Genomic DNA, 57,671 nt, shown 5'->3' on the forward strand with positions numbered 1-57,671 from the left:
GTAATAAAACCCCGACGGCGGCCGACCCGCTTCATATACAACGACGCAGGTAACGTCGACAACAGGGTACCTATCATCATTAGCGATATAGGCAAGGTTGCTAGTGACGGATCGGGGCTTAGCTGTTGGCCAATAACACCACTTAAGGTAGTTACCGTAATTGAGGCAATCATAAATAGCAGCTGACTGGTAACAAGAATAGCTACGTTTTTCTTTTCGCGGGCGTAAGTGCTCATGTTCTATATATTCTCAATGTTGCGTGACTTAAAATCAGTGAACACTATATAAGAAAGGACTAATGTTAGCATTAACAAATCATTATTTTATGCTTGTCATAAAATAATGATTGATTTACATAAAGTGAGCGATTAAGGTGTGCGCATGAACATTCAAATTAATCTCGATGTAGAAATGGCGAAAAAGAAGTTGTCGTTAACCGAACTGTCGGAACAGGTTGGGGTGTCGATGACGAACTTATCGTTATTAAAAAACGGCAAGGTAAAGGCTATTCGCTTTAGTACCTTAGCTGCCATTTGCCAAGTTTTAGAGTGTCAACCAGGTGATATTCTTGAATATATTGGAGACTAACATGCAAACTAACACCTACGTTTTACCTGCTGCTGCAGCTATTTTGTTAGCGGTGTTGTTCCCTTGGTACTGGGGGGGTGGTTTTTTAGAAACTACAGATTTCGTGCAACAATTCCGCAACGATATACAGACGTTAAATGCCAGCGATTTACTATTCGTTATTATTGGCGTGTTAGAAATATATTTGTATGTAAGTTTACGTCGTGCACTTGCTAACACGGTAAGCTTTGACACGGCACGACTAGCCTTATTGCTTATGGCAATATCGGTGGGCTTATTTCTGTCTACAGTGCTATTTGATGTGTTCTTAGCATTTTTTGGCGCAAGTTTTGCCGCAGCAACTATTGATATAATTTTGTTAAACGCAGCATTTTTAGGGTTGGGCTTATTGTTTGTGTATGCGGTTTTCGCGCTTATGCTAGGTGCGTCGTTGCTACGCCGAGGAAATGATACGGCCACGCTATTAAAGATTTTTTCAGCGCTTCTTATTGTTATGGCGCTACTGCAAATAAGCGTTATTTTCAGCGTGTTTAATGTGGTGGTGTTTCCGGTGGCTGTTTTACTGTTAGCATTCTATTTTCTGCGCAGCCCTGAAGTGGTAGAAGTGGTTTAATAATACTAACTAAAAGTTGAAAGAGGATGTTATGCAAATTAAAGCTGGCCGCTACCGGCATTACAAAGGTAGTGAGTACGAAGTTATAGACACGGCGCGCCATTCAGAAAACGAAGAGTTGCTCGTGTTGTATCGGCCTTTGTATGGTGCCCGCGAGCTATGGGTGCGGCCCTATAATATGTTCGTTGAAAGTGTCGAGCTAGAAGGCAAAACTGTGCCACGGTTTGCCTACATTGATAGTATTTAAAGCAGCAAATATTATTTTTTATTAGCTTGCTGTAAAAATGCCGCGACCTGCTTTAAAGCATCGCGGCTTTCTTGTAACTGTGCTGCGTGTAACTGAAAAACATGCCACATGCCTTCGTATACGTGCAACGTTGTTGCGGTGTTGGTTAATTTGGCTTTATCAGCAAGCGTGGTGGCATCGTCGTATAGCACCTCTTCGCTGCCCACTTGTATAAGTAATGGCGGCAAATTGTTTAAGTTGGCAAACAGCGGCGAACAACCAGGATGATTTAAAGCTTGGTTGCCACAATAAAATGCTGCGCAAGCCCTTAACCCTTCTGGGTTTAACATGGGGTCAGCAGCGGCTTTGCTGGTATAACTTTCGTTGCTGCAGGTTAAGTCGACCCACGGCGAAAACAGCACTAGAGCTTTTGGAGCGTGGCCTATATCGCGTAAAGCCAATGCGCAAGCAAGGGCTAAGCCACCGCCTGCCGAGTCGCCCATAATGCTAATTGAAGGCTGATTTTTAGTGGGCTGCGTTCTAACAAGATGAGCCAGTAAGCCTTCGTAGGCTGCTACGGCATCGTTCAAGGCGGCGGGGTATGGGTGTTCTGGCGCTAAACGATAATCGGGCATCCATACGTTCGCCTTGGTTACCGCCGTTAGGTGTTTTATAAATGCACCGTGAGTTTTTACGCCGCCACTGACATAACCACCGCCGTGTAAGTATAAAATATGCTCTTGGCTAGCTGTATTAGCATTGGGAACAGCGGCATAAGCAACCAAGGTGTTAATAGCGTTCAGTTTTAGCCATTCGCTTTTTATACCCTTTGGGGCGCGGCTCATGCTGGCGCTGGCTAGGTTTAACCACCGACGCCGCCACTTTACTGGTACGCAGGGTGAAAATGCCGGTTTGAGAAAAGCACGAATGAGCCCTTTAAGCAGACCTTTATTCATGGCCGTTCTCCGGCAATCCATTTATTACTTAAATGGTTTAAAAAAGCAGGGGTTAACTTGCTGGCAATTGCCAATAATTTTGTTTGTGTACCAATAAGCCAATGTACCTTAGTGCCTTTGTAGGTAGTAAGTGCCAACACTTGCTGTGCAATATGCGCCGGTTGTAGGCGTACACCCAAGGTTTTTATGCTTTGGGCATTCATATTGTTCACCATATTGGTTTGCACAAACAGCGGCATTATGTCCATTACTTTAATGTTGTGCTGTTCCCACTCAATATTAAGCGCTTCGGTAAGGGCGCGCACGGCAAATTTACTGGCAGAATAGGTGGCCAGCGACGGTTGCCCATAGAGCGTGCTGGCTGAACTCATATTGATAACCCGTGCGGCAGGCGTGTTTTGTAAGTATGGAAAAGCCGTATGACAGCCGGCCATAAGCCCATTCACATTTATATTCATTAGCTGTTGGTGCTGAGCAAGCGGGGTGTCAATGAATGGGCCCGAGCAAAGCACGCCGGCATTATTGAAAAGTACATCGAGCCTGCCGCCGGTAACTTCCATAAACTGGCCCATAGCACCTTGCCACTGTTCGGGTTGGGTGACATCGAGCAGGCCGGTTATTAAACGGCCGCTGGTATTGGTTGCTTGAAAGTCTGCCAGAGCTGTTTCATTGATATCAAAAGCACCCACCCACCAACCATGTTGCAGAAACAGTTCGGCAGTAGCGCGACCAATACCCGTAGCGGCGCCGGAAATGAAAATTGCAGGCCCTGCGGTAAAACGACTGTTGGCGGTGGTAAAATTGTAATCAGCTAGGTTGACCTGTTTGGTTAAACGGCGAAAACTGAAGGTAAAGCCATACCAGTTGGCTACGTTTTTACCGTTTTCGGTGGTATACCAAGAGCTGCAACCCGAGGCCCAGACACTTTTATTAAGCCGGCTCTGGAGTGTGTCGACAAACTCGGCTTGGCGCTCTGGAATAACATCCATACAAGCGGCACCACGTTGCTTTAGGGTTTTCAAACAGCTTAAAACATAGCTAAATTGCGACTCCAACATATAAAGAATGGAGTTATGCGACAGGTTGGTATTAGGGCCGTATAAAATAAACAAGTTGGGGAAGCCAGCGACCGAAATTCCTTTGTACGCTTCAGCACCATCTTGCCAAGCTTGGTTTAGGCTTTGGCCGTTGCGGCCGGTAATGGTTATAGGGGCTAAAAAGTCGGTGGCCTTAAAGCCGGTACCAAAAATAATGGCGTCGACCTGGTAGCTGTTACCACTTTCTGTGTGCACAGTGTTGCCTTGCACTTCGGTAATAGGGTCGGTAATCAAGTCCACATGGGCTTGATCAACACTGCTATACCAGTCGTTGGCCATTAAAATGCGGTTGCAGCCAATGTTATAAGTGGGAATTAACTGCTTACGCTTGGCCAGGTCGGTTACGTCGCGTGCGGCCATGCGCTTAGCACGCCAGGCAATAAAGCCAAGCACCCAACTAAAGCGAGTAAAAGCCAAGCCGCGGGCTTCGTTTTTTAAGTAAATAAGGCCACGGTAGGCGCGATCAGCAAAGGGTATATGTTTGAAAGCCCATTGCTTCCATGGCGTAAAGGCCTTGTCGGGTTTTGGAATAACCCAAGCGCCTGAGCGCTGGAACAGTTTTAGTTCGCTCACTAAGGGCACTATTTGAGGCACGAATTGAATAGCCGAAGCGCCGGTGCCCACCACGGCAACACGCTTACCGGTTAAGTTGTAGTTGTGGTTCCAGCGGGCTGAATGAAACATAGTGCCAGTAAAGGTGTCTAGCCCTGGAATATTTGGGTAAGCAGGTTGATTGAGCTGACCGGTGGCGGTAATAAGGCTGCTAACCATTAAGGTTTCACCGCTGCTAAGCTCGACCAACCATTGCAGCTCGCTATCATTAAAGGTAGCCTGAGTTACTTCGGCTGCAAAGCGTATGTGCTCAGCCAGTTGATACTTTTCAACGCAATGTTCTATATAGGCTTGAATTTCGGCCTGTGGGCTAAATCGGCGGGTCCAATCATGTTTGGGCTCAAAGGAATAGGAATAAAGGTGCGATTGCACGTCGCAGGCTGCGCCCGGGTAGGTGTTGTCACGCCAAGTACCGCCCACACGGGTAGATTTTTCAAGTATAACGAAGTTGGTAAAGCCCGCTTTTTTCAGCTGAATGGCCATGCCCAAGCCACCAAAGCCCGAGCCTATAATAGCTATAGAATGTTTTTTGTTATTATTTTCAGCTGTTGTTACCGCCATACCAGATACCTTAGAGTTGTTTTTATTATGGTCGTTTTATTAATGTACCCTAAAAGCTGGGGTCAGAACCAACAAATGCGCTGCAGTTAGTAGCCGTAGGAGTTAAAGATGATGACTAAATTTTCCGTTTTAGACCTAGCACCTATTAATGAAGGTGGTACCGCAGGTGAGTCGTTACGTAATTCGGGCGACTTAGCGCAGCATTGTGAGCGCTTTGGCTATCACCGTTTTTGGATGGCAGAACATCATAATATGACCGGTATTGCTAGTGCCGCCACTGCCGTTGCGCTTGGTTATATTGCAAGCCAAACTAAAAGCATTCGGGTGGGCGCAGGTGGCATTATGTTGCCAAACCATGCACCACTTATAACCGCCGAGCAGTTTGGTACTTTAGCAGCCTTGTATCCGGGCCGAGTTGATTTAGGTTTAGGCCGTGCGCCAGGCACCGATCAGGCTACGCTACGCGCATTGCGCCGGGCACCAGAAAGTGCAGAAAGCTTTCCGCAAGACGTGCAAGAACTAATGATGTACCTAGACGACCCTAAACCAGGGCAAAAAATTCAAGCGGTACCAGGCGCAGGTTCAAAAGTACCCGTATGGATTTTAGGCTCGAGCTTATTTGGCGCGCAGTTAGCGGCTCATTTGGGCTTGCCTTATGCCTTTGCTTCGCATTTTGCACCAGACTATTTGCAAGTGGCCTTGCAGGCGTATCACCAGAATTTCAAGCCGTCGAAGTACTTAGACAAACCCTACACCATGGCAGCGGTGAACGTGTTTGCAGCAGACACAGAAGCGGCAGCGAAATATATGAAAAGCTCGATGCAGCTACAGTTTATTGCCTTACGCCAAGGTAACCCAGGGCCATTAACAGCGCCAGTGGAAAATATTGAAAGCCATGTAGACCCTTCAGCCTTAGCCGCAGCCAACCATGCGCTGAAGTACACGGCAACGGGTACGCCAGAGCAAACCCATGCTTATTTGCGTAACTTTATTGCAGCCACCGCGGTAAACGAAGTAATGCTCACATGCCATGCCTTTGATCACCAAGCCCGTATTCGAAGCTTAGAAATAGCAGCCGAGTTAATTAACTAGCCAAAGTAATAATACAGTCTACCGGGCACACGGGAATACATTGGGGCTCGTCGTAGAACCCTTCGCACTCGGTGCATAGGTCAGGATCAATTTCATATATGGCCGCGCCCATAGTAATGGCGTCGTTCGGGCATTCAGGAACGCATAAGTCGCAGTTAATGCAGTCTTCTGTAATTTCTAAAGCCATTACTTCACCTCGTAAATAGGAATGGGGTTCACTTCATTCGCTGCGCTTACTAGCTCTTCACGAATGAGCATACATTGGGTAACGTCACCTAAGGCTAAATGGTGTGGTAGTTGAATCCATACCTTATGGCCTGAGCCGGGCGCTACAGAAATAGCTAAGTGGTCTTTGCAGAGCATGCTTTCTAACTGAAACTTAGTGTTGCCCGTTGGGGTCATTAACACCAGCGTGTCGCCAGTAAAAAACCTGTTTTTCACGTCTACTAACACCAGAAAATCACCGCTCTGATTGGGTTGAATGTCCACGAGCTCGCCCACTAGCTGCTGTTGGCCGGTGCTATGGCTGGTGTTGTAGTTTTGCATTTCCTCTGGGCTTATATGACGGCGTAAAAAACCTTCGGTAAAACCGCGGTTGGCCATGCCGTCGAGCTCGGTTAAGTGTTCAGCATTAAATGGGCGTCCGGCAACGGCGTCGTCGATAGCCCAGCGATACACCTGTGCAGTTCGAGCGACGTAATATGGCGACTTGGTACGGCCTTCAATTTTTAGAGAGTGCACCCCCATAGCTGCGAGCTCTTGCACATGTTGAATGGCGCGTAAGTCTTTAGAGTTCATAATGTAAGTGCCATGCAAGTCTTCAAACATGGGCATGTATTCGCCAGGGCGCTGTGGCTCTTCAAGCATTACCGCGTCGGTTAATGGCAGTGGGTTAAGCTGGCCCACGGTGTCTTCTGTAGCTGGGGTTACTTTATACTCCCAGCGGCAGGCATTGGTACAAGCGCCTTGGTTTGGGTCGCGTTTATTAAAATAGCCCGACAGCAAACAGCGACCTGAATAGGCCATGCATAAAGCGCCATGCACAAAAACTTCAATTTCCATTTCTGGTACACGTTCACGAATTTCGCGTATTTCAGCTAAACCAAGTTCGCGAGAAAGAATGACCCGTTCAATGCCAAGCTGGTGCCAAAACTTCACTGCGGCCCAATTTACGGTGTTGGCTTGTACCGACAGGTGTAGTGGTATATTGGGGAAGTTTTCGCGTAATAGATAAATAACCCCAGGGTCGGAAACAATCAATGCGTCGGGGTTCATTGCCACCACTGGGGCCATAAGCTCAACAAAGCCTTTAAGCTTGCTGTTATGGGGCGCAATGTTGCACACCACATACAGCTTTTTATTTAAGGCGTGGGCTTCTTTAATGCCTTGGGCTAAGGTTTCAAGATTAAATTCGTTGTTACGCACCCGTAAACTAAACCGAGGTTGGCCAGCGTAAACCGCATCTGCACCATAGGCAAAAGCTAGGCGCATAGCTTTTAAGCTACCCGCGGGAGAAAGCAGTTCAGGGGTTGTCATTACACTTCTTACCTTTTATCGAAACCAATACAAATAACCATGGCCTATTTTAAAGCAGCCACCCCCGTTCAATGTTGATCTAACGCAATGTTGGGGTCAGAACCAAACTGCTACAGGCCAGTAAAGTCGTTAAAACCGGCTGGAAAGTTGCTTCTGACCCCAGCATTATTAAGGAGTGTCGACAATGTTGATGGGGTTGAGGTTGAAAGTGCTATAATAAGGCTTTAATATGGGTGTTCGCTTCAAAGGTGTCGACAATTATGGCGTTAGCTACATTTGCTCAGAGTCCAAACTTAAAGCCGGCCATTACGGCTTCTGATCGCGTGTTGTTTGAAATTCAGCGCGCTATTGTGGCGGGTGAAATGGCTCCTGGCAGTAAAATAAGTGAACCCGACTTAGCCCGCCGTTTTAATGTTAGCCGTGCACCACTGCGTGAAGCCCTTGCCCGCTTAGAGCGTTGCCATTTAATTGAACGCTTACCTAATATTGGTGCCCGAGTAGTTAACCTTTCTATAGAAGGCCTTATTTCCCTATATCAACTACGTGAAGAGCTTGAAGGCTTGGCGTGCCGCCTTGCAGCTGAACACATGTCGGACAACGAAATTGAAGAAATGAGAAGCTTGCTCGACGAGCACTTAGCTACCCAGCGAGTGCGCGACGGCGAAAGTTATTATCAGGAAGCGGGCGATCTCGACTTTCACTACCGAATTATTCTAGGTAGTAAAAACCAATACTTGATCAATATTTTATGCGACGAATTGTATTACCTAGTGCGTATGTACCGCGTGCAAATGGGTATGAACGGGCCGCGCGTGTCGCGTGCCTTCGACGAGCATAAAGCCATTTTAAACGCCATTGCCAACCGCGATGGCGAACTAGCCGACTTACTTATGCGGCGCCACATTAGTGCGTCGCGCCACAATATTGAATTACAACTGCAAAAAATGAGGAATTAACATGTCACAACTAATCAGTGCCGGCGCTAAGTTACGCCAAGCCATTGCTAGCGAAAAGCCGTTACAAATTGTTGGTACCATTAATGCGTATACGGCCATGATGGCCGAGCGAGTTGGCCACAAAGCACTATACTTATCAGGTGCTGGCGTAGCGAATGCCTCTTTTGGTTTACCAGACCTAGGCATGACCTCGTTAAATGATGTGTGTGAAGACATTCGCCGTATTACCGGTGCCACCGACTTACCACTGTTGGTCGACGCCGACACCGGTTGGGGCGGTGCCTTTAACATTGCCCGCACAGTAAAAGAAATGACCCGGGCTGGCGCGGCAGGTTTTCATATTGAAGACCAGGTAGCGCAAAAGCGTTGTGGCCACCGCCCAAATAAAGAAATTGTGAGCCAAGCAGAAATGGTCGACCGAGTGAAAGCGGCCGTTGATGCTCGTACCGACGACCAGTTTTTAATTATGGCTCGTACCGACGCGTTACAACAAGACGGTTTAGACGCCGCTATTGCACGAGCACAAGCCTGTGCTGAAGTTGGGGCCGACGCTATTTTTGCTGAAGCGGTACATACTTTAGAACAGTATGAAGCGTTCACCAAAGCACTTAATGTTCCTGTGTTAGCGAACATTACGGAGTTTGGTGCCACGCCCTTGTTTAATAAATCGGAGTTAGCCGGTGTAGGTGTGGGCATGGTGCTGTATCCATTAAGTGCGTTTCGTGCCATGAACAAAGCGGCCTTAAACGTGTACCAAAACATTCTTGAGAAAGGCGACCAGAAAGATTCCATCGACAGCATGCAAACGCGCATGGAGCTGTACGACTTCCTTAATTACCACGCGTTTGAAGAAAAACTCGATCAATTATTTACAAAAAAGTAATTTAATAAATAGCAGATAAATAAAAAGAATTTAAGGAGATACACATGACTGGTAAAAAATTAACTGGCGCGGGACTACGCGGACAAGTAGCTGGCGAAACAGCCTTATGTACGGTTGGTAAAAGCGGTTCAGGCTTAACCTATCGTGGTTACGACATTTCAGAACTAGCCGACAAAGTTACCTTTGAAGAAGTGGCTTACTTGCTTGCTGAAGGCGCACTACCAAACACCCAGCAACTAGCTGACTATAAAGCGCGTTTAAAATCTAAGCGCGGCTTGCCGCAAGCTTTAAAAGACGTGCTTGAGCGTATTCCAGCTGATGCCCACCCAATGGACGTACTGCGTACCGGTTGTTCATTTCTAGGTAATATTGAGCCAGAAGTAGACTTCAGTGAAGCCAATAGCAAAATTGAGCGCATGTTAGCGGCCTTCCCAAGTATGTTGCTGTACTGGTACCGCTTTAGCCACGACAACGTGCGCATTGAAACTGAAACCGATGACGATTCCATTGGCGCGCACTTCTTACGTATGCTGCACGACAAAGAGCCGTCGCAATTACATATCGACGTAATGAACACCTCTCTCATTCTGTACGCAGAGCACGAGTTCAACGCCTCTACCTTTACTGCCCGCGTTTGTGCTTCAACACTTTCAGACATTCATTCATGTGTTACGGCAGCCATTGGCTCGCTACGTGGCCCATTACATGGTGGCGCCAACGAAGCTGCTATGGACTTAATTGAGAATATGACGTCGCCAGACAACGCAGAAGAAATCATGATGGGTATGCTGGCACGTAAAGAGCTGATTATGGGCTTTGGCCATGCGGTGTATAGCGAATTTGATCCACGTAATGCGGTGATTAAAGCTTGGTCGAAAAAGCTAAGTGAAGAGTTTGGCGACAGCTTGTTATACGACGTGTCGGTACGCTGTGAAGAAGTAATGTGGCGTGAAAAGAAACTATTCCCGAACGCCGACTTTTTCCATGCTTCGGCGTATCACTACATGGGTATTCCAACCAAGTTATTCACGCCAATTTTCGTTATGTCGCGTGTAACCGGCTGGACCGCGCACGTGAAAGAGCAGCGTGCTAATAACCGTATTATTCGCCCAAGCGCAGACTACATTGGACCTGAGCCACGCCCAGTTCCAAGCATAGGTGATCGTTAAAATGAATACTAACTACCGTACCCAACTACCGGGTACCACGTTGGACTACTTCGATACGCGTCAAGCCATTGAAGACATTCAACCTGGTGCTTATGACAAGCTGCCGTATACGTCGAAAATATTGGCAGAGCAGTTACTACGCCGCGCTAAACCAGAAGAGTTAACTGACTTTTTGAAGCAGTTTATAGAACGAAAAAACGACCTGGATTTCCCATGGTACCCAGCACGTGTTGTGTGCCATGACATTTTGGGGCAAACCGCCTTTGTCGACTTAGCCGGCTTACGCGACGCGATTGCTGAAAAAGGTGGCGACCCTGCAAAAGTAAACCCAGTGGTACCAACGCAGCTTATTGTTGACCACTCACTGGCTGTAGAGCATGCAGGTTTTGAAGCTGACGCCTTTGAAAAGAACCGTGCTATTGAAGATCGCCGCAACGACGACCGTTTTCACTTTATTAATTGGATTAAAACGGCCTTTAAAAACGTTGACGTGATTCCACCAGGCAACGGCATTATGCACCAAATTAACTTGGAGAAAATGTCGCCGGTGGTGCAAGTGCAAAACAACGTCGCTTACCCAGACACCTGTGTAGGTACCGACAGCCACACGCCAATGGTTGACGCCTTGGGTGTTATATCAGTGGGTGTGGGTGGCCTTGAAGCAGAAAGCGTTATGCTGGGCCGTGCCTCGTATATGCGCTTGCCAGACATTGTCGGTGTAGAGCTAAAGGGGAAACTAAACCCAGGCATTACCGGTACCGACCTAGTACTGTCAATTACCGAGTTCTTGCGTCGCGAACGAGTTGTAGGTGCTTACCTTGAGTTTTATGGTGAAGGCGCCGATGCCTTAACCATTGGCGACCGTGCCACTATTTCGAACATGACACCAGAATACGGTGCCACCGCGGCCATGTTCTATATCGATGACCAAACCATTGATTATTTGAAGCTTACCGGTCGTGACGACAAGCAGGTTGCTTTAGTTGAAAAGTTCGCTAAGCATACGGGCTTGTGGTCGAGCGCTATGACAGGTGCAGAGTACGAGCGCGTACTTACTTTCGACATGACCAAAGTAACCCGTAGCCTTGCAGGGCCTTCGAACCCGCATGCGTTATTACCTTCGTCGGAATTGGCTGCTCGTGGTATTTCAGGTGTGGTTGAAAATGAAGAAGGCTTAATGCCCGACGGCGCCTGTATTATTGCTGCTATCACTAGCTGTACCAATACCAGTAACCCACGCAACATGGTGGCCGCAGGTTTAATTGCTCGCAACGCTAACAAGTTAGGCTTAACTCGTAAGCCATGGGTGAAAACTTCGCTGGCGCCGGGCTCTAAAACCGTAACCATGTACTTAGAAGAAGCTGGTTTAATGCCAGAACTTGAACAATTAGGTTTTGGCTTAGTAGGCTATGCTTGTACTACTTGTAACGGTATGAGTGGCGCACTCGACCCAGCCATTGAAAAAGAGTTGATAGAGCGTGACTTATACGCCACTGCCGTTCTTTCGGGGAACCGTAACTTCGACGGCCGTATTCACCCTTATGCAAAAAATGCTTTCTTGGCATCACCGCCATTAGTGGTGGCTTACGCCATTGCCGGCACCATTCGGTTTGATATTGAAAAAGACGCCCTTGGTTTCGATAAAGACGGTAACCCAATTACCTTGAAAGACATTTGGCCAGACGACGCGGAAATCGACGCCATTGTGAAAGCAAGCGTGAAGCCAGAACAGTTCCGTACCGTGTACGACCCCATGTTCAACTTGTCGGTTGATTACGGTGAGCAAATTAGCCCCTTGTACGACTGGCGCCCAAACAGCACCTATATTCGTCGCCCGCCGTATTGGGAAGGTGCTTTAGCGGGTGAGCGCACCATGACAGGCATGCGCCCATTAGCTGTGCTGGGTGACAACATTACCACCGACCATTTGTCGCCTTCGAACGCCATTATGCTCGACAGTGCCGCGGGTGAATATCTTGCTTCAATGGGTGTACCGGAAGAAGACTTTAACTCGTACGCTACCCACCGTGGCGACCACTTAACCGCGCAGCGCGCCACCTTTGCTAACCCGAAACTATTTAATGAAATGGTGCTCGACGAAGCGGGTAACGTGAAGCAAGGATCTTTAGCACGTATTGAGCCTGCCGGTAATGTAGTACGCATGTGGGAAGCCATTGAGCACTACATGGAAGCCAAGCAGCCACTGATTATTGTAGCGGGCGCTGACTATGGCCAGGGCTCTTCCCGCGACTGGGCCGCCAAAGGTGTACGCTTAGCCGGTGTTGAAGTGATAGCTGCAGAAGGCTTTGAGCGTATTCACCGCACCAACCTGCTTGGTATGGGGGTGCTGCCTGTTGAATTTGAACCCGGCACCACGCGTAAAACCTTAGCGATTGACGGTACTGAAACCTTTGATATTAAAGGCACGCCAGATGCCGGCAACACCTTAACCTTAGTGATTAACCGTACTAACGGTGAAGTGGTTGAAGTGCCAGTGAAGTGCCGCTTAGACACGGCTGAAGAAGTGAGTATTTATAATGCCGGCGGTGTTTTACAACGCTTCGCACAAGACTTCTTAGAAGGCCAGGTATAAGTGGTGAAAGGACATATATGATACATAAACCACAACTTAAAATACCCGCCACCTATATGCGTGGCGGTACCAGTAAAGGCGTATTCTTTCGCTTAAATGATTTGCCTGAAAATGCGCAACAACCTGGCGCTGCCCGCGATGCATTACTGCTGCGGGTGGTGGGTAGCCCAGATCCATACGGTAAACATACCGACGGTATGGGCGGCGCCACCTCAAGTACCAGTAAAGTGGTGATTATGTCGAAAAGCAGCCAGCCAGATCACGACGTTGATTATCTGTTTGGCCAAGTAGCCATCGACAAACCCTTTATTGATTGGAGTGGTAACTGCGGCAATTTAACCTCTGCCGTTGGCTCTTTTGCTGTGGCGGCGGGCTTAATTGACCTTCGACGTGTACCAGAACATGGCACCGCTGTGGTACGTATTTGGCAGGCTAATATTCAAAAAACCATTATTGCCCATGTACCTATTACCAATGGCCAGGTGCAAGAAACCGGTGACTTTGAACTCGACGGGGTAACCTTTCCCGCCGCCGAAGTCCCCATTGAGTTTGTGGACCCAGCCGACGGTGAAGGCGCCATGTTCCCTACCGGTAACTTAGTAGACGACCTTGAAGTTCCTGGGGTAGGCACCTTTAAAGCCACGCTGATTAATGCCGGCATTCCGACTATTTTTGTTAATGCGGCCGACATTGGTTACACCGGAACGGAGCTGCAAGAAGCCATTAATGAAGACGCCAAAGCGCTGGCTATGTTTGAAACCATTCGTGCCTATGGCGCAGTAAAAATGGGCCTTATCAGCGACATTAAAGAAGCTGAAGCACGCCAACATACGCCAAAAATAGCCTTTGTTGCACCACCGGCAAGTTATACCTCGTCGAGTGGTAAAGCAGTGCAAGCAAGTGATATCGACTTGCTCGTGCGCGCACTTTCCATGGGTAAGTTACACCACGCCATGATGGGCACAGCCGCCGTTGCTATTGGCACCGCTGCCGCCATTCCAGGTACCTTGGTCAACTTAGCCGCAGGGGGTGGTGAACGCAGCATGGTAAACTTTGGTCACCCTTCAGGCACCTTACGGGTTGGCGCAGAAGCCAAGCTGGTTGAAGGTAACTGGGTGGTGGAAAAAGCCATTATGAGCCGCAGCGCGCGGATATTGATGGAAGGTTGGGTGCGCGTACCCGAGCCTGAGCTCTAGCTGAATGTAAGCACAACGCACGTTGTAGGCATGTTAATGAAATCGACACATTCATAGGGTGTGTCGATTTTTTGCTTTCTGTTCGACATTGAACTGCTATAAACAAGTGGTATGATATTATCATACCCTCTGATTTAGGAGTGCTATAATGAGCATGCAACGCAAAACTATTACCCTTACTGAACAGCAAGACGACTGGGTGAAAGGCCAGGTTGAAAGCGGCCATTTTGGAAATGATAGTGAATATATTCGCCATCTGATTCGCAGAGATCAGCAAGCTAAAGAGCGTCTTACCATGCTGCAGCGGGCCCTTACTGAAGGCGAGGCTAGCGGTAAACCCAAGCCGCTCGATATATCTGCTATTAAAGCGGCTGGGCGTAAAAAAGTGAAGGGCGATTAGTAGTGAGCACGCTGACTATTACGCCAAAGGCGGAATCAGATCTTGTTGGAATTTGGGTATATACCTGCGAAAAATGGAGTGCTGAGCAGGCAGATAAATATTTAGATCAGCTAGAAGTAGGAATGAAACAACTGTTAGAGCACCCGGAGCTTGGCACAAACTATGAACATGCTCGTGCGGGGTACCGTAAACTTCAGGTGGAACAACATGCGGTATTTTATCAAGTACAAGGCAAACATGTGATTGTTGTGCGTGTGTTGCATGAAGAAATGGATGCGCCTTTAAGACTGTTTTGAAAATAATGCTGCATTGCTATTGCTATTGCTAATATCATGGGTGTTTTTTAGGTGTAGCCAAAGTAATTTTTTGTTTTATATAGCTGTTCAACTTAGGAATTTATTTAAAAGGGAAAAGGAATGCCAAACTTTAACATTGGATTTAAATACATTGCACTTTCTGCGCTAGTTACCTTGGGTATAAGTGCTTACGCCCCAGTCTATGCTCAATCTCAACAGGGCGACAAGGACAGTTTCGTAGGAGTGGGTGTGTACGGTAACGGAAGTTCCAATAACCCATCGGTGGTGTTTAGCGCACCAGTTGGAAGCAAATATAGCATTGAAGGCTCGGCCACTACATTTTTAGACTACCTCGTGCGAGCAAATGGCTATTACCATTTTAATGAGCGTATAAAAGTGGGCTTAGGCGCCGTGCATTATAAAAGCGGCAACTTTAATGACACAGGTGCACGAATTTCAGCGGGTTATGGTTTGGTGCAAACAGATAAATGGCAAGTAAATGTTTTAGCCGGCCGCGAATTTGTGCTTGCTGAATCGAATTTTGTTGAACTGCAACTGCGCTATAAATTCACTGACCGACTCAGCGTGTTTTACTATAGCCAATACAACTCAGGCTACTTAAAAGACGAAGGCAACCTAGGTATTAGCTACAGCTTCTAAAAATACCAAATTGAATTGAATACTCCAACGTCCTCCCCTTGAGATATTGAACACTTCCAAACAAAGCTAAAAGAAGTGGTAACGCTACAGCGTATTGAGTAATCCATTTTTTTACTGGCATAAGCCGCCATTGATTGTTGATTTACTGTTGTTTAGGTTAGGGTGTTTGTATATAAAAATACAGTCTGAATATTTGGAGGTGGCTTTGTTTGGAATTATTAGAAATATTTTAGCTTTGGTTGGGCTGGTTACTCTTTTAGGGTGGGCTTTCTTTTTCCTATTGTTTGCTCCATGGTTGTTAGACAAGGGGATGCTACGAGTAGGAGATGTAGTTCACTCACCTAACAATGAATTTATAGCTGTGTCGTACAAAGACATGGGGGGTGGTGGTGCAGGTTATTGCTATCAGAAAGTCGCCATTCTTAAGTCAGAATCAGAGCTGGGAACGGTTAACGATAAGCGAGAATATGTTTTTAATACGGAATGCAGGACTCAAGTAAAACTTGCTTGGAAAGACAGTCAAACAGTCGAAGTTAGCTACACCTCGGGCTCGCCTAAATATATCAGTGTAGAAATGTATTCGTCTGCGCAGAATGGAGCTGTGAATGTACGTTATGTGCATAAGTTATAGAATTGACGTGGTAGGCATGAAAAGCAACTAAGTACTGCGTTTAATGTCACGATAAAAATTCTTATGTGAGCCAAGCGCCATTAATACGAGTGTTAGCGTACCCTCGTTATAGCTATACCCTAATAACGTAAGCTGCTTGTTCATTTTAAATTTGTGCACCCCCAGAAAAGATAAGTCACCTTTCTTTTGTTCACCAAGTTGCCACAAAAAATGGGTGTTAAACCATTGTTTGTGAAAAGAACCAATTTTAGTGTAATAGTATGGGTGACAACATAATTATAAAGTAACAGGGAGTCACCCATGCTAGGACAAATGATGCCATACCAGCTGACCATTCAGTCGGTTATTCGCCACGCCAGTCGGTTATTTAGCGATACGGAAATTGTTTCGGTTACAGCAGATCACCCACAGCATCGCTACACCTTAGGCGATGCATTAGAGCGCGCCGCTCAGTTAGCCAATGCGTTTAAAAGCATTGGACTTAAAAGTGGCGATCGGGTGGCTACTATTGCTTGGAACGACTTCCGCCACTTTGAATTGTATTTTGGCATTAGTGGTTATGGCGCTGTCACCCATACGATTAACCCGCGATTACACCCGGAACAACTGATTTTTATCATGAATGACGCCAGCGACAAGGTGTTGTTTATTGATTCGATGTTTGTGCCTTTAATTGACGCCATACGGCCACAGTTAAAAACCGTGGAACATATTATTGTGATGACGTCTGACGCAGCAGCCGTTGGCGAGTACCTAATGTATGAAGACTTTATAGCGGCGCAACCAAATACCTACCCATGGCCGGAAGACACTGACGAAAACCAAGCAGCAGCTCTGTGCTACACCTCGGGTACCACGGGCAACCCTAAAGGAGTGCTGTATTCACATCGCACTATGTTGTTACATGCCATGTCGCTGAGCCAACCAGATGCGTTAGGTATGGGCCGAAACTCGGTTATTTTACCCGTAGTGCCTATGTTCCATATTAATGCTTGGAGCATTCCCTTTGTGTGCGCCATGGTGGGTACCAAAATAGTGTTCCCTGGCCCGAAGGTAATGGACTTTGAAGCGTTAACAGACATGCTTATTGCTGAAAAAGTGACGCTAACTGCTGGTGTACCAACAGTTTGGGCAGGTATGGCGCAGTATTTACAGAAGTCGGGTAAACAATTGCCGCACTTAGAGCGTATGGTGTTTGGTGGCACCGCTTGCCCACCTTACTTACTTGATTACTACACCAAAGAGCACAACATTAATGTTATCCATGCGTGGGGCATGACCGAAACCAGCCCGCTGGGTACGTGCAATACGGTATTGCCGATGGCTGCAACAAGTTGGAGTGCCGAAGCGCAGCGCGCGCAACGCTTAAAGCAAGGCTACCCAGTGTTTGGCGTTGAACTTAAAATAGTGGATGACGCCGGAGCAGAACTGCCATGGGACGGTAAAACCCAAGGTTATTTGTATATTCGCGGGCTGTGGGTGTGCGATGGCTACTTTAACCAACCCGACAGCCGTGGTAACGACTGGTTTAATACGGGCGACATCGCCGTGATCGATCAATATGGCTGCATGCGTATTATGGACCGCGCCAAAGATTTGGTGAAGTCAGGCGGTGAGTGGATTAGCTCGAGCGATATTGAAAACATAGTGCAGGGCCACCCCGATATATTACAGGCGGCGGTGATTGCTACCGCGCACCCGAAGTGGGACGAGCGACCGTTATTGATTGTGGTGCCCAAGGAAGGTGTGCAGGTTAAAGGTGAAGAATTGTTGAAGTACTTAGAAGGGAAAGTAGCCACCTGGTGGATACCCGACGATGTACTTTTTGCAGAATCGCTGCCTATTAATGCCACGGGTAAAGTACAAAAGAACGATTTGCGAGATATTTACAAAGATTATCGTCACGCCGACTTTGGTTAGTAGTAGCATTTCCAAACCAATCAAGTATAATGAGAATCATTCTCATTTGTAATGGCATCTAAGGTATGGAGAAAAAAATGAAATTAACATCTGCAGTAGCAATCGTGGCACTGGTGAGCACCTTATTTATGAACCCTGCGTTTATAAAAGATGCAGTTGCCAGCGACGACGATCGGATCTCACATTATAAAGGCGAGGCTTCACCAACCCTTGAAGCAGCAGTAAAAAATTTAACGGAGTTTAACCAGAAGCTAGAAGCCATTCTTGCAAGCGATGACATGGATATTCGTAAATTGGCCGAAATACACCAGCTTACTTATACGTTAGAAAATGCTTTAGAGCGTCTTGAAGAAGAATTAGAAACCATTGCCGAAACGCTCGAGGAAGTACATATTGGCTCGGAAACAGGCAAATATGAGCAAGTACGTAAAGCCGGTAAGGAATACCTAGAACAAATACGTAAGTTGTTACCACAAACACAGTAATAACCGTTGGCGTCATGCCATGCATTTAACGTCATGCCATGCATTTAACGTCATGCCATGCATGACCTACAGCGGTGGTTGTCAATGGCACCGTAGGTAAGGCATTGCCTTACGTTGGGATGTTTAACGCCAGGCAATGCATTTAACGGCAGGCAATGCCTTTACGTCATGCCATGCATGACCTACGGCGGTGGTTGTCAATGGCCCCGTAGGTAAGGCACCGCCTTACGCCGCTCGGTGGTTAACGTCATGCCATGCATGACCTACAGCGGGTGTTCTACAACTTCGGTGACCATACGTTCGAGCCAGTTTAAATCGTGCAGTTGGTTGCCTTCTAACTGCACGGTTACTGCGGCGGCGGCTACACCATAATGGGTGGCGCGTTTTAGTGGTGTGCCTTTATTTAACTGGTGCACCAAAGCTGAAGCGAAGCTGTCGCCGGCGCCTACGTGGCTAACAATATGAACTTTAGGGGCTTCGAAAAAGCACGACTCACCGCACTTACTCACTAGCACTGCACCGCCACGGTTTAGGGTGACTATGAGCACATCGACGGCATCGCGATCAACCAAGTCTTTCATTTGTTTCTGCAATTCTTCTACCGACACATGTTCGTCGTAGCCAAGCGAGGCAAATTCGCGGCGGTTTAGTTTGGCTAAATAAGCACCGGTAAATAAGCTTTCTGAAAGCGCCGGGCCTGAGGTATCGAGGACAATTTTTATGTCTTGTTGTTTTGCTTGAAGGGTTATTTTTTTATAAAAGTCGTTGGGCATACCGGCAGGAATACTACCGCTGAGCACCATATATTTAGGCGCTGGGCTAAAGCTGAATAGTGTTTCAAGGCAGGCAGTGTATTCGGCTTCGGTGAGTGTTGGGCCAGGAAACACAAAGTGATGCATAATATGGCGTTTGGTTTCAGTAATAGCAAAGTTTTGCCGCGTTTCGTCGGCAATATCAACAGCTTTAAAGGGCGTACCGTCGGCTTGAATTAGCTTTTTAAGTAACTCACCATTCAATCCGCCGGCAGGAAACACTGCCGCCACTGCGCTGCCCATACGGTGAATATTACGGGCAACGTTAATGCCACCGCCACCGGGTAACGACGAGGCTTTTTGGCAACGGCTTTTGCTGTCATCAAAAATTTCATCGGTAACACCAAACACATCAATGGCTGGATTAATGGTGAAGGTAACAATATCTGGTGTTTTCATACAAGGTCCTTATTGAACAAGCGGTATTCGGCCGGTACGCACCATATTACGACGTAATTCTGGTTCGGGTGCAAGTACATAAAGGTCGCCATTTAATCCTGCCATTTGTATGGGCACACCACATTCTTTGGCAATAGCGGCGCTTGCTGCAATATGTTCGGCTTCACCATGCACTGGAATAGCTATTTGTGGTTTTACCCACGAGTATAATTGGCGCAGTTCGTCTTGGCAGGGGTGGCCGCTGGCGTGAATAGGCAGTTCCGTTTCGTGGGCTTGAAATACTTCAAAGCCTCGGGCTTTCAGAGCTTTCACTAGGTTTTTAATCGGCTCTTCGTTACCAGGGATAATCATGGAACTAAAGAGTATGCGGTCGCCCTTATCTAAATTCAGGTCGCGAAACGAGTCGTTGGCAAGGCGTTGTAATGCCGCACGCGGTTCACCTTGGCTGCCTGTGGCTACGGCAAGAATTTCATTGCGCGGTAAAAAACCAATGTGCCGCTGCTCTGCTAGGGGAATGCTTTCGTCCCAGTGGCCGGTAACGCGGGCAATGCTTACCATATTTTGTAGCGAACGGCCCATTAATGCCATATAGCGGCCGGTTTCTTTAGCAATACGGCCAAGGGTAAGTAAGCGGGCAATGTTACTACTAAAGCAACTAACCACCACGCGACCTTCGGCACTTTCAATTAGGCTTTTTAAACCGGGGTAGCAGGCATTTTCTGAAATAGAATGGCCTGGTCGTAAAGCATTGGTAGAGTCGCATACCATGGCAGTTATGTTCTGCTCGCCCATGCGTTTAAAGGGACGGCTTTGAAAGCCTTTACCTACCACAGGATCAGTGTCTATTTTCCAGTCGGCCGTATGAAAAATACTCCCCGCAGGGGTTTTAATCATTAATCCGTGTGGCTCAGGAATAGAGTGAGTAATCGCTAACCATTGTACGTCGAATACGCCAATACGCTGAGTGTCGCCAGTATTGACCACCACAATAGGCACTTTATCGGCAAGTTTGGTTTGAGCTAACTTGCGGCGTAACACCTCGGCGGTAAAGGCAGTGGTATAAATAGGCACCTGAAAACGCTGCCATAAATAGGGAATGGCACCCACGTGATCTTCATGGGCGTGGGTAATAACAATGCCAGCGAGGTGCTCTTTGTGTTGCACAATAAATTCAGGATCAGCGGCAACCACGTCGAAAACTTCGCTAGGGCTAGGCTGGGTGTTGGTGGGGTCGAGGGGCTCTTGAAAGGTAATGCCACAGTCAACCATAAGCCATTGGCCAGCATGGCCAAATAGGTTTAAGTTCATGCCTATTTCGCCAGTACCACCTAAAGGAAGAAACCATAAGTCACGCGGGCCAGGAATTAGATGTGAAATATTAGAGCTCCTTTCAACAATATGTAAGTTATTGAACTATATTAACTGAAACAATGGATCTATTTCTGCTTACTTTCTCGTATGAGAGTTTCAACTCGCGTTTTAATCAGCCTATAGGTGTGCAGAATAATGACTATAAAATCACTCGCGGTACTTTTTGTTGCCGCAACAATGCCACACCTAGTAGCTGCAGAGCAGTTACCAACCCAACCACAACATGCCAATGCGCAAGACTTAATTGAGGTGTTTGAAAAAAGTGGTGGCAAACACCCGGGCATTCGTAAAGGGCATGCTAAAGGTGTCTGTGCAGTTGGTGAGTTTGTAGGGTCAGAACAAGCCGCCCTATACACCAATTCGCTACTATTTAGTGGTGCCACAATACCGGCCGTGATGCGCTTTTCAATGGCGGGTCAAAACCCCATTGTGCCAGATAGCTCAAGGTCGCCACGTGGTTTAGGGGTGAAGTTTTCCTTACCAAACGGCGGTGTGCACCATATCGCTATGTTAAGTACACCTATGTTTGGCGCCAATAGTCCGGAAAGTTTTTTAGGTTTAATGCGCGCAGGTGCACCTGATGAACAGGGGAAACGAGATCCAGCACGAGTGGCAGCCTATCGCGCGGCATACCCCGATACTCAACCGCAAGCCGACTGGCTGATGAATAACCCAATACCACGTAGTTATAAAGACGTGCATTACTATGGTGTGCATACATTTTTCTTTAAAAATGAGGCTGGCGTGGAAGTGCCAGCACGCTATTCATTGGAAGCTCGTGATGGTTATCATGGTTTAGATGAAACGGATTTGGACGCACTTGGTAATGACTTCTTGGCAGCGCGCTTGCAGGACGAGCTCGCTACTGCACCCGCTTACTTTGATTACTATATTACCTTGGCTGAAGAAGGCGATAATTTACTTGATCCTTCACAGACATGGCCTGAAGAACGTGAGCGGGTGTTGCTTGGCACGTTAAAAGTGACTACTTCAGGGGGTGAAGCTTGTACCCCTATTAATTTTGATCCCAATATTATCAGTGCTGGTGTGCGTAGCAGCGACGACGCCGTGCTTAAAATTCGTTCGCCGGCCTATGCTATTTCATTTGCACGCCGCCTAACGGGGAAATAAAGGCAGCCCTAAGCGGCGCTTAAACTGTGGGTGCTTCTGTTGTAGTATGTTGGCTTCGCTTTGAAGGGAAAATAAACAAACATGAAGCACTTGCAACCATGGGGCCCTATTAAAACTACGGCCATAACTAGCCTGATTCTTTTCTCGGGGTTAATGACCGGTTGCGCCGACTTGGCAAAACCAAACCAACAACAAAGAGCTGCTGCGCCGTTCGAATTGTATATTGCCCATGTGAACGACACCCATTCTGCTTTTGACCCAATTCGTAGTGCATTTACTGCTCAGGCTGATAACACAACATTAAAAGTGCACACGGAATTTGGTGGCCACCCGCGGCTATTAAGCCAAATAAAGCAGCACCGTGTTGTAGCTGCAGAGCAGGGGTATAATTTGTTGTTTTTACATGGTGGCGATGCTTGGCAAGGCACGGGTTACTTTATATTGAATGAAGGCCGTATGAATGCGGATATTTTGAATCGGTTTGGCTTAGACGCCATGGCGCTGGGTAACCACGAGTTCGATTTAAATAACCAGCTGCTCAATGAATTTATTGGCAGTGTTCATTTTCCTGTTTTAGCCGCCAATGTGGACACCAGTGCCGACCAGCACCTGCGCGAACAAACTAACTTACGGCCTTATGTGCTGTTTGCCTTCGACCAGCAAGGGAATAAAACCAAAGTGGCCAGCCTAAACCAGCTACCCAAAAACCAACAGGTGGTGGCTGTATTTGGTGTGGTTTTAGACGATATGCCCAACATAGCGCCAAACACCGGCGATGTACGCTTTTTGGATATGGTAACCAGCGCTCAACACACGGTAAATACCTTGGAAGCAGCAGGGGTACAGAATATTGTGGCAGTAACCCACATTGGGTTGGGGCTCGATCAGCGTTTAGCCAGCGAAGTAAATGGTATTGACATTATTGTTGGTGGGCACTCACATACCCTGTTGGGCGACTTTACCGAGCTTGATTGGGGCAACCAAGGCCCTTATGCGGAGCAAATTACCAACCCCAATGGCAGTACCCGTACCTGTATTGTGCAAGCTGGAGAATATGCGCAAGCCATGGGGCTAGTGCGCGTAGTGTTCGACACAAAAGGTAAACTGGCCGAGTGTAGTGGCACCAATACGTTATTAATTGACCAGCAGTTTTATAGCCAAGCCACACAGTTAGCCAGCGAGCGCTTTAGCGAGCCAACGCAGGCGCAGGTGGCGCAGTTTGTGCGGCAGCAAATTAACATTGCCATGGTGGCGGAAGAGCCCAATTTACGTCAGCACATTAATAAGCATTATAAGCCCGAGCTAGAAGCTTCCTTCGGCGAGGTGATAGGTTTTGTTCCGCAAAATATTATGCATGCACGCCGCCCAGGTAGTAATAATTCAGATAAGCATGGGTCGCAGCTAGCGCCTTTAGTGGCGTATGCACAATACCGATGGTTTATGCGGCCTGAAGTACAACAGGTAACTGGCCGAGTGCCCGACTTTGCCTTAGTGGGCGCAGGGGGTATTCGCACTGCCATTAATCAAGGCGAGTTACGGGAAGGCAATATAAGTTTAGAAATGCTGCCTTTTGCCTCGCATTTGGCCGTGGTTAGCTTAACTGGTGCGCAAGTAAAAGCCTTATTAGAAGACACCATTCGGCAAACATTGGTGCCTAATGCCCATGATGGAAAATTCCCCTACGGCGGTAACTTGCGCTACAGCTTTAACGAGGCCGTTGGTTTAGGTGAAGTTACGCAGTTAGAAGTAAACCGTGGCAGCCTTTACGACCCCCAATGGCAGCCATTGCAGCCAGAGGCGACCTATAACGTGGTGACCAGTAGTTATAGCGCAGCAGGCAATGACGGCTGGACTAACCTGTATGAAGCCCAGCAGCATGGCTCAGATCGGCTCGATGTGGTGCTAGTGAATGGTAAGCCACAGGTGTACGAGGTTGCAAAAGTGCGGCAAACAGCCGACGGCAAGCTACACACCCTATATAAACAGCAAGGGCCAGAGTGCGCTAAAAAAGAAACCGATTGTGCGGTAGACGCCCAATCGGTTATTCGTTTTTTACAGGAGGAGCACCAAAGCTTGTTGGCACTACCTTACCCCGTGGTTACTTTGAACAGGCTTTAATGACTTGAAGCCTTCGGGTAATCGAACACCCAGTTAATATACAGCTCGGTGCCTGTTTTCAGCGCACCTTCGTCGGCATAAAAGAACGGTGAATGGTTGCTAGGGGCTTCGGCGGCATTCTGCCCGTGCGGAGTTACCCCTAAGAATACAAATAAGCCAGGGGTTTCTTGTGCATAGAAAGAAAAGTCTTCTGCGCCTGTTGTTAGGGCGCTTTCTTTCACATTAGCGCTGCCAGCAACTCGCTGCATAGTGGGCAACATGCTCATGGTTAGGGTGGGGTTGTTGTAGGTAACCGGGTAGCCTTCATGAATATGTACGTCGGCGGTGGCACCGGTGCTTTGTGCTGTATGTTCTGCGCTAATACGTAAGCGCTTGAAGATCTCGGCTCGATTGTCCATGTCGAAGTTACGAATAGTGCCTTCTAAATACACCTCGTCGGGAATAATATTGTTCCGTACACCACCTTCCACAACACCGAAACTGACCACTGCTGGCGCTTTGGTAATGTCTATTTGACGGCTCACCAAAGTTTGCACGTTATTAATAATTTGCGCTGCCGCGACAATAGGGTCAACACCACCCCAAGGGCGCGAGCCATGGGTTTGCTGACCTTTCACATTAATATGAAAGCGGTCGGACGACGCCATAAGGGGCCCTGAACGGTAACCAATTTCACCTGTATTTAGTGGGCTCCACACATGAATGCCAAACACTGCCTCTGGTTTTACGGCGCTAAACAAGCCTTCTTTTAGCATGAGCTCAGCACCGCCTTCTTCGTCACCGGGCGCGCCTTCTTCAGCAGGCTGAAAAATAAACATGACATTGCCTTGCACGCTGCTTTTGTTTTTCGACAAGTACTCAGCGGCACCAAGCAACATGGAAATATGTAAGTCGTGGCCACAGGCATGCATAACGCCCACTTCATTACCGCGGTATTCGCCAATGGCTACCGACTTAAAGGGCACATCGGTTTGTTCCACTACCGGTAAGGCGTCCATGTCGGCACGCAGCGCAATAGTTGGCCCTGGTTTACCGCCACGCAGCATGGCCACCACGCCTGTGTGAGCAATGCCTGTTTGTACTTCTAAACCAAAAGACTCAAGCTGCTCGGCCACCACACGGGCAGTACGAAATTCGCGGTTGCTCAGTTCAGGGTGTTGGTGAAAGTCGCGGCGCCACTTGATGACTTGTTGTTCAAGTTGGGGGGAAATACGCACAGCGCCAGATTCAGCCGCCGCGGTGGTAATCATGCCATAGCTTAGGAAAGCGGTGGCAACCGCAATTTTGGTTAGGGTAAACAATGTGTTTGTAGGGCGCATAATAACCTCGTGGTGAAAGCTTTTAGGCAGTATGGCAGGCTCTTTTTTTAAACGCAAAGAAAAGAGGTCAGCAATAGCTGACCTCTTGGTTTTATCACGTTATTAAGGGCGTGTTTATTAAGGCTCGCGGGTAAAGATACCAATGCCGCGCAGAATTTCTTCCGAAGCGGTAATGCCCTCGATAATGGCGGCAATGCCTTCTGCTTCAGCACCGAAGAAGCGGCCGGTAAGTTGGCCTCTATCGAAAATACCTGTGCCAAGTAAGTCGACAGTATTGTTGTCGAATAAGTTGAACACGTCTTGTTGTAATGCCTCTAGGGTTGAGGTGTCTTCGAAACCTAAGAAAATATCGAAGGTAGCATCAACGAAGTTCACCGCAAATTGGCCTGAATTCATGCCAAGGGTGGTGCCGCTACTTGCATTGGTAAGTGAAAAATGTGTGCCCGCCAGATCGTAACTTACTGTACCCATGCTACTTAAGTAACTTAGCTGGCTAACGCTGGTTGGCTCTTCAAGAATAATATAATGATAGTTGCTGTTTGCATTGTAGGTATCGTTTTGATCAGGGTCTTCGTAGCCTAAGTAATACGAGTTAGGCTCCCAATATCCCCAGATTACGCCCGTATCACTTTCATGGCCCCCATGGTTAGTAGCAAAGCGTTCACTGTGAAAGTTATCAAGGTTAAAGGCTGAATCGAGAAAGTACGAGTCGACAGAGAACCAAAAGTTGCTATCACTTAGTTGTTCAATAAGTAACGGCATAACGTTTTCTTGTAGTTTTATTTTTGAATGGTCAGCTGAAGACGTGATAACAAGTTCACGCGTTGCTAAGTCGTCATTGCGGCCAAAAGTGAGCGCTTCGGAACTACCTAGCCAATACTGAGCAACAGTGTATTGCCCTGGGTATTGCGTTGTTTGGCACATCTCGTTGTATAAGCAGTTCATAAATAAGAACATACCGTAGGCGTCTACATTTTCTTGGTCGGTTTCATCCCATAAGTTTAGGAAAATACCTGCCATGAGCGCATCTAAGGCAGTTTGGTTTTGGTTAGCAACAAAACTGCCATGGAATCGACCTGTATTGAAAATAGTGTTGTCGTCGGCCGAATAGAGCAAAACCCCTGCTTCACCATAAAGATCTATCATTCTGGCGTTTGAGAATACGCTAAAGTGCTGATCTAAGGTGTCGGGGTCGTAGATGAAGTTCAAAAATATAGTCACCTCAGGTGATGTAGCTGAGCCCGAGGTAGCATTAGGATTAACGATTATAACGCTGTTCGGATTAAGCTCGAGTCGCTTGCGGTTAAGTAGTGACATGCCAGGGCCAGCGTAGAGATCAAAGACTAATGGCGCATGGTTGGCGTAACTATAATTGATCAAACTATCGACCAGCCAACTGTCTTCGATAGTATTTGCTGAGTACATGTATGGCATGTAGTGGTGGTTTGGCATGGACTGGCCAAAGGCGTTGGTTAAGCTATAACTACCTGGTTCCCATACTCCCCAAGCAATGTTTGTAGCGGTGTAATTTAAATGGTCGGGAATGGTAACGGTGTCCATTTCAAATGGTGTTGCGGTACTATTGGCTACAAAGGAATAGCTTGAAGTGTGCAGCTCTGTAGGTGCAATACCGGTACCAAAGCTGGTAAGGCGAAGCTGTTCGCTTTCTGTTAAAACATTGAAATGGCGAATAAGCATGCCCGCGTTTGTGAGGTTATAACCAGGTATAAGCGGTAAATCAGTAAAGTCACAGTTGTTATTTAAGTGACAATAAAGAAAGGCAAGGGTACCAAAGCCATAGTTTTCTAGCCCGTCGGGGTCATTTAAGCCAATAAACATGCCGGCCAAAATACCTTCTAGTGCTTTAACCTCATATTCGTCGCCGAAATATGGAAATATAGTACTGTTAAATCCAGTAAGCGTACCTACTAAGCGTGCAAATTGAATAACAGGGTCGTTGCCATTTTCTGCCAAGTCAATATAGCTGCTGTAAAGCTCTTCAATGGAACCGCTGCCAACTAAGCTGCGAATTAAAGCCGATTGGTCTTCAGAGAATTCAAAAGCGAAGGTTGCAGTTAATTGTTCGGTATTTAAATCAATCGAAATTTCTGAGTCAGGTGTCCAGCGAATGGTTTGTCCACCGTCAAAATTAATTGTTGTACCCCCTAAGTAACGGAAGTTCAGCAAGCCACTGTAATGATTGCTGAATAGGTCTTGCGCATTTGAATAGCTAAGTGAGCGCGATTGCGACAACGCGTAGTTAAACGGTTGAGTAGGATGATTAGGATTTAAATGGTCGGTGTCTGCTGCGTCGTATAATGCGTAATCACCTGCAGCAACACTACCCCAGCTAAACTTACCCCAGGGTAAATAAGGGTTGTAATGCACCGTATTAAACGCACCACCGGTAATATTGTTAATGGTGCCAATGAATTCATAGTGAAGTTTATTTGAATGAACGCTAGTGGGCGCATTAAAGCTGCTTGATTGCGTAGTGCTTAGCAGCCTTGATACTTGAGTGTCGCTTTGTGAGCCGAGGCCACTATAAATAAAACCGCGTTCGGTTAAGCCGGTTTGTACAGTAAAGCTTGGCTCATAAGGAGGTGCTACTTCACAAGAATTACCCATCCAGCAGTACAGGAAATAGTGCAAGCCGAAGCCAGTTGCTTCGCCACCGTTGTCTTGAACCGCAAGGTAGAGGCCTGTAAGTAAGGCGTCTATACCGGCATTTTCATTGCCAGTAAAAGTACCGTACATGCGAGCAAGGTTAACAATTTGCTGGCCGGCAGTGGTTTCTTGTAGGGCAATAAAGCTATCGTAAAACTCTTGCACCGTGCCCGAGCCGAATAAGGTACGGAGTACGGCGGTTTGGTCGGCGGAGTAAGTAAAGTCGAGTTCAAATCCCATGTTGCCGTTATTTAAGTCGACAAAGATACGGCTGTTTTCACCTAACTCAATACGTTCCGCGTTCGACAAGTTCACCCCAGTACCACCGCCTAACTTAAAGGTGAGCAGGTCTTGCTGTGCATGCACGCTTGTTAATACACTATTTAAAGCACTAAAAGTTTCAAACCGCTCGTCGGCAAACATATAAGGAAAGTAGGTGGTATTGCTTAAGCTTTCATTGGTTGAACTTACGAGCAAGTCGTAAGAGCCCGGTGCCCAGGCGCCCCAATTTATCTGGTTTTGTGAATTAGGGTTCCAATAACTTAAGTTTGTTCTGCCGCTAAAATCAGGGTCGTTGTTAATTCTGACTTCAAAATTAATGGCGTCATTTTTTACCCGAATGAGGGTAGATAAAAAGCCATCGTCATCGATTTCTATATTCGCTTCATCTCGAATGCGTTCGAAGTAACCGGCTAATGTTAGTCCTACGCCAACGTCAGGCAGGCTAAGTGGAGGTTCGTAGGCTAAGAACGCGCCCGTACCACGGAATGTTTCACCGTTTTTATATGCTTCGATTAAGGCAATTAAAGCGTCTAGGTTTTCACCAGCTAAGGCAGCATAAATTATCCCCGAGTCAAAGCCTTGGCCATTAAGCTGAATGCCACTATAGGGTGCAAAGAAGTTGTATAAGTTTTGGCTGTTGCCGGCTAAGGTGAGTTGTTCACCGTTGTCATCGAAAAACAGCATGACTGCGACACTAGCGAGATCAAAGTCGACAGTGATAGTGCCATTAGTTAATGGAATCACTCGGCCATTGTGATCCGAAACAAGGCCAGACCCCGCCGCGTAATTGAAGTTAAAATTGCCTGCTTGTGGGTGTTCTGAATGCGGCACAATATAACTGGCGAAAATAAAGTGATAATTACTGGTGTTGTCGAATGGGTTGTTGTGGTCATAGACATCAAGCAGCTCATAACCTTCGCCTTGCCAGTGGCCCCAGAAAATCCAAAGAGGCCCATGTTCGGTATCAATATAATATCCGCCTTCGGGCTGATTAGTATTAAGCTTGGCTGCATTTAAGGCTTGGAAATTCATATTAGATAAAGTGTCTTGCTGAGCTGTGATAGCGGGCAAGCTAGCAAAAGTATTAAGCCAAGTTCGATCAGCGCTAGTTAATAATATTTTTTCTGTGTTACCACCAAGTGCACCGCCTAGCATCATATCGAGATTGCTAGGGGTGGTTTGTCCAGGCCCAAGTAACGGGCAAGGGAAGTTCACTAAACAGTCGTTAATAAAAGCCATCATGCCATAGCCTTTAATAACCTCGGCGGTATTGGGGTCTTTTAATATAATTTCTAAGGCAGCTAATAGCGTGTCTATTCCCCAGTCTTCGTGGCCACTCATAAGCGCCACTATTTTTGTGCCGTTAACAATTACAGGGTTGGAACCTGTTTCTTGTAGCAAGATGAAGCTATTAAATAGGTCCATAATGCTACCCGAGCCCAGCATTAACCGGTCTGTTGTTTGGCCACTGTCGTAGCTAAAACTAATGATAATGTGTGCTTCCCCCTGACCGAAGTCGAGTTGGATCATACTGGTATGGCCGATTTTAAACTGTTTGCCATTCTCCATATAAACACCAGGGCCCATGGGCAACCTAAAGGAAATAAGTTGGTTTAGGTGCCAAGTATTAGCAATTGAGTTAGCTTCGCTTAAATCGTAAATGGGGTTATTGGTAAAAAGCTGTAAATAATCATGGTTGTTGTCAATATCATCGCCTAGTGAGTTGGTTAAGCTGTAATTTCCACTCGCCCAGCGAGCCCAGTTTATGTCTGAATTAGAGCTAGCAAAATAAGTACTGCTATTAAGGTAACCGTCTTGAGCCTCATTAACGTTACCGCCAAGAAACGTAAACGCAGGTGTAATAGCACTAATAACCAGCCGTTGCCCGTCTTCGGTTAGTCCGGCTAAGCTGCCATGGGGAGTAAAGCCAAGACCAAAAGGTGGTAAAGGCTCTGGTACTGGGTCGGGCTCAGGTTCAGGATCTGGTGTTGGAGTTGGATCTGGATCTGGTGTTGGAGTTGGATCTGGATCAGGTGTCGGGTCTGGATCGGGTTGTTGGTCTTCTATCACCTCGTCGGCGGCGTCTTTACCGGCGTCTTCGGCGGCTTGTTGGGTACTATCATTAGTGGGTGATGTTGTTGGCAGTGGCGTACCAGACGGGCCAGTGCCAGCGGCAACAACAGCGGTGGTGTCGTCGGCAAGATCGTCATCGCTGACCGTGTCGGCCTCATCGTCGCCGCTTTCTTGTGGTTGGGTGCTTTGTTGTTGTAAAAACTCTACTGCTTCAGGTGGTGCAGGCATAGGTGGGGTATCGGCGTCCGGTACCCAGAAAGACTCTCCAATGCCAATCATTTGTGCGCCGGCAGTGTTGCTGATGAGCACCGAGCCTTGCTCAACCATAACGAAGGTACCGCTAGGTAAGTTGTAAAGGTTAGATTGGCCTGGCGGAACGTGTACCACCGTAAGCACGGTGCCACGAATTCCCATGGTGGCCACAGGGGTTTTGAATTCGACGTTCTCTGGTCGGGCACGACCGATAGCACCTGTCATGGCGCGCAGGCTACCCCGTAGAAGCTGAGTTTTTTGTTCGCCGGAAGCGGGGTCGTTTTCGTTGAATTGATAGCTAGAGATAGCAAAAACCGTATTGGGACGAATAGCAACTAGGGCGTCGTCTCGAAATCGGATTTGTGCGCTTGACGCCGCTTCAGTTTGAATAATGTCGCTATTAAATAATGCCAAGCCACGTTGGGCAGGTTGTGTGTGTTGTTCGCGAGTTAGACTGACATTGCCATGAGCAAACATAAGCTGACCAACGTTTTCTTGATTGGTAGCGGTTTCGCTGCTGGTTTGTGCATAAGCAGATAGCAGCAAGGGAGCAAAGCAAAGGCTGAATAGCATTAAGCCTATGGCGTTAATGCGTAATAATTGCTTTGGTGTTTTACAGTGCAGCACCAATATTTTAGAAAACATAAGTTACACTCCCTTGGACTAACGATTGGTCTAGCTTAAAAAAGTCGACGGACGATGTTTGGTTACGATATTGGCCAAACACTGAAAAGCGCCAGTGTTGCGATGGCATGAAAATCCATTCGACCCGAGCACGAATACTGTCGTCAGATCGAATAGCGGCTTGGCCATGATTAAACACAGCAAAGCCTAGGTCGCTGTACTCCTGATTTTCATAACCCAGCGTGGTTAATATTTGGTTGCCGGGGCTGAGGAAGAAATCTGCATGGGCAGAAACAAACAATTTGGTAGCGTCGCCGCCTTGGCGGGAAATTTCTTTGACAACCAGCTCAACGTCGGTGCCGGCCTTTGCTCGTAAGCGCACTAATGGGCTGAGGGTATAACGCCATTCTACGTCGCCCGACCAAGCAATATAGTCGTTGCGGCCTTCGTGAAAGCGAAACTCGCGAAAGGCGCCATTGGCGAGTAGCTCGTGGTCTTTATTAAGGCTGCTTTGCCAACCAATGGTGAGGCCTATTTGGCTACGGTACGAGGCATTGTCGAGCCACAACTGCGAGCCTTCTAAACCAAAACGAAGCTCGCTGTCGTTGCCAATACGGCTACCAACGAAAAGAGCGCCATGAACAATGTTGGTGTCGAAAATGCTTGCTTCGCTGTTATGGTTGATACGGGCTTGGGCAAGTAACGAGCCTTCCATAAAGGTACCGTCGGGGGCATTCCAGCGTTTCCATGCCATGCCGCGTACGTTGGTGTAACTGGTGCTGTCGGCTTCGAGAATAGCTAAGCCTTGTAAAATGGTGTTGGCAAACAAGTCAAAACTGTCGGGGTAATTTAAGTAGTTGCTGTCGTAGCCCATGTCGATAGACAAGGAAATAAGCCGAGGGCTTTCGGTGCCTTTTTGCCGGCGCTGGGCGACGATAACGCGAAAGCGGTCGATGGCCTCTTGTGCTCGTGTGGGGGCATTTAGGGTGTCGAGAAAGTTAAGCTGGCGCTCGGCCGAGTCGAGTTGGTTCAGTTGAATATAAACGGCCACTAGCTCAAGCCGTGCCCCCGCATGCTGAGGTTGCTTGGCAATAACTCGCTCAAGGGCCACCGAGGCTTCAAAGGGCTCGCCGCTGCGCACGGCAGCCACGCCGTACCAATAGTCAAATTGGGGATTGCCAGCATGAATGGGCTCGTATTGACGAAACAGAGCAAAGGCTTGGTCGGCCCGCTGAGTGCTTAGCTGGTCGCGCCCTTGTTGAATAATTTGGGGTAATGCCAAGGTAGCAGATGAAGATTGGGCCAATGCAGGAGCAGCTTGCATAGCCACAACTGCGGCAACAAGGGCTGAGATAATAAACCTTTGCAACATATTGAACGCCTTCTATTATATTTTTAATATTTAAGGTGCAATTTATGCGTGAGGTACTGGCCTAGCTAAAGAACCATGGAAACTGTCGCGTCGCCAAATAGATTAAATAATACGCACGTAACCAAACTCTAGCATAAAAATTTCACATAGAATTAACTTTTATTAGACAAGTATAGTGAAGGTATTGATTACAACAACCTAGAACTAACATTAATGCGCTACACTTACAGTTAGGTGATTATTATGCTAACGAGGAAGAACAACAATGACAGGTTCAAATGAAACAAGTGTCTGTGCAGAGTCTCGGGCTGTATTTACTGACTTGCTAACTAACGCCTTAACTCAACAAGACAGGCAGCGAGTGTTATTGCATGTAAAAAACTGCCCTGCCTGTGCCTCGGCCTTATTAGCCCAGCAGCACAGTCATACCTCTAATGTGGTGGCTTCTACCCCCAAAGATACGGGTTGGCTAATCAAATTGGCGTGGGTGCTTATTATTGGGGCTGGCTTGGTAATTGGTGGGTTTTTATTGTGGGACCTGGGTATAGCTTTATGGTTTGATCGCTCGCAACCCATGTGGTTAAGAGCCGCCCTAGGCATTTTTTATGCGGGCTTTGCACTGCTATTTTTGGCTATTTTACGCGAACGCCTTACAGCTCGAAAAACGGATAAGTTTAGGAAGGTAAAACAATGAAAGACATACTTGTAGCAACGACTGAAAGTGTTGCAGGACACGAAATTGAAGCAACACTAGGGTTAGTTCGTGGTAACACTATTCGAGCCCGGCATGTGGGGCGCGATATTATGGCTGGATTGAAGAATATAGTGGGCGGTGAGCTGCACGATTACACTAAATTAATGGGCGAGGCCCGCGAGCAATCGATAGAACGAATGCTTACCGAAGCACAAGCGTTAGGGGCCGACGCAGTGGTAGGTATGCGCTTTTCCACCTCGGTGGTAGCCCAGGCTGCGGCGGAAATATTGGTGTACGGCACCGCAGTTAAATTAAAGCCTCAGGCTAAATAAATTAAGTACCACAAAAGGTATTGGCAATTTGTTCAGCCGCGGCCGGTGGCTGGGCAAGTTCAGTGGTTAAATGAACCGAGTCGAATGGTGTTTGTAGCTGGGTTAATAGTGCCTGGAACATAGCCAGGTTGCCGCTGCTGCTTGCTTCATTTATGGCTTTGGCAATAAAGTGGTTACGCGGAATAATAGCCGGGTTAACTCGTTCGATAAGTGCTTTTGATCGATGATCGACGCGTTTCAGCCAACGACTTTTCCAAGCGGAAAATAGCTCTGGCTGGCTGAATAAGTTGGTGGTTGTTTGTGTATGCTCGTTAGGGCTTAGCTCGTGGGCTAATAAACGAAAGCCTAAAGTAAAGTCGATACTATGGGTTTCAAATAGCTCCAGCAGATCTTCAATGAGCAAACGGTCGCTAGCAAGGGGGGCATGAATGCCAATTTTCTGCGCGAACTTCGTTAACCATAATTGCTGATAAGTAGGCTGGAAGCTGTCGAGCACAACCGATAAGCGCGCCAGTAAAGCTTCGTCTGCCTCTGTCGGCAAGCGTATAAGCTCAGCTAAAGACTCGGCAAACCGAGTGACATTCCACTGGGCAATAATAGGCTGATTCACATAGCTATAGCGGCCGCGCTTGTCGATAAAGCTATACACCTGTGCCGCCGCATAGTGGTCCATAAAGGCGCAAGGACCATAGTCGATGGTTTCACCATAAACGCTGGTGTTATCGGTATTCATTACACCATGAATAAAACCTAGGCTCATCCAGTGGGCCACCAGGTTCGCTTGGCGTTGTAATACGGTGGCAATAAGTTCTAAGTAAGGGTTTTCAGCTGCAGCAAGTTCAGGGTAGTGGCGTTGAATAACATAATCGGCTAATTGTTTAACCCGTTCAGTGCCGCCGTGTACAGCGGCAAATTGAAAGGTGCCTACCCGAATATGGCTTGAGGCTACCCGAGTTAAAATTGCACCGGGCTCGGCTTTTTCTCGATACACCCAATTGCCGGTGGCCACCGCCGCTAATGCTCGAGTGGTAGGTACTCCTAACTGGTGCATGGTTTCGCTAACAAGGTATTCACGCAGCACCGGACCAATAGGCGAACGGCCATCGCCGCTTCTAGAAAAGGTAGTGCGGCCAGCGCCTTTTAGCTGAACATCTTGCAATTCACCCGCTTGATTCAACACTTCACACAGCATTATGGCGCGGCCATCGCCTAATTGTGGATTAAAATGGCCAAACTGGTGACCTGCGTATGCTTGGCTAAAGGGTTGCGACCATTCGGGCACAGCATTGCCGCTAAACACTTCTAGCGCTTCAGCCGTTGGCGTGGGTACATTGCTGCTGGCGGCCAACACAGTGGGAAGTTGCAGCTCCGCAGCAAGCACATGGTTATAGGCAATCCACTGTGGCGCCTTGGCAGGCGACGGGCGCGCGTCGGCAAAGAAAAAGTCTGGTAAGGCGCGATAACTAGTGCGTGCCTTTTTAGTTTGAGGTTGTGCAGCGGTTGTCATAAAACACCTAAACGACGAATGGACCGTTACTTTAACATTGTCTCTTTACCACCGTATACTGAAGTACATGGGCTGATATTGCTAATAATTGGGAGTTGCTTGTTCAAATGATTGATTTTAAAAATAAATTGGTGGCCGAGCGGCATTATAACGCACCTACTTCAAACACGGCTGTAAGCGCTAATGCAAGTAAGGAAGCGGATTTAGAGCGGGCCTTTGAAAGTGATCGTGGCCGTATTATTAATTCAGCACCCATACGGCGCTTGCAGCAATAACACCTGCTATGGCCTTGCCGACTATGAGCGTGAGGTAGAATCGCTGGTGGAAATGGCCTGCTTGATGCACGACATGGGTAACCCACCCTTTGGCCATTTTGGTGAAGCGGCTATTTCCAGTTGGTTTAAAAGGGCGTTGCAGCATTTACCCGTATTTAACTACGAAAAAAACAATCGCAGTTTTTCTCTGGCAGCTAAGCTAGCCTATGAACTGGCTAACTTTGAAGGCAATGCGCAAGCGATTCGAATTGTCGCGCACTTACAAAAACTGAACTTAACCTACGCCCAAATAGCTTGTATTTTAAAGTATACGCGGGTGGGTACTGAGCCTAAGCCCGCTGCTAACCACCCAAATTACTATTTAAAAAAGAAGCCGGGTTACTACCAGTCGGAAGCTTTATATGTGCAGGAACTGCAGCAAGCCTTAGCTATAAAGCCAGGCCACCGTTTTCCCTTTACTTATATTATGGAAGCGGCAGACGACATTTCTTATTGTCTAGCCGACTTAGAAGACGGGGTGGATAAAGGTTTATTAAGCTACCAAGAGCTTGCAAATTTGCTTTTGCTTGAATTTAAAGCTGTGCGGGAGAAATATTCCGACGCCCAGAGCTTGCACTTTAATGGCAAAAGCTTCGAACAATTAATACATAAAGCAGTAACTAGAGCTGACAGAGAAACCGTTGATCAAGAGCATGCGTTTTTTCTAAGTTTTCGCGTGGGGTTAATTCACCCCTTAGTGCAGCATGCGGCTAAGGCGTTTGTCGATAACATTGGGGCAGTGTATGAAGGAAATTTGAAACGCGCCTTGCTAGAAGACGATTCGCCCGAACATGCGGTGATAGCGAGCTTAAAAAATGTAGCAGCGCGGGTAATTTTTAAAGCAGCGGAAGTGGAAACGCTAGAATTACAAGGTTATCAAATTCTTACTGGTATTTTAGACAGGTATGCGCCACTACTACATTTGAATAAAGACGAGTTTGAGGACTTGGTGGCAGGTAAAAAAAGCCCCTTTGTAGTTGAAAACCTGCTTTTTCGGCGCTTACCAGGCAAGCATGTAAAGGCGTACAAAGCCCATTGTGCAACGTTAAACGAAAAAGATTATGAAGTATGGGAAATGTACTATCGCTGCCGCTTAATGCAAGACATGGTGAGTGGCATGACCGACCAATTTGCGCTGGATGAATATCAAGTATTACATGCCATGCGCCATGAGCATTAGCTTGGACTGAGGAAAATTAGGGCTGTGTTTACACTTCCTTAATGTGTGGAATCACTTCAACTGCGTTAAGATAAACACATATTTGGTGTATTTGGAGTAATTACAATGAACAACAACCGCTTTTCGACAAAACCCCTCGCGATACTTGCGGTGCCCATGTTACTAACTGCCTGTATGACCACGCCCCAGCAAGACGATAGTTCGTCGTTAGCCGCTGTGGAATATACCCAGGCTTGGTTTTGTGATGGTTTAAATGTTGAAACCAGTGCTACGGGCGAGAATATGGAGCTTTACGTGCACGACCGTAGTATTCCATTGCAGTTAGTGGTTTCAGCCTCGGGTAGTAAGTACCAGTCGGCAACCCAGCCCACCACTGTATTTTGGTCGAAAGCAAACGAAGCGCACTTTGAACTCGAGGGCCAGCAAATGCCGCTTTGCTATGCAGCCGGCCATGTACCTTTGCCACTTACAGCGCAAGGCAATGAGCCAAGCTGGCAAGTGCAGCTGAATAATGGCCATTTAAACTTCAGCCAGTTAAACGGCGGCAATGAAAGTAACTTAGTTTATAAGGTTAGCCCCCAAACCGACTTAGGCCAGCGTTACACCGCCAAAGGGGCGAAAGGTAACATGCGTTTAACGGTAACCAATAAAACCTGTAGTGACACCATGACGGGTATGCCTTATCCGTATACTGCCCAGTTTGACTACAATGGGCAGCAACTTGAAGGCTGTGCAGGGTCGCCAAATCAGGTTTTGCGTGGTGTTGAATGGTACATTCAAGAAATAAATGGCAATAAAATAGACATGAAAACGGTTCGCTTTAGCTTTTTGCCAAACGGTGAAGTGACAGGCTTTGCCGGTTGTAATAACTTTTTTGGCCAGTACCAACTAACCGGCGAAGGTATTAAGTTTAGCCAGTTTGGCGCCACCCGCATGGCGTGCGAGCCAAAGCGCATGGACATAGAAGACGCCGTGTTTTCAATATTTAGCAACGCCAATGAAGTAACCATTGACGCTGCCGGTATGCTTACCATTGCTGGGAGCGACGGGCATATTCGCGCCATCGCCCAATAAAGGCTTAGTACTAAGTTACTTAAAGTTAGTCTTTACAAATAGCATCGAGGGCGAGTTCGATCATGGGGCCAAAGGCCTTTTCTCGCGCTTCGGTGCTAAGTGCTTCACGGCTTACCAATGAGTCGGACACGGTAAGCAAAGCACCCGCTTCGCGACCAAATTTGGCAGCGGTGTAAAACAATGCAAAGGCTTCCATTTCAACCGCTAAGGCCTGATGTTCTTGGTACACGTTGCGGAAGTCGAATTCTGGGCCATGATAAAACACGTCAGAGGTATGCACTGTGCCTTCACGCAGCTGCGTACCTAATTCTTGCGCAGTGGTTTTAATGGTATTGGTAAGTGCGCTAGTAGGCGCCATGGTGTCTAAGGCAACGCCACTATGGGCTTGAGCAAAGCTTGAGTCGGTCCAGGTGTTGGTAACCAGTAACAGATCAAGCAACTTAAGCTCATCGGTGTAAGCGCCGCACGAGCCAACCCGCAGCATTTTTTGTACGCCGTAAAACTCACACAGCTCCCACGCATAAATGCCAATACTTGGCATGCCCATACCTGTGCCCATAACGCTAACGGGCTCGCCTTTCCATTTCCCTGTGTAAGCAAACATATTGCGCACTTGGCTTACTTGCTGAACATCTGTAAGCCAGTTTTCGGCAATGAATTTTGCTCGTAATGGGTCGCCTGGCAAGAGTATGCGCTCAGCAATTTGCCCTTTTTTTGCCGCAATATGGGGTGTTGATTGGGGTGATGACATGAGTACTCCAAAAATTATTATTTAACTTAAATATAGTATACATATTTTGCGCTAAATTGGCTTAAATCAAGAGTAAGACACTAATTGTCGCACCCCCATGGCATACTTTAAATATTGCTGATGAACTTAAGGAGCTTTTTCATGCTGCAACCAGGTTTTGCTGTTATTCATTCCAACGAGCTAGAAACATTACGCGACTTGCTCGTGTCTTGGATGAAAGAAAATCCGCTTGCGCCTTTGGCAAGCGAAGACATTTTGGTGCAAAGCAACGGTATTGCTCAATGGTTAAAAATGGCTTTGGCCGAAACCGGCGACAAAGGCATGGGTATTGCGGCAGGGTTGCGAGTTGAATTACCAAACCAGTTTATTTGGCGTTTATACCGTGCAGTGCTAGGCAGTGAAGTGCCGGTTAGTTTGCCTTACGACAAACCCAATTTGCGTTGGCGCTTATTGCGTATGTTGCCAACCCTAAGCGATAACAACGACTTCGAACCTATAACTCGTTACTTGTCTGACGACTTCGATGGTAGAAAGGCTTGGCATTTAGCCGAGCGCTTAGCCGATTTGTTTGACCAATATCAGGTGTATCGTGCCGATTGGCTAAATAATTGGAGCGAACACAAAGACGTATTACCCCACTCGGAACACCAGCCTGGCGACCGTGCAGTGCCTGCTGAACAGCTTTGGCAGCCAGCGCTATGGCGTGCCTTACGTAACGATATGGAGCAAATTGCGGCTCCGGCACAGTTTTCTAGCCGTGCCGACGTGCATAACAAGGCTTGGCAGGCGATTGAAGCAGGGCAATTTGCCCAACCGGAAAAACTTCCCAACCGAGTGATTGTGTTTGGTATTTCGTCGCTGCCGGAGCAAACGCTGCAATTATTAGCCGCTTTAGGCCAACACCGCCAAGTGTTATTAGCCGTGCTTAACCCTTGCCGGCATTTCTGGGGTGACATTACCACGCTAAAAGACCAAATTCGCCAACAACGGCATGCTTTAAAGCCTAGTTGGGCCGACCCAGCCATGCACGACAAGCTGTACTTAAATTCACCGCCGCTACTTGCTAGTTGGGGTAAACAAGGGCGTGACTATATTGATTTGCTGGCGCAGTTCGACGAGCCCGCGCACTACCGCGAATGGTTTGGTGGGCGAATAGACTTATTCAGTAGCGTAAACGAAGCAGATGACGTGGAACACTTGCCGGTGTTGGTACAGGTTCAACAAGACATTTTAAACTTGAACCCGGTACCCGAACTAAAACGCACTTTAGCCACGACTGACCAGAGCATTTCCTTTCACCGCTGCCATAGCCGGCAACGTGAAGTAGAGGTTTTACAAGACCGCCTGCTGCAAGATTTTCGCGACAACCCTGACTTGCGCGCCCGCGATGTGATTGTGATGACACCCGACATTAGCCAGTACAGCGCCCACGTTGATGCGGTTTTTGGTGGGGTTGAGCGTGACGACACGCGTTACCTTAGTTACAGCTTGGCCGACCAACAAGGCCGCGGGCAAGAGCCGTTGCTCATAGCCCTAGAATATTTACTCACCGTTGATCAGCAGCAAATTACCCTTAGTGAAGTGCTCGACATTCTTGATGTGCCGGCGGTGCAGCAGCGCTTTGAACTTGAGCCAACCGCAGTACCGCAGTTACGGGAATGGCTCAGCGAAGCGGGCGTGCGGTGGGGAATAGACACCAAGCATCGCCAGCAGTTAGGTATTACTTCTATGGACGATGCGTTCTCGTGGGCATTCGGGGTTGAACGCATTTTATTGGGATACGCCATGGGTGAAGAAGTTGAGTGGGAAAACCGCTTAGCTTATGCCGAAGTGGCCGGTTTGGGGGCAGAGCAATTAGGCCCAGTGCTCAGCTTTATACATGTGCTACGAGAATGGTTTGAAAGTATTCACAAACAGCCTAGCCGCGCCTTATCAGGTTGGTTAGCAGCGTTGCAGGGTGAGGAAGGCTTGTTAGGTCGCTGTTTTGACTTTTCTGGCGACCAAGAAAGCCGCTTGTACAGCCGTTTAATGACCGGCTTAGAGCGTTTAGAAAGCGGCGCACTAGCTGGCCAGTTCGACGGTGAACTACCCTTAAGTATTTTACGTGAAGCCTGGCTAGCAGAAGCGGAAGAAAGCGGCTTAAGCCAACGCTTTATGGCGGGTAGTGTTACTTTTTCTACCCTGTTACCTATGCGAGCCATACCTTTTAAGCGCATTTATGTGTTAGGCATGAACGATGGCGAGTACCCGCGCAGCCGCAGGCCAGACGATTTCGACTTAATGTCGGGCGACTACCGGCCCGGCGACCGTTCGCGCCGCGACGACGATCGCTATTTATTTTTAGAAGCTTTGTTAAGCGCTCGCGAAGCGGTGTATTACAGCTGGGTTGGTTTTAACATTCAAGACAATACGGAACGGCCACCTAGTGTGTTGTTAGCACAGCTAATGGATTTGCTCGAGCAAGGCTGGCAAAGCCAAACGGGGCTTTCGGCTTTAGCCGAGCGAGTGCACGACTACCCGCTACAGCCTTTTTCGCCGCACTACTTTGGTACTAATGGCTTACCCACTTTTGCCTATGAGTGGGAGTCTTTATTTCAAGAGTTAGCGGAAAAGCCGTTACAAGATACAGAAAACAGCCATGCGCTTGAGCCAGAAAGTTCGCAAAGAGAATTGGTAACGTTGCTAAAGCAACCGGTCGAATTTTATGTGCAACAGCGGTTTAAAACGCGGTTTTATCGGCAAGCTGAACAGCAGACCGATAATGAGCCCTTTGCGTTAGACGGTTTAGACAATTACTTGCTACAAAGCGAAGCACTGGAAATCTTAGAGCGTGAAGGCCAAGTAGACTTTGCTGCCCTAAAGAACAAATGGAAGAAAAGTGGTGTGTTGCCCTATGGGGTTTTTGGCGAGCGCGCCACAGCAAAGGTTGCCGAGGGTTTAGACGTTTTGCAGCAACGATTTATTCACTTTCAGCAAGCATGGCAACGTAGTGCTGTGGAGCTGCCGCAGCAGATTAGTATTGGTGGCGTGGCGATAGAAACCGCCTTTAATAGCCTGTGGCAAAAAGGCGATGAACTTACTTTTGTGCTGATGCGACCATCGGCTATTGAAGTGAAAGGTCAGTTACGGTGGTCGAAAATACTGTCTGTTTGGGTACAAATGCAGCTTGCCGCAGTAGCTGGCTATACGGTGCATGGGCATATTCTAGGCCTTGATACGGCGGCGAAATGGGTGGCGCCAAGTAAAGACAAAGCCAAGCAAAACCTAATGATCCTACTAGAGTTTCGAACCGAGGCGGCAAAAAGACCGTTGCCAATGAATGCAGAATTAGCCGCAGCCATGCTGAATGAAGCCACTTTGAAAGCTCTTGAAGGCTTATACAACGGTACCGAGCGTACCACCGGCGAAGTGCAGAAGTCGATTGCCTTGCAGCGTTACTTTCCCGACTTTAATAGCCTGACAGACGGCTACGAAAATTGGGCGCAGGGTATTTACATGGCAGTTCACAGTACACAAAAGGAGCAAGTGTAATGCAGCAATTAAATCCTATTAACTACCCTTTACACGGCATACGTTTAATTGAAGCCAGTGCGGGTACAGGAAAAACCTACACTCTTGCTGCCTTATATGTGCGCTTAGTGCTGGGGCATGGTGGCGATAGCAGCTTGTTAGCCACGGGCATGTTACCGCCACAATTGTTAGTGGTTACTTTTACTAAAGCCGCTACAGAGGAGCTTAGGGGCCGTATTCGTGAACGTTTAGTAGAAGCAGCGGCGGTATTTAGAGAGCCTACGGCAGTGGCAGCACACGACGAATTTTTAAAGTCTTTATTAGCTAGTTACCCCATTGAAGACTATGAGCGCTGTGCTTACCGACTACAAATAGCGGCTGAGTGGATGGACGAGTCGGCTATTTTTACAATTCATAGCTGGTGCCAGCGTATGCTGAGTGAACACGCGTTCGACTCAGGGGCTGCTTTTAAAGAAGAACTAACCACCGACGAAAGCAGTTTACATGAGCAAGTGGCGCACGATTATTGGCGCACTTTTTTATACCCTCTCAGCGACTTAAACGCCTTAAGTGCCTTAGGCGATATAGCCAATTCACCAACCACCTTAATTAACAAAGTAATTACTTGGCTACGCGGTGAAGGCAGCAATACGGTTATTCATGCCAATGGCGAGCTGATAACAACGGTAGCAGAGCCAGCTGCTGCGCTAGCCATTATTCAGCAGTGGCAAGCTGGCGCTGAACTATTAAAAACCAGCTTTCGCCGCGCCTTCGATACGGCCGCGGTAGACTTGTTGGTTGAGTACCACGATAAAAAATATTTAAACGGCAGAAGCTATACCCTTAAGGCTTGGCAAGACGTTGAACTACCCGTATGGCAGGCGCTGCTTGCACACCCGGAAGGGTTTGACCCATTTAACAAAGAGCAGTGGGCAGTGCTGGCGAAGTACCGCGCTGCAAAATTGAACTCGGGTGGTATTAAAAAAGCTCATGATCCCATTGATCACCCATTGTTTGCGGTGCTTGACGAAGTGCAAGACTTTCTCGATAGCAAGCCCGAAGTGCAATGGTCGGTACTAAAGCACGCGGGTGAATGGGCCCTTGAACGACTTAATGAATATAAGCGGAAGCAAGCACTTATGGGTTATAACGACTTACTAACCCGCTTGCATAAGGCGTTACATGGCCCAGGTGGCGACGTACTTGCTGGTCGTATTCGGGCTCAGTTTCCTATGGCCATGATCGATGAGTTCCAAGACACAGACCCACTTCAGTTTGGAATTTTTAGCCGAGTGTATCCTGACGTGGCAAGTCGTGAATATGGCTTAACTTTGGTAGGCGACCCAAAACAGGCTATTTATAAGTTCCGTGGTGCTGATATTTATACCTATTTAAGTGCCCGCGAGTTAGCGGGCGATCAACTGTATTACTTGCCACGGAATTATCGTTCGAGTAAAAGTTTGGTTGATGCTGTTAACGCATTGTTTAATTGCGATGAAAATATTAACGGCGGTGCCTTTGGCATGGCCCACGAGGGGCATAATCCATTGCCTTTTGAGCCGGTAGAAGCACAGGGTAAAAATGCTTTGCTTACTTACCAAGAACAGCCACAAGCACCGTTAAACTATTGGTTCATTGAACATGAGCCAGGTAACGACACTGGCTTTGTGCGGCGGGACTATTATGAGCGACAAACGGCTGCCCAATGCGCCAACCGCATTGCCGAGTTTCTTAACGGCAAGGGGCAATTGCAGCGTAAGTCCGACGGTTCGAGTGAGAATATTAAACCGGCCCAAATTGCTATTTTGGTGCCCGACTTTAAGCACTCTAAACTTGTTCGCGATCAGCTGCGAAAGCGTGGTATTGCGTCGGTGTACTTGTCAGAAAGAGACTCAATATTCGGTACCGATGAAGCAAGAACCTTGCTCCTGTGGCTAGAAGCAGTTTGGTTTAGTGAAAATGAACAAAATATTAGGGCCGCACTATTACAACGTTTAACGGGTATACCCGACAGTGAAGCCGAGGCATGGCTTCATCATGAGGCGGCCTGGGAAGGCGTGCTGGATAATATACGCTCGTTACGCACGCTGTGGCGTGAACGGGGCATATTACCAATGGTGCGAAGATTTCTGAGCGTATTTGGTATTTCTGAAAAGTGGCTTGCAAACGCACAAGGCGAGCGAGTGCTAACCAATATTTTGCATTTGTCGGAAGTGCTGCAGCAAGAAAGCCAGCATCGCGATGGCGAACTTGGTTTGCTGCGTTGGTTTGCACGCCAGGTAGAAGCGCCCGACGGCAATGAAGAGCACCAGCAGCGGTTAGAAAGTGACGCTGAGCGGGTGAAGGTGGTGACCTACCACAAGTCGAAAGGGCTGCAGTACGACTTAGTGTTTATTCCTTTTGTGCTTTCTTACCGCAAAGACAACAAAGGAAGTGTGGTGAACTATACGGACAATGGCCAGTCGGTACGCGATATTAAGCCCGACGACAATGCCGTAAAGCAGGCCAATGAAGAGCGCATTTTAGAACAAACTCGGGTGCTGTATGTGGCCTTAACTCGTGCTGTATATGGCTGTTGGCTTGGCTTGGCGAACTACACCTCGGGTAACGCCACAACCCCACGCTTAAATGAAAGTGCTTTTGGCCGGCTGCTTGGTATTAAACAAGGTGTTAGTACCGAAAGCATACGTTCGCTATTAGCGCAGCTGCCATGGGTTGAAGAAGAGCTAGCCGACGACACGGACTATAGCGCGCCGCAGTTAAATAAAGTGATTACACCCGCGTTACGGTTAAGTAAAGCGCTTCGCAATGAACGTTGGTGGGTTGCGAGTTATTCGGCGCTTAAAATAGGTGCGCCAGTACGTTTTGAAGAAACTGTCAAAGACAGTCGTTTACACGATGCTTTAGACGAAGCGGTGGCAATAGCTGATGAGCAGTTAGCAGAGCAAGAGCCCGTAGGTATGCACGCCTTTCCTCGTGGGGCCGCGGTGGGTAACTTTCTCCACGGTGCTCTTGAATGGGCGTGGGAAGAAGGAATGGCACAGGTAGCGGCGCAGCCACAAATGATTCACGACTGGCTTGCACCCCGCTTAACAGCGAATGGTTGGGATAGCTTTCAAAACGACGCCCAAGCGTGGTTTGTAAGCATGCTGCAAGCACCGCTACAGCCAGGTGGCGAAAGCTTAACCGAGCTGCCTGAACTGGTGTCGGAAATGGAATTTTGGCTAAGTGCACAACAGGTCGACGTGCAAAAGCTCGACCGCCTTATTCATCAAGCGTTATGGCCAGGCGAAGCTCGACCCGAACTATTGTCGAATCAGTTGAACGGTATGTTGAAAGGCTTTATCGACCTAACCTTTAAAGACACGGCGGGCCGCTATTGGGTGTTGGACTATAAGTCGAATTGGCTTGGTAACGACGATCGAGCTTATAGCCAAGAAGCTATGAAACAGGCCATGCTAAAAAGCCGCTACGACGTGCAAGCGAGCTTATATATGTTAGCGCTACACCGATTATTAAAAGCACGTTTGCCCGATTATAACGAACGCCCCGAGCACTACTTGGGTGGCGGTGTGTATTGGTTTATGCGTGCGCCAGAACAGGGGCAAATAGTGATGTTAGCCGACATGGACTTTATTAATAAACTGGACCGACTTTTTAGCGGTACAGGGCAGGAGGCGCTGTAATGAACATTGAGCAGAACTTGCGTAAAGCAGTGGTAATGCGGCAATTGCGGGCGCTAGATGTGGAGTTAGCAGCAAGTTTGCACCGCATGCAGCCGGAACCAGATGCCTTGGTACAGCTTTTAACAGCGCTAGTTAGTTATCAGTATGGGCGTGGCCATAGTTGTTTTGATTTGACTCTGTGGTGCGAAAACCCCTACGAAACATTAGGCTACACGGAGCATCCGGCCTGGCTTGCTGGTGTAATTCAAGGCTTAACAGTGGCTGATGTAGTGGTTCGGCTTACAGCCAGTGGCTGGTGTTCAAACAACGGCAGCACACCCCTAACGTTATTAGGAGACAAACTATATTTAACTCGGCTATATAACGCCGAGCAAACCATAAGTACTGCTATTGCGGCGCGTATTGGCCGTCAGAACGTAAACGTGGCCAACATTCAAGCAGCACTTAATAAACTGTTTCCTGAACCACATGAAACGGAAGTGAACTGGCAAAAACTTGCTTGTGCCATGGCTGCGCTACGTCACTTCGCTATTATTACCGGCGGCCCAGGTACGGGCAAAACCACCACGGTAGTACGACTGCTTGGCTTATTGCAGCACTTAGCTGAAGGTCAGTTGAATATTGTATTAGCCGCACCAACAGGTAAAGCAGCAGCACGTTTACAAGAGTCGATAGGTAAAGCGGTAAAGGAGCTAGACGAAGAATTCCAGTTAAATATACCCACCGCGGTAAGTACGTTGCACCGCTTATTGGGCAGCCGCCCGGGGAAGCGCAGCTTTCGCCATGATAGTAGCAACCCACTTACGGCCGATGTAGTGATAGTAGACGAGGCGTCGATGGTAGACGCTGAAATGATGGCAGCACTTTTAAGTGCGGTTAAACCCAGCGCACGTTTGGTGTTGCTCGGTGATAAAGATCAGCTGGCTTCGGTAGAAGCAGGGTCGGTACTTGCTGACTTATGCGAAGGTGCCAATGAAGGTGGTTACAATGCAACTACCTTGGCTTATTTAAGCCAATTTACCACCGTTAACATGAATAAGTTCGCAGCCACGGACGCTAACGCTGCCACGGATTATAATCAGGCCACAGTGATGCTACGGCGTAGCTATCGGTTTGGTGCCGACTCGGGTATTGGCGAATTGTCGCGCGCTGTAAATGCGGGGCAGACAGATTTAAAACCGGTATTTGCTGCATTTAACGACATTCATTGGCTTGAAACCGACCCAGCTAGCCCGGCGGTAAGAAGCTTGGTGGTAAATGGCTATCGTGCTTTGTTTGAACTTATTCAACGTGGCCCTGAAAAGGGCAACAGCGATGAATGGGCCAAACAGGTATTAAAACAACAGCGAGCCTTTCAAGTGCTATGTGCAATGCGTAAAGGCGAGGCAGGCGTAAATACTATGAACGAACGTATTACCCAATGGTTACGGGCGGCCGGGCTAATTAGTATAGAGCGGCAGTGGTATGCGGGGCGAGCGGTTATGATTGAACAAAATAACTACACCCTTAACCTTATGAATGGCGACGTAGGCATGGCTTTATGGCATCCAGAAACAGAGCAGTTACGGGTTGTATTTGAAGCGGCCGATGGTTCGTTACGCTGGGTGCTACCAGCGCGGCTTAGCCAAACTAGCACCGTGTACGCCATGACCATACATAAGTCACAAGGGTCAGAGTTTGCTCACACGGTAATGGTGCTACCAAATAATATGCTGCCATTACTTACCCGCGAATTGCTCTATACCGCGATAACCCGAGCGAGTGAACAGTTTACTATGGTAGCTGAACAAGCGAGCGTGGTGGCGCAAGCTTGTGAACAACGAGTGCAGCGAAGTAGTGGGCTTTAATGCTATAGTCCATTTTTAAAATTATAACAATCAAGGTTTAAGCATGAGCTCGAAAATAAAATTAGAGGGTGTTAATCCTGCTTACCGTACGTTTCTAGCTTTACATGTTTCGATTACATTCTTGTTAATTATCGGTGTTGCTGGTGGGCTTTATATTTGGGTCCCCTTTTTCGCTGAAGAAACGCCGCGGCTCATTTTGCAAAGTATTATTGCTAGTTTAGCTGTGCTGTGGTTTGTTTTTGCGGTGTTTTGGGCTCCACGGCGCTACCGGGTAACCCATTATTACGTTAGTAATGATTATATTGGTTTTGTGGTGGGGGCCGTATGGCACACTGAAGTAGTGGTAACCTTTAATCGGCTTCAGCATTTAGAAATAGCCCAAGGGCCATTGGAACGCATACTAAAGCTAAGCCGCTTAGTGTTATATACGGCAGGTGGCAGCACCGCAGATTTAGTGATTCCAGGGTTAACCATGGTGCAAGCGGAACAACTGCGAGATCAAGTATTGCACGAGTTGCGCCAAGAAGAGCTAAGCGACGAGCCTATTTCTGCTGCATCAAACCAAGCCAAGAGTGAAACCAATGTTACTAACTAACGAAACCGGTAAGTGGTTACGATTACCACCTGTTTCGTTGATGTTTTTCTTTATTAAAAGCATTGAGCAGTTGGTGAAACAGGGGTACCAAATGGTACCTTCACTGGTAATGGTGTGGGTGTTTGTAGAGCGTATTCGTAGTTGGGTACCCCTGATAGCTGCGGTGGCAGTGTTGGTATTTGTGCTAGCAGTAGTCCTACGGTATTTACGCTTTAGCTACCAAATAACACCCGCTCGAGTGCGGGTGAAGCAAGGGGTGCTAAAGCGCTCGGAACTAAGCTTAGACATGGAACGCATTCAGCAAGCAGACATTCAACTACCTTGGTATTTACGACCATTTAATTTGCGAGTGGTGCGTTTAGAAAGTGCCGGTAGTAAAGGCCAAGAGGTTGTTTTGGTGGGGTTAACAGAACAGCGTGCAGTAGAAATACAAGAGGCTGTGCAAGCGGTGAGTATGCAGTCGAGCCGATTAAATGACCCGCCAGAACTAGCAACAGACACGGTTACACCTTCCTCGGCAGCCGACTTCGAGCTAAGCCTACCTTTAAAAGAAGTGATGAAAATAGGCCTGATGTTAAACCCATTACTAATTGTAGGTTTAATAGTGAGCTTTATATTTTCAAATAGTATGACCCGCAACATGATGGAAGAGCGGATAGAGCACTTCTCAGGCCAGTTTGAAGGAACCTTGGTTGCTGTGATTTTATTGGCCGGCGTGGTGTTAGGCGTATTATTGCTAGCGGTGATTGCTTCAACGCTATTTACGGCCAACACCTATTATAATTATCACTTACAGCGATTTGGCCAGCGCTACAGCTATTCTGCAGGACTTCTAAGTAAACTCACTCGCAGTTTTACTATTCGTAAACTTCAAGGAATAGTTATTCGGCAAGGCATTATCGGACGTTTGCTGAAGCGCTTTAGTGGGGAGTTAGCACAGGCCGGTGGGGTAGGGGTTAAAAAAGAGCGTTTCATAGTGCCGTTGTTATCCACAGAACAAAAACAACATTTATTAGCCGATTTAAAAATACCTAAAGGCACCACCTGGTCGAAAGTACACCCTTGGGCCATGACCCGTTGGATATTACTGCCGAGCATAGCTATTGGAGCCTTTACCACGCTATGGCTTGGCTTCGTGGCTGCTGCGGCACTTTTGGCACTTAACTATTTGGGCTGGAGAAAACGTGGTTGGTACTTCGACAGCCACTGGCTAGGCACCCGCCGAGGTTTAATAGGTAGTGTTGAACGTTGGCTGCCGGCCCCTAAAATGCAGAACATACGCTGGCGCCAAGGGCCTATTCAAAAACGCCTTGGTATTGGAAACTTAAGAATAGCCAGCGCTTCGGTAAGTTATCACTTGCGAGATATTCGAGAGCAAGATGCGCTAGCAATGCAGGCCGAGCTAATTGAACTAACACGAACCTGCAAATTGCATTGGATGTAACCTGTTTAATGGCCGAACAACTACTGTTGCCAGTATTGTTCAATAGTAACGTGGCCAGGCTTGCGTCGCATATTTAATGCCAAGCCACGTTCTGCCAGTAACGTGCGAGTGTCGAGGATCATGGCGGGGTTACCGCACAGCATTATTTGTGCATTTTTATCTATGCTTATACCCACCTGTTTTTCTAGCGTGCCATTGGTGATTAGGGCCGGTATGCGGCCCCGTAATGCATTTGGTAGGTCTTCTCGGCTTACTACTGGCTGATAAATAAAGCGTTCACCATATTTATCTGTAAGTGCGGCCATGGTGTCTTGGTAGGCAAGATCTTGATGGTGACGCACCGCGTGAACAAGCACCACACGTTTAAACCGCTGCCACACTTCTGCTGAACTGAGCATTGAAAGATATGGGCCTAAACCTGTTCCAGTGCCCATCATCCATAAGCTGTCGGCATTGGAAATACCTTCAAGAGTGAAAAAACCAGCGGCTGGTTGGCTTACTTGAATATGGTCGCCTACGGCTAGATCGCGAATAAGTGGGCTTACTTCACCTTCGGTAACAGCGGTAATAAAACATTCAATATAGTTGGTGCCAGCAGGGTTTACGATAGAGTAAGCTCGGTGCACTAGAGTATTGTTTTGCATAACACCAAGCCGCACAAACTGACCCGGTTTAAAGTCGAAAGCGGGGGTTTCAATACGAAGGCTAAATAATGTGGGATGCCATAACTTGTGTTCTAGTACAGTACCCTGAAGCCACTGCGACATGTAAACTCCTATTCAAAGATGTTGTTGCTATGAGTATATGATGGGGGCAACAGCACAAGCATTCAACCGACGGAGTGTAAGGTTATTATGGAAAAGCAAGCTAATGCCGTTCCTTGGCAGCAGTGGCAATGGCAAGCACCAGAAGGATTCTGGCTACGGGGTGTGCATACAGAGCCCCGTGGGTTACCGGTGTTACATTTTATTCATGGCAATAGTTACTGTGGTCGAATTTACGAACCTATGTGGGAGTTTTTATATCCCCACTTCGATATTTTCTTGCACGATGCACAAGGCCATGGTGACAGTGACCTAGGTGGGAAATTTGTAGGTTGGCGGCGCAGTGCCGAGCTTGCTCGTGAAGTGTGGCAAGCGCACCGTGGTATGTGGCAAAACGTACCGCACATTGGCATGGGGCATAGTTTTGGCGGGGTGTTAACCAGCGTAATAGGTGCCACCGACGCAAACTTTTTTGAGCGCTTAATATTACTCGACCCTATTTTAATGCCACCGCGCTATTTGCGCTGGGTAGAGCCATTACAAAACGTTGGCTTGTATAAGCTAAACCCATATTCGGGGCGGGCCCGTAAGCGGCGCGATCAGTGGCCAGACAAACAAAGTGCCTTAGAGGGTTTAACCGGGCGCGGTATGTTTAAAGGTTGGAGCCCTGAGGCGATGCAGGCTTACGTAGACCACGGCATGGACCATACGGAGCATGGCGTGCAGTTAAAATGTCCGCCGTCGCGAGAAGCCGAAATATTTGGCAGTTACATGCCTCGGTTATGGAAAACGTTACCGCAGTTAGCCATACCGGCAGACATTATGTTTGGTAAGGACACCTATCCGTTTTTGTCGGAAAGCAGGGATAAACTAAGCGCATTTCCAACGGTAAGTATTGAGACTGTGGCAGGGGGCCACTGCTTTATGCAAGAAAACCCCGCTGACATCGCCCAGCGTATTATACAGTTAGCGTAAGTTGGGCATTGCCCGACGGGCGAGCATGCCTTATTTACAGGCTGTCTGGTAACTCGGGTAGGGGCTGGCTAATACAAGTGGCTAAGGTATAGAGCAACTTGCGTTCTGTTGGGGTAATTTCCCCGTCCATATTAACGCACTGCACCCAGGCGTTTACCAAGCGCTCTTTGTGGCGCACATCCCAGCGGTCGATACGGTTTAAGGCATCGGCAAGATCACCAAAACTAAGCGGTTGGCTGCGTATAGGCTGCAGGGCAGTGCCATATACCTTTGCCGCCGCATTGAATGCTGCGTCTGCTTCCTGTTGATTTTCGTGGCCGTAGGCTGCGAGTATCGACAAAGACAGCTCGGCGTCTGTTTGCGCCTTCATACGCACACCTGCAACACGTTGGTTAGGTTTCAGGTCGGCGTGAATATAGCGTTCAACCAGTTGGGTAAGACACCATTCATATAATGAAACCTGTTGGTCAACTTCTTTCAGTTGCTGCAAAGTGCTTAGTAACAGTTTCTTATCTACAGCGGTTAAACTTTTTATCGCTGGCATTGCTAACTCAACCAATGGTAACCGCTGCTCAGTACTCAAGTTTTGAATATTGGCATAGTTTTGCGTTACTCGTTGGGCGAATTCTGGGCCGTGTGCTTGTACTACTAAAGCTTGCTGCTTGTTTCTAACGGCGGCATCGTCACTGAAAATTAACGCCAAAGTAAGTGCTTCCGAGCCAATCTGGTCGCGGGCTTCCGTACGTGTTTGCTCCGGTAGGCTAGCTAGTATAGCGAGTTGGGCAAAACGCTCTTTACTCATTTGACCAGCGGCGGGTTTGCTGGTGGGTTCAGGCGTGCCATTGGTGTTTGCCAGCTGGGCTGCAGTGTTGGCTTTAAAGGTACCGTCCCAATGCGGTAGTACGCGCTTAATACGACTTTCAAGTGGTGGGTGAGTAGAAAATATTGAAGCCCATTTACTGATTGCTTGGCCAAAAAACAAGTGTGACGCTTCGCTAGCATTTTGGTTTTCTATTTGGCTACCTGCTTGCAAAGCACCAATTTGTTGTAAGGCACCCCCAATGGTTTCGGGCTCGCGAGTAAATTGAACCGCCGATGCGTCGGCTAAATATTCACGCTGCCGGCTAACCGCAGCTTTAATTATATTGCCGAAGAAAACGCCAATAGCGCCAATAATAAGCAGGGCAATACCAAGAAACGGCAATAAATTTTTGCTGTTATCGTTGCTGCGGCGCCGACCACCACTAAGAGCCGTGGTACGTAAAATTAAATAGCCCGCATGAGAGATAAACAAGATACCATTTAATACAGCCATAATGCGGATGTTCATGCGCATATCGCCATTTAAAATATGGGCAATTTCATGGGCAACAACACCCTGCAACTGACTACGGGTAAGCTGCTCGGCACAACCACGGGTAATACCAATAACTGCGTCTTTTGGGGAGTAACCCGCAGCAAAAGCATTAATGCCTGGTTCGTTTTCTAATAAATATACTGGGGGAACAGGCATATTGGCGGCAATCGCCATTTCTTCAACCACGTTCAACACTTTACGCTCAATAGGGTCGGTACTGCTAGGCTCTAAACGGCGGCCGCCAAGTTTTTCGGCTACTACTTTGCCACCAGGGCGTAATACCGCCCACTTGTAGAGTACCGCTAAGCTAATACCTGAAAGCACCACGCCACAAGAAGCAAGAATAATGTCCCAATGGAACACAAAGCCAGTATTGTAGCCGCTGTTTGCATTGCCGCTGCTACCGCCTAGGCCCCCAGCAAATACAGCTACCGCAGCCCCAGTAAGCACCACCAATAAAACAACGGCCACAAGGAATAGAATGATCAGCAGGCGCGTGTTGCGCCGTGCTATATCTTGGTGTTCAAAAAAATTCATTTGAGCCATGAAAAATGCCCTTAGAACGATACTTTAGGAGCGTGCTGAATTTCAGCACGGTCTTCAAACTCGAGTAAGGAAGCGTCGGTGCTATGACCAAACATGCCAGCAAAGACAACGGCAGGAAATGACTGGCGGTAGGTGTTGTAAGACATAACCGAATCGTTAAATGCTTGGCGGGCAAAAGCCACACGATTTTCAGTGCTAGTCATTTCTTCGCTAAGCTGCATCATGTTTTGGTTAGCTTTTAGGTCTGGGTAGGCTTCCATAACAAGGTTCAACCGACCCATAGCAGAGCCTAGAATGCCTTCGGCACCAGCAAGCTGCGCCATAGAGCCTTGGTCGCCAGGGTTTTGTGAAGCATTTTGCAGTGCCGACGAAGCCTGATTACGAGCAGAAATAACAGCTTCAAGGGTTTCTCGTTCGTGGCTTAAGTAACCTTTGGCAACTTCAACCAAGTTAGGAATGAGGTCGTAACGACGCTTAAGCTGTACGTCTATTTGCGCAAAACCATTTTGGAAACGGTTCTTTAATGTTACTAGTTGGTTATAAATGCGTATGACAACAAAAATAAGCACAACAACGATAGCAATAACAATTAACAAAGTAGTGTTCATTGATTTTCCTTAATTTGCCGTTTTAATTGTATGCAGCTTAGCCTAGAAAACCAGGCTAAGGTAGTGAATAGGTAAAGGGATATTAGCGTTTAAAGCTGAATTCTTGTAATTTACGCAAATTATCACTGGAAATAATATTCGGGACTCAACGCATTATGTCAAATGTAAGTGGCAACTTATTCGTCGTCGCGGCGCCAAGCGGGGCTGGTAAGTCAAGCATGATTAGCGCCTTGCTTAAGCGCCAAGAGCAGCGTAACGACAACCAGTCTATGCAGGTTTCCGTTAGTACCACAACGCGGGCTCCACGGCCGGGCGAGGCAAATGGTGTGCATTACCACTTTGTTAGTGAAGAAACCTTTTTAGCCCAAATAGAAGCGGGTGAATTTTACGAGTGGGCGAAGGTGTTCGACCATTATTATGGTACTTCGAAGTCGGTAATTGAAACAACTTTAGCAAGCGGTGTAGATGTGTTTCTCGATATTGATTGGCAGGGTGCTCGGCAAGTAAAAGCAGCCTACCCAGGGGTGCATACTATTTTTATATTGCCCCCTTCCACCGCCGAGCTTGAACGTCGTTTGCGCTCGCGAGGGCAAGATAGTGATGAAGTTATCGCGCGGCGCATGGCTAAAGCACAGGCTGAAATGTCGCATTATGCCGAGTTTAGCTACCTGATTGTGAATGAATGTTTTGAGGAGTCGGTTGATAACCTTGAACATATTGTGCTTAGTCAGCGGCAACGGCGCTCGAAGCAACAGATACGCCATAAGGATATTCTGCAAGACCTCTTGGCGGAATAGCTGTTTTAAAGTATAATCTATGCCCAGTGTAAGAAAGTTACGTATAAAACCTAAGTGGAGTTGCAGATGGCACGGGTAACAGTTGAAGAAGCAGTAGATAAAATTGGTAACCGGTTTGACCTGGTTTTAGTTGCGGCACGTCGTGCACGTCAGCTGGCAAACTACGGTAAAGCGCCATTGGTAGAAACAACCAACGAGAAGCCGACAGTTATTGCTTTGCGTGAAATTGAAGCGGGTTTAATTGACGCGGCACGCTTAGATAAAGAAGACAAAGCAGCCCAGTATGCTCAAGACGAGGCAGAAGTGGCAGCAATGACAGCCTTGCAGCATAGTGAAAGCCAAGAGTAATTAGTTTGCGCTTTAGGCAACCAAAGAATATTTAAAAACGGGCTTATATAGCCCGTTTTTTGTTTTTTATAGACGCTAAGGACGCTAACTTATATTCAGTTATTGGCAAACTGCTGTGAAAGCCTTATTCTTAAATGATTGAGCCGTATAGTTGAGAACTGTTTGTGTATTTATATGAAGGTTTAAGAAAGCAAGTTGAAGCTTATTTGCCGCCAGAGCAGGCCAGCCGGGTTGAGCGTGCTTTTCAGGTGGCTTTTCAGGCCCACGATGGGCAAAAGCGGGCCAGCGGCGAACCCTATATTACCCACCCAGTTGCGGTGGCTGCCATGTTGGCCGACATGCGGCTGGATCATGAAACGATTATGTCGGCTTTGTTACACGACGTAATTGAAGACACCCCCGTTACCGGTGAAGACTTGGCGGAAGAATTTGGCTCGACAGTAGCTGAATTGGTTGAGGGTGTGTCGAAGCTCGATAAACTACAGTTTGACAGCAAAGAAGAAGCACAAATAGAAAACTATCGCAAAATGATAATGGCGATGGTGCAAGACATACGTGTGATTCTAATTAAGTTGGCCGACCGTACTCATAACATGCGTACTATTGAGCACTTAAGGCCCGATAAGCGTCGCCGAATTGCCCGAGAAACCCTTGAAATTTATGCCCCGTTGGCGCACCGCTTGGGTATTCATAACATTAAAAATGAACTAGAAACCTTGGGCTTCAAAGGCCTTTACCCAATGCGGGCGCGGTTTTTAGAAAGTGAAATTAATAAAGCACGCAGCAAGCGTAAAGCGGTGTTGGAACGCACGCATAAAGAAATAAACACCCGCTTAGAAGGTTTGGGGGTGAGCGCCCGAGTGTTTGGTCGCGAGAAGCATTTGTATAGTATTTATCAAAAGATGCTGAACAAAGAGCTTAAATTTCACGAAGTAATGGACATTTTCGCCTTCCGTATTGTGGTTGATTCGGTGGATAACTGTTACCGCGTGCTGGGTGCTATGCATAACTTATATAAACCCATTGAAACCCGCTTTAAAGATTATATTGCCATACCGAAAACAAACGGTTACCAATCGTTGCACACCTCGTTGATAGGGCCTCAGGGCGTGCCCATTGAAATTCAAATTCGCACCGAAGAAATGGATTTAATGGCCGACCGTGGTGTCGCTGCTCATTGGTACTATAAAGATTCCGACGACGCAGGTACCACCACCCAGGTTCGAGCGCAAAAATGGATGCAAAGCCTGCTTGAATTACAGCAAAGTGCGGGTAGTTCGTTTGAATTTATAGAAAATGTGAAGTCGGAACTGTTTCCAGATGAAATTTATGTGTTTACCCCTGAAGGGCGAATTATAGAGCTACCCCAGGGTGCTACTGCGGTCGACTTTGCCTATGCCGTACACACCGACATTGGCAATACTTGTATTGGTGCACGGGTAAATAATAAAGCCTTTTCATTAAGTAAGCCGTTAGAAACTGGTCAAACTGTAGAAATACGTACGGCGCCGGGCTCTCGACCGAATATTGCTTGGTTAAACTTTGTAGTAACCGGCAAAGCGCGCTTAAAAATACGGCAGTTTTTGAAAAACCAACAGTCGAACGAAGCCTTGTTATTAGGTGAGCGTTTGTTGCGAGCGGCGTTGGGGTCGTTCCGCTTTGACGATATTGAAGAGCAAGAGTTTTTACGCGTAGCTAAAGAAATGAAGCTGGCCACCCGCGACGACCTGTTGCAAGAGATAGGTTTAGGTAACCTTATGGGTGTAGCAGTGGCGCGGCGTTTAGTGGGTGATCACCAGCGTTTACGAGCCGCCAGCGAAGGCGAAGAAAGCGGCCGGAGTTTGGCTATTAAAGGCGCTGATGGTTTGCTATTGAGCTTTGCTAAATGTTGCCGACCAATACCGGGCGACGATATTATTGCCCATGTTAGTCCGGGCAAGGGGTTGGTTATTCACCGCCGCGAGTGTAAAAACGTTCGTGGCCATGAAGACGAGCCAGGGCGTTACTTCTCGGTACAATGGGACAATAAACCTGATTCACAATTCATTTCAGAAATTCGCGTTGAAATAGTCAACTTCCAAGGGGCTTTGGCGCGCTTAACGCAAGTAATAGCGGAAACCGGCTGTAATATTCATGGTTTGAAAACCGAAGAAATAGACTCGTCGATTTACCATATAGATATTGAAATTACGATTAGTAACCGTAAGCACTTAGCAGACGTTATGCGGCGCATTCGTAAAATGCAGCATGTACAGCGTGTTGCTCGATTAAGGAAGTAAATGCATGGCTAAAGTAATAGTAACAACCAATAAGGCTCCGGCAGCAATTGGGCCTTATTCACAGGCTGTTAAAGTTGGTACCACCGTATACATGAGCGGCCAAATACCTTTGCTAGCAGAAACTATGGAAATGGTAAGCGATGACTTTCGTGCTCAGGCCGAGCAAGTATTTA

47 protein-coding genes and 1 pseudogene (2 of these 48 cut by a window edge) are annotated in these 57,671 nt (G+C 47.6%); 32 read left to right on the forward strand and 16 right to left on the reverse strand.

Annotated features, from left to right (window positions below; translation table 11 throughout):
• A protein-coding gene (locus M1L23_RS05960; protein ID WP_252626274.1) for an MFS transporter crosses the window boundary here: on the reverse strand, nucleotides 1–236 show its 5' portion. It extends 952 nt beyond the left edge of the window; the window shows 236 of its 1,188 coding nt (coding positions 1–236); it begins with the start codon at nucleotides 234–236; its stop codon lies beyond the left edge, outside the window.
• A gap of 145 nt (nucleotides 237–381) precedes the next feature.
• Here M1L23_RS05960 and M1L23_RS05965 point away from each other — a divergent pair, with 145 nt between their 5' ends.
• From M1L23_RS05965 to M1L23_RS05975, 3 genes are read left to right on the forward strand one after another with little or no spacing between them, the layout of a single operon-like run.
• Complete coding sequence (locus tag M1L23_RS05965; RefSeq protein ID WP_252626275.1) at nucleotides 382–588, forward strand: helix-turn-helix domain-containing protein; 207 nt, start codon at nucleotides 382–384, stop codon at nucleotides 586–588.
• 1 nt (nucleotide 589) lies between these two features.
• On the forward strand, nucleotides 590–1,201 hold the full coding sequence (locus M1L23_RS05970) for a hypothetical protein (protein WP_252626277.1): 612 nt from the start codon (nucleotides 590–592) through the stop codon (nucleotides 1,199–1,201).
• A gap of 31 nt (nucleotides 1,202–1,232) precedes the next feature.
• Nucleotides 1,233–1,448: a DUF1653 domain-containing protein gene (locus M1L23_RS05975; protein ID WP_252626278.1), complete on the forward strand. Its 216-nt coding sequence runs from the start codon at nucleotides 1,233–1,235 to the stop codon at nucleotides 1,446–1,448.
• An 11-nt stretch (nucleotides 1,449–1,459) separates the two neighbouring features.
• On the opposite strand, the gene M1L23_RS05980 is transcribed toward M1L23_RS05975, so the two are convergent.
• Both M1L23_RS05980 and M1L23_RS05985 read right to left on the reverse strand, forming a co-directional pair.
• Nucleotides 1,460–2,383: an alpha/beta hydrolase gene (locus M1L23_RS05980; protein ID WP_252626280.1), complete on the reverse strand. Its 924-nt coding sequence runs from the start codon at nucleotides 2,381–2,383 to the stop codon at nucleotides 1,460–1,462.
• On the reverse strand, nucleotides 2,380–4,653 hold the full coding sequence (locus M1L23_RS05985) for an SDR family oxidoreductase (RefSeq protein ID WP_252626281.1): 2,274 nt from the start codon (nucleotides 4,651–4,653) through the stop codon (nucleotides 2,380–2,382). Before M1L23_RS05985 ends, M1L23_RS05980 begins: the two co-directional genes overlap by 4 nt.
• 111 nt (nucleotides 4,654–4,764) lie before the next feature.
• Here M1L23_RS05985 and M1L23_RS05990 point away from each other — a divergent pair, with 111 nt between their 5' ends.
• Nucleotides 4,765–5,745: an LLM class flavin-dependent oxidoreductase gene (locus tag M1L23_RS05990; RefSeq protein ID WP_252626554.1), complete on the forward strand. Its 981-nt coding sequence runs from the start codon at nucleotides 4,765–4,767 to the stop codon at nucleotides 5,743–5,745.
• Between the two features lie 10 nt (nucleotides 5,746–5,755).
• Here M1L23_RS05990 and M1L23_RS05995 read toward each other — a convergent pair.
• Both M1L23_RS05995 and trhP read right to left on the reverse strand, forming a co-directional pair.
• A pseudogene (locus tag M1L23_RS05995) lies at nucleotides 5,756–5,932 on the reverse strand (YfhL family 4Fe-4S dicluster ferredoxin); the annotation flags it as partial.
• Entirely contained in the window at nucleotides 5,932–7,281 is a 1,350-nt protein-coding gene (gene trhP, locus M1L23_RS06000; protein WP_252626289.1) for a prephenate-dependent tRNA uridine(34) hydroxylase TrhP, read from the reverse strand. The pseudogene M1L23_RS05995 and the gene trhP, both read right to left, overlap by 1 nt.
• 260 nt (nucleotides 7,282–7,541) lie before the next feature.
• Here trhP and M1L23_RS06005 point away from each other — a divergent pair, with 260 nt between their 5' ends.
• The 9 genes from M1L23_RS06005 to M1L23_RS06045 all read left to right on the forward strand — a co-directional run bounded on the left by M1L23_RS06005 (nucleotide 7,542) and on the right by M1L23_RS06045 (nucleotide 16,065).
• Complete coding sequence (locus M1L23_RS06005; protein WP_252626290.1) at nucleotides 7,542–8,237, forward strand: GntR family transcriptional regulator; 696 nt, start codon at nucleotides 7,542–7,544, stop codon at nucleotides 8,235–8,237.
• A 13-nt stretch (nucleotides 8,238–8,250) separates the two neighbouring features.
• A complete protein-coding gene (gene prpB / locus M1L23_RS06010) occupies nucleotides 8,251–9,120 on the forward strand; it encodes a methylisocitrate lyase (RefSeq protein ID WP_420840632.1) in 870 nt (289 codons plus the stop codon).
• Between the two features lie 44 nt (nucleotides 9,121–9,164).
• The gene (gene prpC, locus M1L23_RS06015; protein WP_252626294.1) at nucleotides 9,165–10,289 is read left to right on the forward strand and encodes a bifunctional 2-methylcitrate synthase/citrate synthase; all 1,125 of its coding nucleotides are present in this window, start codon (nucleotides 9,165–9,167) and stop codon (nucleotides 10,287–10,289) included.
• Nucleotide 10,290: 1 nt separating this feature from the next.
• Nucleotides 10,291–12,882 (forward strand): Fe/S-dependent 2-methylisocitrate dehydratase AcnD, encoded by a 2,592-nt coding sequence (acnD, locus tag M1L23_RS06020; protein WP_252626296.1) that lies wholly within the window; start codon nucleotides 10,291–10,293, stop codon nucleotides 12,880–12,882.
• Nucleotides 12,883–12,902: 20 nt separating this feature from the next.
• Nucleotides 12,903–14,078, forward strand: a complete 1,176-nt coding sequence (gene prpF, locus M1L23_RS06025; protein WP_252626555.1) for a 2-methylaconitate cis-trans isomerase PrpF — start codon at nucleotides 12,903–12,905, stop codon at nucleotides 14,076–14,078.
• Between the two features lie 148 nt (nucleotides 14,079–14,226).
• Entirely contained in the window at nucleotides 14,227–14,478 is a 252-nt protein-coding gene (locus M1L23_RS06030; protein WP_252626301.1) for a type II toxin-antitoxin system ParD family antitoxin, read from the forward strand.
• Nucleotides 14,479–14,480: 2 nt separating this feature from the next.
• The gene (locus M1L23_RS06035) at nucleotides 14,481–14,774 is read left to right on the forward strand and encodes a type II toxin-antitoxin system RelE/ParE family toxin (protein WP_252626303.1); all 294 of its coding nucleotides are present in this window, start codon (nucleotides 14,481–14,483) and stop codon (nucleotides 14,772–14,774) included.
• Between the two features lie 120 nt (nucleotides 14,775–14,894).
• Nucleotides 14,895–15,434: a PD-(D/E)XK nuclease family protein gene (locus M1L23_RS06040; RefSeq protein ID WP_252626306.1), complete on the forward strand. Its 540-nt coding sequence runs from the start codon at nucleotides 14,895–14,897 to the stop codon at nucleotides 15,432–15,434.
• A gap of 205 nt (nucleotides 15,435–15,639) precedes the next feature.
• On the forward strand, nucleotides 15,640–16,065 hold the full coding sequence (locus M1L23_RS06045) for a hypothetical protein (protein ID WP_252626308.1): 426 nt from the start codon (nucleotides 15,640–15,642) through the stop codon (nucleotides 16,063–16,065).
• Nucleotides 16,066–16,092: 27 nt separating this feature from the next.
• Here the strand turns inward: M1L23_RS06045 and M1L23_RS06050 are convergent, their stop codons facing one another.
• On the reverse strand, nucleotides 16,093–16,272 hold the full coding sequence (locus M1L23_RS06050; RefSeq protein ID WP_256473617.1) for a type II toxin-antitoxin system RelE/ParE family toxin: 180 nt from the start codon (nucleotides 16,270–16,272) through the stop codon (nucleotides 16,093–16,095).
• Nucleotides 16,273–16,365: 93 nt separating this feature from the next.
• Here M1L23_RS06050 and M1L23_RS06055 point away from each other — a divergent pair, with 93 nt between their 5' ends.
• Together M1L23_RS06055 and M1L23_RS06060 are read left to right on the forward strand one after the other, a co-directional pair.
• Nucleotides 16,366–17,985: a long-chain fatty acid--CoA ligase gene (locus M1L23_RS06055; RefSeq protein ID WP_252626312.1), complete on the forward strand. Its 1,620-nt coding sequence runs from the start codon at nucleotides 16,366–16,368 to the stop codon at nucleotides 17,983–17,985.
• 77 nt (nucleotides 17,986–18,062) lie between these two features.
• The gene (locus tag M1L23_RS06060) at nucleotides 18,063–18,470 is read left to right on the forward strand and encodes a DUF6746 family protein (RefSeq protein ID WP_252626314.1); all 408 of its coding nucleotides are present in this window, start codon (nucleotides 18,063–18,065) and stop codon (nucleotides 18,468–18,470) included.
• A 263-nt stretch (nucleotides 18,471–18,733) separates the two neighbouring features.
• Here M1L23_RS06060 and M1L23_RS06065 read toward each other — a convergent pair whose 3' ends face one another.
• Both M1L23_RS06065 and M1L23_RS06070 read right to left on the reverse strand, forming a co-directional pair.
• Complete coding sequence (locus tag M1L23_RS06065) at nucleotides 18,734–19,681, reverse strand: 1-phosphofructokinase family hexose kinase (protein ID WP_252626316.1); 948 nt, start codon at nucleotides 19,679–19,681, stop codon at nucleotides 18,734–18,736.
• 9 nt (nucleotides 19,682–19,690) lie between these two features.
• Nucleotides 19,691–20,989 carry a ribonuclease J gene (locus M1L23_RS06070; protein WP_252626317.1) on the reverse strand — a complete coding sequence of 433 codons (1,299 nt, stop codon included), beginning with the start codon at nucleotides 20,987–20,989 and terminating at the stop codon, nucleotides 19,691–19,693.
• Between the two features lie 198 nt (nucleotides 20,990–21,187).
• Between M1L23_RS06070 and M1L23_RS06075 the strand changes: the two genes are divergently transcribed.
• Together M1L23_RS06075 and M1L23_RS06080 are read left to right on the forward strand one after the other, a co-directional pair.
• Nucleotides 21,188–22,183, forward strand: a complete 996-nt coding sequence (locus M1L23_RS06075; RefSeq protein WP_252626318.1) for a catalase family peroxidase — start codon at nucleotides 21,188–21,190, stop codon at nucleotides 22,181–22,183.
• A gap of 81 nt (nucleotides 22,184–22,264) precedes the next feature.
• Nucleotides 22,265–24,301, forward strand: a complete 2,037-nt coding sequence (locus M1L23_RS06080; protein ID WP_252626319.1) for a bifunctional metallophosphatase/5'-nucleotidase — start codon at nucleotides 22,265–22,267, stop codon at nucleotides 24,299–24,301.
• Here the strand turns inward: M1L23_RS06080 and M1L23_RS06085 are convergent.
• From M1L23_RS06085 to M1L23_RS06095, 3 genes are all read right to left on the reverse strand, one after another.
• Entirely contained in the window at nucleotides 24,298–25,620 is a 1,323-nt protein-coding gene (locus tag M1L23_RS06085) for an amidohydrolase (protein ID WP_420840631.1), read from the reverse strand. The two genes, M1L23_RS06080 and M1L23_RS06085, sit on opposite strands and share 4 nt — an antisense overlap.
• 117 nt (nucleotides 25,621–25,737) lie before the next feature.
• Complete coding sequence (locus tag M1L23_RS06090) at nucleotides 25,738–31,539, reverse strand: FecR family protein (protein ID WP_252626320.1); 5,802 nt, start codon at nucleotides 31,537–31,539, stop codon at nucleotides 25,738–25,740.
• Nucleotides 31,529–32,890 (reverse strand): tetratricopeptide repeat protein, encoded by a 1,362-nt coding sequence (locus tag M1L23_RS06095; RefSeq protein WP_252626321.1) that lies wholly within the window; start codon nucleotides 32,888–32,890, stop codon nucleotides 31,529–31,531. The genes M1L23_RS06090 and M1L23_RS06095 overlap by 11 nt, the downstream gene beginning before the upstream one ends.
• A gap of 265 nt (nucleotides 32,891–33,155) precedes the next feature.
• On the opposite strand from M1L23_RS06095, the gene M1L23_RS06100 reads away from it, so the two are divergent.
• Together M1L23_RS06100 and M1L23_RS06105 are read left to right on the forward strand one after the other, a co-directional pair.
• A complete protein-coding gene (locus tag M1L23_RS06100; RefSeq protein ID WP_252626322.1) occupies nucleotides 33,156–33,584 on the forward strand; it encodes a zf-HC2 domain-containing protein in 429 nt (142 codons plus the stop codon).
• Between the two features lie 5 nt (nucleotides 33,585–33,589).
• On the forward strand, nucleotides 33,590–33,916 hold the full coding sequence (locus tag M1L23_RS06105; protein WP_252626558.1) for a YbjQ family protein: 327 nt from the start codon (nucleotides 33,590–33,592) through the stop codon (nucleotides 33,914–33,916).
• Nucleotide 33,917: 1 nt separating this feature from the next.
• Here M1L23_RS06105 and M1L23_RS06110 read toward each other — a convergent pair whose 3' ends face one another.
• Nucleotides 33,918–35,423, reverse strand: coding sequence for a protein adenylyltransferase SelO (locus M1L23_RS06110; protein ID WP_252626323.1), 1,506 nt, complete (start codon nucleotides 35,421–35,423; stop codon nucleotides 33,918–33,920).
• A 107-nt stretch (nucleotides 35,424–35,530) separates the two neighbouring features.
• Between M1L23_RS06110 and M1L23_RS06115 the strand changes: the two genes are divergently transcribed.
• From M1L23_RS06115 to M1L23_RS06125, 3 genes are all read left to right on the forward strand, one after another.
• Nucleotides 35,531–35,698 (forward strand): hypothetical protein, encoded by a 168-nt coding sequence (locus M1L23_RS06115; RefSeq protein WP_252626325.1) that lies wholly within the window; start codon nucleotides 35,531–35,533, stop codon nucleotides 35,696–35,698.
• The gene (gene dgt / locus M1L23_RS06120) at nucleotides 35,652–36,917 is read left to right on the forward strand and encodes a dGTPase (protein ID WP_252626326.1); all 1,266 of its coding nucleotides are present in this window, start codon (nucleotides 35,652–35,654) and stop codon (nucleotides 36,915–36,917) included. The genes M1L23_RS06115 and dgt overlap by 47 nt, the downstream gene beginning before the upstream one ends.
• Before the next feature lie 105 nt (nucleotides 36,918–37,022).
• Nucleotides 37,023–37,991: an META domain-containing protein gene (locus M1L23_RS06125; RefSeq protein WP_252626328.1), complete on the forward strand. Its 969-nt coding sequence runs from the start codon at nucleotides 37,023–37,025 to the stop codon at nucleotides 37,989–37,991.
• Between the two features lie 25 nt (nucleotides 37,992–38,016).
• Here M1L23_RS06125 and deoD read toward each other — a convergent pair whose 3' ends face one another.
• Complete coding sequence (gene deoD, locus M1L23_RS06130) at nucleotides 38,017–38,742, reverse strand: purine-nucleoside phosphorylase (protein WP_252626329.1); 726 nt, start codon at nucleotides 38,740–38,742, stop codon at nucleotides 38,017–38,019.
• A gap of 141 nt (nucleotides 38,743–38,883) precedes the next feature.
• Between deoD and recC the strand changes: the two genes are divergently transcribed.
• The 5 genes from recC to M1L23_RS06155 are packed head-to-tail and all read left to right on the forward strand — an operon-like array spanning nucleotide 38,884 to nucleotide 49,824.
• The gene (gene recC, locus M1L23_RS06135) at nucleotides 38,884–42,273 is read left to right on the forward strand and encodes an exodeoxyribonuclease V subunit gamma (RefSeq protein ID WP_252626331.1); all 3,390 of its coding nucleotides are present in this window, start codon (nucleotides 38,884–38,886) and stop codon (nucleotides 42,271–42,273) included.
• Nucleotides 42,273–45,938: an exodeoxyribonuclease V subunit beta gene (gene recB / locus M1L23_RS06140; RefSeq protein WP_252626333.1), complete on the forward strand. Its 3,666-nt coding sequence runs from the start codon at nucleotides 42,273–42,275 to the stop codon at nucleotides 45,936–45,938. The genes recC and recB overlap by 1 nt, the downstream gene beginning before the upstream one ends.
• Entirely contained in the window at nucleotides 45,938–47,785 is a 1,848-nt protein-coding gene (gene recD / locus M1L23_RS06145) for an exodeoxyribonuclease V subunit alpha (protein WP_252626335.1), read from the forward strand. The genes recB and recD overlap by 1 nt, the downstream gene beginning before the upstream one ends.
• Nucleotides 47,786–47,828: 43 nt before the next feature.
• Nucleotides 47,829–48,380, forward strand: a complete 552-nt coding sequence (locus M1L23_RS06150; protein WP_252626336.1) for a PH domain-containing protein — start codon at nucleotides 47,829–47,831, stop codon at nucleotides 48,378–48,380.
• Entirely contained in the window at nucleotides 48,367–49,824 is a 1,458-nt protein-coding gene (locus M1L23_RS06155; protein WP_252626338.1) for a PH domain-containing protein, read from the forward strand. The genes M1L23_RS06150 and M1L23_RS06155 overlap by 14 nt, the downstream gene beginning before the upstream one ends.
• Nucleotides 49,825–49,844: 20 nt before the next feature.
• Here M1L23_RS06155 and M1L23_RS06160 read toward each other — a convergent pair whose 3' ends face one another.
• Nucleotides 49,845–50,591: a ferredoxin--NADP reductase gene (locus tag M1L23_RS06160; RefSeq protein WP_252626339.1), complete on the reverse strand. Its 747-nt coding sequence runs from the start codon at nucleotides 50,589–50,591 to the stop codon at nucleotides 49,845–49,847.
• A gap of 87 nt (nucleotides 50,592–50,678) precedes the next feature.
• On the opposite strand from M1L23_RS06160, the gene M1L23_RS06165 reads away from it, so the two are divergent.
• Nucleotides 50,679–51,563 carry an alpha/beta fold hydrolase gene (locus tag M1L23_RS06165; RefSeq protein ID WP_252626341.1) on the forward strand — a complete coding sequence of 295 codons (885 nt, stop codon included), beginning with the start codon at nucleotides 50,679–50,681 and terminating at the stop codon, nucleotides 51,561–51,563.
• Between the two features lie 34 nt (nucleotides 51,564–51,597).
• Here the strand turns inward: M1L23_RS06165 and M1L23_RS06170 are convergent, their stop codons facing one another.
• Both M1L23_RS06170 and M1L23_RS06175 read right to left on the reverse strand, forming a co-directional pair.
• Nucleotides 51,598–53,466, reverse strand: a complete 1,869-nt coding sequence (locus tag M1L23_RS06170; protein ID WP_252626343.1) for a M48 family metallopeptidase — start codon at nucleotides 53,464–53,466, stop codon at nucleotides 51,598–51,600.
• 11 nt (nucleotides 53,467–53,477) lie between these two features.
• The gene (locus M1L23_RS06175; protein ID WP_252626345.1) at nucleotides 53,478–54,074 is read right to left on the reverse strand and encodes a LemA family protein; all 597 of its coding nucleotides are present in this window, start codon (nucleotides 54,072–54,074) and stop codon (nucleotides 53,478–53,480) included.
• 155 nt (nucleotides 54,075–54,229) lie between these two features.
• Between M1L23_RS06175 and gmk the strand changes: the two genes are divergently transcribed.
• From gmk to M1L23_RS06195, 4 genes are all read left to right on the forward strand, one after another.
• Complete coding sequence (gene gmk / locus M1L23_RS06180) at nucleotides 54,230–54,871, forward strand: guanylate kinase (protein WP_252626347.1); 642 nt, start codon at nucleotides 54,230–54,232, stop codon at nucleotides 54,869–54,871.
• A gap of 66 nt (nucleotides 54,872–54,937) precedes the next feature.
• Nucleotides 54,938–55,219, forward strand: coding sequence for a DNA-directed RNA polymerase subunit omega (gene rpoZ, locus M1L23_RS06185; RefSeq protein WP_252626348.1), 282 nt, complete (start codon nucleotides 54,938–54,940; stop codon nucleotides 55,217–55,219).
• 164 nt (nucleotides 55,220–55,383) lie between these two features.
• On the forward strand, nucleotides 55,384–57,498 hold the full coding sequence (gene spoT, locus M1L23_RS06190) for a bifunctional GTP diphosphokinase/guanosine-3',5'-bis pyrophosphate 3'-pyrophosphohydrolase (protein ID WP_252626349.1): 2,115 nt from the start codon (nucleotides 55,384–55,386) through the stop codon (nucleotides 57,496–57,498).
• A 4-nt stretch (nucleotides 57,499–57,502) separates the two neighbouring features.
• Nucleotides 57,503–57,671 carry the start of a Rid family detoxifying hydrolase gene (locus tag M1L23_RS06195; RefSeq protein ID WP_252626351.1) on the forward strand. It continues 224 nt past the right edge of the window, so the window shows 169 of its 393 coding nt (coding positions 1–169); its start codon is at nucleotides 57,503–57,505; the stop codon falls past the right edge of the window.

The organism is Aliidiomarina quisquiliarum (assembly GCF_023922585.1).
Taxonomy (GTDB): Bacteria; Pseudomonadota; Gammaproteobacteria; order Enterobacterales; family Alteromonadaceae; genus Aliidiomarina; species Aliidiomarina quisquiliarum.

Coding starts and splice junctions, on each gene's coding strand:
- M1L23_RS05965 (WP_252626275.1), top strand. CDS start 382: ATGAACATTCAAATTAATCTCGATGTAGAAATGGCGAAAAAGAAGTTG.
- M1L23_RS05970 (WP_252626277.1), top strand. CDS start 590: ATGCAAACTAACACCTACGTTTTACCTGCTGCTGCAGCTATTTTGTTA.
- M1L23_RS05975 (WP_252626278.1), top strand. CDS start 1,233: ATGCAAATTAAAGCTGGCCGCTACCGGCATTACAAAGGTAGTGAGTAC.
- M1L23_RS05980 (WP_252626280.1), bottom strand. CDS start 2,383: ATGAATAAAGGTCTGCTTAAAGGGCTCATTCGTGCTTTTCTCAAACCG.
- M1L23_RS05985 (WP_252626281.1), bottom strand. CDS start 4,653: ATGGCGGTAACAACAGCTGAAAATAATAACAAAAAACATTCTATAGCT.
- M1L23_RS05990 (WP_252626554.1), top strand. CDS start 4,765: ATGACTAAATTTTCCGTTTTAGACCTAGCACCTATTAATGAAGGTGGT.
- trhP (WP_252626289.1), bottom strand. CDS start 7,281: ATGACAACCCCTGAACTGCTTTCTCCCGCGGGTAGCTTAAAAGCTATG.
- M1L23_RS06005 (WP_252626290.1), top strand. CDS start 7,542: ATGGCGTTAGCTACATTTGCTCAGAGTCCAAACTTAAAGCCGGCCATT.
- prpC (WP_252626294.1), top strand. CDS start 9,165: ATGACTGGTAAAAAATTAACTGGCGCGGGACTACGCGGACAAGTAGCT.
- acnD (WP_252626296.1), top strand. CDS start 10,291: ATGAATACTAACTACCGTACCCAACTACCGGGTACCACGTTGGACTAC.
- M1L23_RS06030 (WP_252626301.1), top strand. CDS start 14,227: ATGAGCATGCAACGCAAAACTATTACCCTTACTGAACAGCAAGACGAC.
- M1L23_RS06040 (WP_252626306.1), top strand. CDS start 14,895: ATGCCAAACTTTAACATTGGATTTAAATACATTGCACTTTCTGCGCTA.
- M1L23_RS06055 (WP_252626312.1), top strand. CDS start 16,366: ATGCTAGGACAAATGATGCCATACCAGCTGACCATTCAGTCGGTTATT.
- M1L23_RS06060 (WP_252626314.1), top strand. CDS start 18,063: ATGAAATTAACATCTGCAGTAGCAATCGTGGCACTGGTGAGCACCTTA.
- M1L23_RS06065 (WP_252626316.1), bottom strand. CDS start 19,681: ATGAAAACACCAGATATTGTTACCTTCACCATTAATCCAGCCATTGAT.
- M1L23_RS06070 (WP_252626317.1), bottom strand. CDS start 20,989: ATGAACTTAAACCTATTTGGCCATGCTGGCCAATGGCTTATGGTTGAC.
- M1L23_RS06075 (WP_252626318.1), top strand. CDS start 21,188: ATGACTATAAAATCACTCGCGGTACTTTTTGTTGCCGCAACAATGCCA.
- M1L23_RS06080 (WP_252626319.1), top strand. CDS start 22,265: ATGAAGCACTTGCAACCATGGGGCCCTATTAAAACTACGGCCATAACT.
- M1L23_RS06085 (WP_420840631.1), bottom strand. CDS start 25,620: ATGCGCCCTACAAACACATTGTTTACCCTAACCAAAATTGCGGTTGCC.
- M1L23_RS06090 (WP_252626320.1), bottom strand. CDS start 31,539: ATGTTTTCTAAAATATTGGTGCTGCACTGTAAAACACCAAAGCAATTA.
- M1L23_RS06095 (WP_252626321.1), bottom strand. CDS start 32,890: ATGTTGCAAAGGTTTATTATCTCAGCCCTTGTTGCCGCAGTTGTGGCT.
- M1L23_RS06100 (WP_252626322.1), top strand. CDS start 33,156: ATGACAGGTTCAAATGAAACAAGTGTCTGTGCAGAGTCTCGGGCTGTA.
- M1L23_RS06110 (WP_252626323.1), bottom strand. CDS start 35,423: ATGACAACCGCTGCACAACCTCAAACTAAAAAGGCACGCACTAGTTAT.
- M1L23_RS06115 (WP_252626325.1), top strand. CDS start 35,531: ATGATTGATTTTAAAAATAAATTGGTGGCCGAGCGGCATTATAACGCA.
- M1L23_RS06125 (WP_252626328.1), top strand. CDS start 37,023: ATGAACAACAACCGCTTTTCGACAAAACCCCTCGCGATACTTGCGGTG.
- deoD (WP_252626329.1), bottom strand. CDS start 38,742: ATGTCATCACCCCAATCAACACCCCATATTGCGGCAAAAAAAGGGCAA.
- recC (WP_252626331.1), top strand. CDS start 38,884: ATGCTGCAACCAGGTTTTGCTGTTATTCATTCCAACGAGCTAGAAACA.
- recB (WP_252626333.1), top strand. CDS start 42,273: ATGCAGCAATTAAATCCTATTAACTACCCTTTACACGGCATACGTTTA.
- recD (WP_252626335.1), top strand. CDS start 45,938: ATGAACATTGAGCAGAACTTGCGTAAAGCAGTGGTAATGCGGCAATTG.
- M1L23_RS06150 (WP_252626336.1), top strand. CDS start 47,829: ATGAGCTCGAAAATAAAATTAGAGGGTGTTAATCCTGCTTACCGTACG.
- M1L23_RS06155 (WP_252626338.1), top strand. CDS start 48,367: ATGTTACTAACTAACGAAACCGGTAAGTGGTTACGATTACCACCTGTT.
- M1L23_RS06160 (WP_252626339.1), bottom strand. CDS start 50,591: ATGTCGCAGTGGCTTCAGGGTACTGTACTAGAACACAAGTTATGGCAT.
- M1L23_RS06165 (WP_252626341.1), top strand. CDS start 50,679: ATGGAAAAGCAAGCTAATGCCGTTCCTTGGCAGCAGTGGCAATGGCAA.
- M1L23_RS06170 (WP_252626343.1), bottom strand. CDS start 53,466: ATGGCTCAAATGAATTTTTTTGAACACCAAGATATAGCACGGCGCAAC.
- M1L23_RS06175 (WP_252626345.1), bottom strand. CDS start 54,074: ATGAACACTACTTTGTTAATTGTTATTGCTATCGTTGTTGTGCTTATT.
- gmk (WP_252626347.1), top strand. CDS start 54,230: ATGTCAAATGTAAGTGGCAACTTATTCGTCGTCGCGGCGCCAAGCGGG.
- rpoZ (WP_252626348.1), top strand. CDS start 54,938: ATGGCACGGGTAACAGTTGAAGAAGCAGTAGATAAAATTGGTAACCGG.